The following is a 57,671-nucleotide window of genomic DNA, read 5'->3' as shown; positions in this document are numbered from 1 at the left end:
GGCGCCGCCGCCTGCGGCCACCCGTCCGGCGCCCGCGACCTGCCCGCCCGCACCGCCGACCACGACCTGACCGTCGGCCAGGTCCGCCTCGGCGGCGTGACCGGCGTCGAACCCAACCCCCACGAGCGGCGCGGCACCGGCCTCGCCCTCGACCCGACGGTCCTGGGCACCTCGGTGCTCGCCGTCGGCCCCTCCGGAGCGGGCAAGACCACCCGGCTGGTGCGCCCCGTCGTCGAATCGCTGGCGCTCCAGGCGCTGGCCGGCCAAGCCGCGCTGATCGCCGTCACCGCCGCCGGATCGCCCCTCGGATCCGACGCCGCCTACGACATCGTGGTGCGCCCCGGCGACCCGGCGTCCGTCCACGACCTCGACCTCTACGGCGGCACCACCGACCCCGACGAGGCCGCCCAGCTCCTCGCCGAAGCCTTCGTCGGTGACCTGCCGGGCCTCGACGTACGCCGCTGCGCGACCGCCCTCGCGCAGCTCATCGGCCCCTTCCGCGCGGCGTACGACCGCTTCCCCACCGTGCCGGAGCTGCGCGAACTGCTCGACGCGGTCCCCGCCACCACCGACGCGCTGCGCGGGACGCTGGCGGACGCCGGCCGCCAGGACATGCTGCGCGAGCTCGACGCCCGGACCCGGCAGCACGGGGCCCACGGCGACCCCGGGCCCGCCCTCACCGACCGGGTCGCGCTGCTGGACCGACCCGCCTTCCACGGCTTCTTCGACACCACCGGCGCCGGGCGGCCCTTCTCCCTGCGCGCCCTGGAACACCCCGTCCGGGTCCGCGTCGACCTCCCCGAGCGGGGCCACGCGGAGGCCTCCCGGCTGCTGGCCCGGCTGCTGCTCGCGCAGTTCACCGCCGCGGCCGCCGCCCGCGCCGACCGCTCCCTCTTCGCCTTCCTCGCCTTCGACGACGCCTCGCACACCCTCACCCCGGGAACCGTCCGCGGGATCCAGCGGCTGCGCTCGGCCAACGCCGGGGTGCTGCTGACCCTGCGCACGCTGGACGACGTACCGGAACAGCTGCGCACCCCGCTGCTCGGCGCCGTCGGGTGCCGGATGGCCTTCTCCGGGGTGACCACCTGGGACGGCAAGTGGTTCGCCGACGCCTGGGGGACCGAGCTGGTCGAGACCCGGGACGTCACCAGCCGGACCGTCTACGCGGACCAGCCGATGACCCGGTTCATCAACACGGTGCGCAAGCTGATCACCGGCAAGGCGGTCACCACGGACGCCGTCACCGTGCGGCAGGTGGAGCGGGAGCGCTGGTCCGCCTCGGCCCTGGCCAACACCGTGCCTCCCGGGCACGCCGTGCTCTCGCTGACCTCGGTGGACGGCGAGCGGGCGGCCCCGCTGCTGGTGTCGCTCCTCGACTGAAGGGGTTCCCCGACCCGTACGGGGTGGCAGAATCGAGGGGAGCCGTTCGTACGACACGGCGAAATTCCCCCGCGGGGCACCCCGCCCGCCCCTCCGCCCTAAGGCCGCTGGTAACCGATGCCGCTCACCCTCGCCTCGCTCGTCCAGCACTCGGCGCTCAAACTCAGCGTCCGCGCGGGGGAGAGCCGCCTGGACACCCCCGTCCGCTGGGCCCACGTCAGCGAGCTGGCCGATCCCGTCCCCTACATGGAGGGCGGCGAGCTGCTGCTGATCACCGCGATGAAGCTGGACGCGGAGGACCCCGAGGAGATGCTCCGCTACGTCCGCCGGCTCGCCGCCGCCGGAGTCGTCGGGCTCGGCTTCGCGGTCGGCGTGAACTACGAGGCGGTCCCCGACGCGCTGGTCGAGGCGGCCCGCGCCGAGGACCTGCCCCTGCTGGAGGTGCCGCGCCGGACCCCCTTCCTCGCCATCAGCAAGGCCGTCTCCGCGGCCCTCGCCGCCGACCAGTACCGGGCCGTCACCGCGGGCTTCGAGGCCCAGCGGGAGCTGACCCGGGCCGCGCTCTCCGCCGACGGGCCCGCCGAACTCCTGACCCGTCTCGCCGCGCACGTGCACGGCTGGGCCGCGCTCTACGACACCTCCGGCGCGGTCGTCGCCGCCGCCCCCGAGTGGGCCGCGCGGCGGGCCGCCCGGCTCACCCCCGACGTCGAGCGGCTGCGGGAGCGGCCCGCCCCCGCCAGCGCCGTCGTCGGCGGCTCCGAGGACCGGGTCGAGCTCCAGTCCCTGGGCACGGGACGGCGGGCCCGCGGCGCCCTCGCCGTCGGTACGGGAGCCCCGCTGGGCACCGCCGAGCGGTACGCCGTGCACTCCGCCGTCGCCCTGCTCACCCTCACCACCGAACGCTCCCGGTCCCTGCACGACGCCGAATCCCGGCTCGGGGCGGCCGTGCTGCGGCTGCTGCTGGACGGGGAGACCGAGCACGCGCGGGCCGTCGCCGGGGACCTGTACGGCGTACTCCTCGACGCGCCCTTCCGGCTCGTCATCGCGGAGCCCGCGCTGCCGGGCACGGCCCAGCCCGAAGGGCTCGCGGCGCTCGCCGACGCCGTCGAGTCCGCGGCCGCCCGCAGTGGCGAGGCGCTGCTGGTGGTCACCGAGCCGGGGCGGCTGCTGGTGCTCGCGGCGGACGGCGGCGCCGCGGCCGGGGCCGTGGCGGACCACGCGGAAGCGCTCGCGTCGCGGCGCGGGCACGACGCGGTGGGGCCGGAGCCGGACGAGCTGGTCATCGGCCTGTCCGCGCCCGCCGCGCCGGCGAGCGCGGCGGCCGCCCACAAGCAGGCCGACCAGGCCCTCGTCGTGGCCCGGCGGCGCGGGCGCCCGCTGGTCGAGCACGACGACCTGGCGGCGGGGTCGGTGCTGCCGCTGCTCGCCGACGAGGCGGTACGGGCCTTCGCGGACGGGACGCTGCGGGCCCTGCGGGACCACGACGCCACCGGTCGCGGTGACCTGGTCGCCTCGCTCCAGGCGTGGCTCTCCCGGCACGGGCAGTGGGACGCGGCGGCCGCCGATCTGGGGGTGCACCGGCACACGCTGCGGTACCGGATGCGGCGGGTCGAGGAGATCCTGGGCCGCTCCCTGGACGACCCGGACGTCCGCATGGAGCTGTGGCTCGCCCTGAAGGTCACCCACCCCGACACCCCGTCCTGACCGGAGGGGAGCGTGCCTTCGCTCTCCAGCCCCGCCGGCGTTTGAGGCGCCCCCGGAGGGCCGGGGAGCGTGCCTCTTGTGCGGCGTCTGGTCGGCGGGTGTGCCTCCGGCGGCGCCTCAATCGCCGGCGGGGCTGGACTTTGCCCGCGGCCCGGGCGGGGGCTTGCGCCGTCGGCTGCTCAGCCTCGCCGGCGATTGAGGCGCGGGTGTCCCCTGACAAAGCGGCGTACGGCGGGCGGGTGGCACTCCATGCCGGACAAGCGCCGAATCCGCGGCGGAGTCCTACGGTGGGAGGGACAAGGACTCCGCACACACTCCGAAGGGCCGGGATTCGCCATGACTTCCACCCACGCCTTCTGGCTCGCCGGTCGCCAGACCACCGGCGAGGACAGCTTCGACGTCACGTCCCCCTGGGACGGCCGCGTCGTGGGCACCGTCAGCGTGCCCACCGACGCGCAGGTCGAGGAGGCCGTGGCGGCCGCCCACGCCGTGACCGCGGAGTTCTCGGCGACCCCGGCCCACGTACGGGCCGCCGCCCTGGACCACGTCTCCAAGCGGCTCACCGAGCGCACCGAGGAGATCGCCCAGCTGATCTCCGCCGAGAACGGCAAGCCCATCAAGTGGGCCCGCGGCGAGGTCGGCCGCGCGGTGTCCGTGTTCCGGTTCGCCGCCGAAGAGGCCCGCCGCTTCAACGGCGGCGAGGCCCAGCGCCTGGACACCGACGCCGGTGGCGTCGGCCGCCTCGCGCTGACCCGCCGCTTCGTCAAGGGCCCGGTCCTCGGCATCGCGCCGTTCAACTTCCCGCTGAACCTGTGCGCCCACAAGGTGGCCCCGGCCATCGCCGTCGGCGCGCCGATCATCCTGAAGCCCGCCCCGGCCACCCCGCTCTCCGGTCTGATCCTGGGCGAGCTGCTCGCCGAGACCGACCTCCCGGCCGGTTCCTGGTCCGTGCTGCCCGTGGCCAACGACAAGATGCCGGCCCTGGTCAAGGACGAGCGCCTGCCCGTCATCTCCTTCACCGGTTCCGACACCGTCGGCTACGCCATCCAGCAGTCGGTGCCCCACAAGCACTGCACCCTCGAGCTGGGCGGCAACGCCGCGGCCGTCGTCCTGGACGACTGGTCCTCCGAGGCCGACCTCGAATGGGCCGCGACCCGCATCGCGACCTTCTCGAACTACCAGGCCGGCCAGTCCTGCATCTCCGTGCAGCGCGTGATCGCCGACGCCACCGTCTACGACCGCCTGGTCGAGAAGGTCGTCGCCAAGGTCCAGGCCCAGGTCACCGGTGACCCGTCCGACGCGGGCACCGACGTCGGCCCGCTGGTCTCCGAGGACGCCGCCAAGCGCGTCGAGTCCTGGGTGGACGAGGCCGTGGCCGCGGGCGCCAAGCTGCTCACCGGTGGCAAGCGCGAGGGGGCCTCGTACGAGCCCACCGTGGTCGCCGAGCTGCCCGCGGGCGTCAAGCTGGCCTGCGAGGAGGTCTTCGGACCGGTCCTGACCCTGCAGAAGGTCGAGGGCACCGACGAGGCCTTCGCCGCGGTGAACGACTCGAAGTTCGGTCTTCAGACCGGCGTCTTCACGCGCAACATCCAGACGGCCTTCCGCGCCCACCGCGAGCTGGAGGTCGGCGGCGTGATCGTCGGCGACGCGCCCTCCTACCGCGCCGACCAGATGCCGTACGGCGGGGTCAAGCAGTCCGGCGTGGGCCGCGAGGGCGTCCGCTACGCGATGGACGACTACACCTACGAGCGCGTCCTGGTCCTCACGGGCCTCGACATCTGAGCGACTCCTGGGGCGATGAGCCGACGGTCCGAACCCACTGTGCGGGGGTTCGGACCGTCCCCCTTTTGGCCGTTCCCCTTTTCCCCGGCGCCCGGAGCGGGTACGACTCACTGGTAGCACCGACCGGTAATCACCTGATCATCCGATTCGGCGGCGAGGTGAGCTGCGCATGTCCGCAACACAGCCCAAGGTGACCGAGCGCGAGGCACGGCAGGTCGCGGAGGCGGCCCGGGAGCAGGACTGGCGCAAGCCCAGCTTCGCCAAGGAACTCTTCCTCGGACGCTTCCGTCTCGACCTGATCCACCCCCATCCCGTGCCCGCCGACGAGGACGTCCGGCGCGGCGAGGCCTTCCTGGAACGGCTCCGCGCGTTCTGCGAGACCGAACTCGCAGCAGGCCTCGCGGCCCGCATCGAACGCGAGGCGAAGATCCCCGACGAGACCGTCCGCGGGCTCAAGGAACTCGGCGCCCTCGGGATGAAGATCGACACCAAGTACGGGGGCCTCGGGCTCACCCAGGTGTACTACAACAAGGCGCTGGCCCTCGTCGGCTCCGTCAGCCCGGCCATCGGCGCCCTGCTCTCCGCGCACCAGTCGATCGGCGTACCGCAGCCGCTCAAGCTCTTCGGCACCCAGGAGCAGCGCGACCTCTTCCTGCCGCGCTGCGCCCGCACCGACATCAGCGCCTTCCTGCTCACCGAACCGGACGTCGGCTCCGACCCGGCCCGCCTCGCCACCACCGCCGTGCCGGACGGGGACGACACCTACGTCCTGGACGGCGTGAAGCTCTGGACCACCAACGGCGTCGTGGCCGACCTGCTCGTCGTCATGGCCCGGGTGCCGAGGTCCGAGGGACACAAGGGCGGGATCACCGCCTTCGTCGTCGAGGCGGACTCGCCGGGCGTCACCGTCGAGCACCGCAACGCCTTCATGGGTCTGCGCGGTCTGGAGAACGGCGTCACCCGGCTGCACCAGGTGCGGGTCCCGGCCGCGCACCGGATCGGTCCCGAGGGCGCCGGTCTGAAGATCGCCCTCACCACCCTCAACACCGGCCGGCTGTCCCTGCCCGCGATGTGCGTCGGCGCCGGGAAGTGGTGCCTGAAGATCGCCCGCGAATGGTCCGGGGTGCGCGAGCAGTGGGGCCGGCCGGTCGCCCGGCACGAGGCCGTCGGCGCCAAGATCTCCTTCATCGCCGCCACCACCTTCGCCCTGGAGGCGATGGTCGACCTCGCCTCGCAGATGGCCGACGAGGACCGCAACGACATCCGCATCGAGGCCGCGCTGGCGAAGCTGTACGGCAGCGAGATGGCCTGCCTGATGGCCGACGAACTCGTCCAGATCCGCGGCGGCCGCGGCTTCGAGACCGCGGAGTCCCTCGCCGCACGCGGCGAGCGCGCCGTCCCCGCCGAGCAGATGCTCCGCGACCTGCGCATCAACCGGATCTTCGAGGGCTCCACCGAGATCATGCACCTGCTCATCGCCCGCGAGGCCGTCGACGCCCACCTGGCGGTGGCGGGCGACCTGATCGACCCCGACAAGGCGCTCGGCGACAAGGCCAAGGCGGGCGCCCGGGCCGCCGGGTTCTACGCCCGCTGGCTGCCCAAACTGGCGACCGGACCCGGAGCGGTCCCCGGCACCTACCGCGCCTTCCACCCGAGTGGGCACCCCGACCTCGCCACCCACCTGCGCTATGTCGAGCGCGGCGCCCGCAAACTCGCCCGCTCCACCTTCTACGCGATGTCCCGCTGGCAGGGCCGGATGGAGACCAAGCAGGGCTTCCTCGGCCGGATCGTGGACATCGGCGCCGAACTGTTCGCGATGAGCGCGGCCTGCGTCCGAGCCGAGCACCTGCGCGCCACCGGCGACCACGGCCGCGAGGCCTACCAGCTGGCCGACGCCTTCTGCCGGCAGTCCCGGCTGCGGGTCGAGGAACTCTTCGGCCGGCTCTGGGCCAACACCGACGACCTGGACCGCACGGTGGTCGAAGGCGTCCTCGGCGGCGTCTACACCTGGCTGGAGGAGGGCGTCCTGGACCCCTCGGGCGACGGCCCGTGGATCGCCGACGCCACCCCCGGTCCGTCCGCGCACAAGAACGTGCACCGCCCCATCCGCTGATCTCCCGCACAATCATGTCCTCGACATGATCCGAAGGGGACGGCACACGATGCACAGGGTGGGGAACACGAGGGGCCGCCGGGCGGCGAGAGCCGCCACGGCGGTACTCCTCCTGGCCGGCGCCGCCGCATGCGGCAGCGCCGGCCGTGAGGACAGGGAGACGGGCATGCCCGCGCCCCGCACGGCCGCCGCGAGCACACCGCCCCCGGCGGCCCCGGGCCCCGGCGCGGCCCGGCTCAAGGCCCTGGCCCTCGCCCCGGGCGAGAAGGCCGGGGCGTACGAGGCGGACGAACCGGTCCTCGACGAGCCGATGAACGAGTCGTACGAGGCCACTCCGGCGGTGTGTCAGCCCCTGACCAGCCTCGGCAAGGCCGGCCACAGCGCCCAGGCGTACGTGAAGACCGGCGTCCCGGGCGGGATACAGGACATCGGCACCGAGATCCTGCTGCGCTCCTACAAGGACGGCGGCGCCGCCACCGCGGCCCTGAAGTCCCTGGCGGCCGCGGGCAAGCAGTGCGCGGGCGGCTACACCGAGGACCGGATGCTCGCCGAGGGCAAGGTCCTCAAGGTGGAGGCGGTCGCGGCACCCCGACTGGGGGACGAGGCGCAGGCGTACCGGATCGTGGTCCAGGACGTGAAGGAGAAGAACCTGTCGCTGTACAAGTACCTGACCGTCATCCGCTCCGGTTCCGTCACGCTCTCGTTCCGGTCCGACATTCTCGACATCAAGGACTTCGGCGGAGTGCCGCCGGAGATCGTCACGGCGCAGTGGGAGAAGTTCGCCAGGGGAACCGGCGCATCCTCCTAGGGAGACGGTGTCCGCGCGGCCCGGCGATGCGGCAACAATAGGGGGATGAGCGACAGCCCATCCCCCCTCGCCGACCCGCACCTCCTCTTCGACGCCGCGGCCGGCCGCCGGGACATCGTCGTCCTCGGGTCCACCGGTTCCATCGGCACCCAGGCCATCGACCTCGTCCTGCGCAACCCGGACCGCTTCCGGGTGACCGCGCTGTCCGCCGCGGGCGGTCGCGTCGGGCTGCTCGCGGAGCAGGCCCGGCTGCTGCGGGTGAAGACGGTGGCGGTGGCCCGCGAGGACGTCGTACCGGCCCTGAAGGAAGCGCTGGGCGACCAGTACGGCGCCGAGCCGATGCCGGAGATCCTGGCCGGTCCGGACGCGGCGGCCGAACTCGCCGCGTCCGAGTGCCACACCGTTCTCAACGGCATCACCGGGTCCATCGGCCTCGGGCCCACCCTCGCCGCGCTCCGCGCGGGACGCACCCTCGCGCTCGCCAACAAGGAATCGCTGATCGTCGGCGGACCGCTCGTCAAGGAACTGGCCCGGCCCGGCCAGATCATCCCGGTGGACTCCGAGCACGCGGCGCTCTTCCAGGCCCTCGCGGCCGGCACCCGCGCCGACGTCCGCAAGCTGGTCGTCACCGCCTCCGGCGGCCCCTTCCGCGGCCGTACCCGCGCCGAGCTGGCCGGCGTCACGGTCGAGGACGCCCTCGCGCACCCCACCTGGGCCATGGGCCCGGTCATCACCGTGAACTCCGCGACCCTGGTCAACAAGGGGCTGGAGGTCATCGAGGCGCACCTCCTCTACGACATCCCCTTCGACCGCATCGAGGTCGTGGTCCACCCGCAGTCCTACGTGCACTCGATGGTCGAGTTCACCGACGGTTCCACCCTCGCCCAGGCCACCCCGCCCGACATGCGCGGACCCATCGCGATCGGCCTCGGCTGGCCCCAGCGGGTCCCGGACGCGGCCCCCGCCTTCGACTGGACCAAGGCCTCCACCTGGGAGTTCTTCCCGCTGGACACCGAGGCCTTCCCGTCCGTGGGCCTGGCCCGGCACGTCGGTACCCTCGGGGGTACCGCTCCCGCCGTGTTCAATGCGGCGAACGAGGAGTGCGTGGAGGCCTTCCTGGCCGGTCGGCTGCCGTTCACAGCAATCATGGATACCGTCGCAGCCGTGGTCGACGAGCACGGAACGCCGGGCTCGGGAACCTCTCTGACCGTCCGGGACGTCCTCGAGGCGGAGACCTGGGCACGGGCCCGGGCACGGGAGATGGCGGCGAAGGCCGCCGTGGAGGCGCGCGCATGACGATTCTGATGACCGTGATCGGCATGCTCATCTTCGTGGTGGGACTGCTGGTCTCGATCGCCTGGCACGAGCTGGGCCACCTGTCCACGGCCAAGCTGTTCGGCATCCGCGTCCCGCAGTACATGGTCGGCTTCGGCCGGACCATCTGGTCGCGCAAGAAGGGCGACACCGAGTACGGGCTCAAGGCCATCCCGATGGGCGGCTACATCCGCATGATCGGGATGTTCCCGCCCGGCGAGGACGGCAGGGTCACGGCCCGCTCGACCTCCCCCTTCCGGTCGATGATCGAAGACGCCCGCTCGGCGGCGTACGAGGAGCTCCAGCCCGGCGACGAGGACCGGCTCTTCTACACGCGCAAGCCGTGGAAGCGCGTGATCGTGATGTTCGCGGGCCCCTTCATGAACCTGGTGCTCGCCCTCGCCGTCTTCTTCGGCGTCTGGATGACCTTCGGGGTCACCCAGCAGACGACCAAGGTGGCCTCGGTCTCCGACTGCGTCCTCAAGCAGAGCGACAAGCGCACCACCTGCAAGCCGGGCGACCCGGTGGCCCCGGCCAAGGCCGCCGGGCTCCGCGCCGGTGACAAGATCGTCGCCTTCGACGGGCACAAGGTCACCGACTGGTCGGTGCTCCAGGAGAAGATCCGCGACACCGTCGGCCCGGTCACCGTCACCGTCCTGCGCGACGGCAAGGAAGTGACCCTCACGCCCACGCTGATCGAGAACACGGTCGGCAAGACCGACGGCCACGGCGGCTACGTCAAGGGCCAGTTCGTCACGGCGGGCTTCCTCGGCTTCGGCCCCGCCACCGAGACCCAGGCGCTCACCTTCGGGCAGTCCGCGAGCCACATGGCCGATGTCGTGGACGAGAGCGTGAGCGGTCTGCTCAAGCTGCCGTCCAAGATCCCCCCGCTGTGGAACGCGGCCTTCGGCGACGGCGAGCGCCAGCCGGACTCCCCGATCGGCATCGTCGGCGCGGCCCGCATCGGCGGCGAGATCGCCAACCTCGACATCCCGGCCACCGACCGGCTCGTGATGTTCCTGAACCTCGTCGGGATGTTCAACCTGGCGCTGTTCCTGTTCAACATGCTGCCGCTGCTCCCGCTCGACGGCGGGCACATCGCGGGCGCCCTGTGGGAGTCGGTCCGGCGCAATGTGGCGCGGGTCTTCCGGCGCCCCGACCCGGGCCCCTTCGACGTGGCCAAGCTGATGCCCGCCGCGTACCTGGTGGCCGGTGTCTTCGTCTGCTTCACGCTGCTGGTGATGGTGGCGGATGTGGTGAACCCGATCAAGATCAGCTGATCGGTGCCACGGCGGTGGCCGTCGCCGCGGGACCACCCGCCGCGGTGGCCGCCGTTCAGCTGATCTTCGTACAGCACTCGAGGGGGAGTCGGCCACGATTCGTGTCCGACTCCCTACGTTTGGGTGGTGCGGCCCCTCGGATGCGCGGGGGGCGTTCTGATTGGCGTAATCTCGAAGGCTGGAGCCCGCCGATCTCGGGACCTCGATCCATGCCTTGATCCACACCTTGGGGTTGCTCAGCAGATGACTGCCATCTCTCTCGGAATGCCGTCCGTGCCGACCAGGCTTGCCGCCCGTCGGGTCAGCCGCAAGATCCAGGTCGGCTCGGTCGCCGTCGGCGGCGACGCACCCGTGTCGGTGCAGTCCATGACCACGACCCGGACCTCCGACATCGGCGCCACGCTGCAGCAGATCGCCGAGCTGACGGCCTCCGGCTGCCAGATCGTGCGGGTGGCCTGCCCGACCCAGGACGATGCCGACGCCCTCGCGGTGATCGCGAAGAAGTCGCAGATCCCGGTCATCGCCGACATCCACTTCCAGCCCAAGTACGTCTTCGCGGCGATCGACGCGGGCTGCGCTGCGGTCCGCGTGAACCCGGGCAACATCAAGCAGTTCGACGACAAGGTCAAGGAGATCGCGCGCGCCGCCGGCGACGCGGGCACCCCGATCCGGATCGGCGTCAACGCGGGCTCCCTCGACGCGCGACTGCTGAAGAAGTACGGCAAGGCCACCCCCGAGGCGCTGGTCGAGTCCGCGCTGTGGGAGGCCTCCCTCTTCGAGGAGCACGGCTTCGGCGACATCAAGATCTCGGTCAAGCACAACGACCCCGTCGTGATGGTCAACGCCTACCGCCAGCTCGCCGTCGCCTGCGACTACCCGCTGCACCTCGGCGTCACCGAGGCCGGCCCCGCCTTCCAGGGCACCATCAAGTCCGCCGTCGCCTTCGGCGCGCTGCTCTCCGAGGGCATCGGCGACACCATCCGCGTCTCCCTGTCGGCCCCGCCGGTCGAGGAGATCAAGGTCGGCCTGCAGATCCTCGAGTCGCTGAACCTCAAGCAGCGCCGCCTGGAGATCGTCTCCTGCCCCTCCTGCGGCCGCGCCCAGGTCGACGTCTACAAGCTGGCCGAAGAGGTCTCCGCGGGTCTGGACGGCATGGAGGTGCCGCTGCGCGTCGCCGTCATGGGCTGCGTCGTCAACGGACCCGGCGAGGCCCGCGAGGCCGACCTCGGCGTCGCCTCCGGCAACGGCAAGGGCCAGATCTTCGTCAAGGGCGAGATCATCAAGACCGTGCCCGAGTCGAAGATCGTCGAGACCCTCATCGAAGAGGCGCTGAAGATCGCCGAGCAGATGGAGAAGGACGGCGTGATGTCCGGCGAGCCGCAGATCTCCGTCGCGGGCTGACCGGCCGCTCCGCACACCCTCCGCGTTTTCCGGCCCCGGCCCCGTTCCCGCAGCTCGCGGGCGGGGCCGGGGCCTTTTTTGCCCCGCTGCGGGCGGCACCCCCCGGGCCCGCCGGGTACAGTGCGGAGATCAGCGGACGTGCATGGTGAGGCCTCCTACAGTGTTGACGCAGACCACCACCCGGGTCCTGGAACCCAGCGATCTCGACGCCGCGCTCGAGGTGCTCGGCCGCGAGCCCGTCGCGAACGCCTTCGTCACGTCCCGGGTCCAGGTCGCGGGCCTCGACCCCTGGCGCCTCGGCGGCGAGATGTGGGGCTGGTACACCGACGGCGAGCTGCGCTCCCTGTGCTACGCGGGCGCGAACCTGGTCCCCGTCTGCGCCACCCCCGACGCCGTACGGGCCTTCGCCGACCGCGCCCGGCGCACCGGCCGCCGCTGCTCCTCCATCGTGGGCCCGGTCGAGGCCGCGGGGCTGCTGTGGCGGCTGCTGGAGCCGCACTGGGGCCCCGCCCGCGACGTCCGCTCCCACCAGCCCCTGATGACCACCGAGCAGCCGTCCGCCGAGATCGCCGCGGACCCGCTGGTCCGCCGGGTCCGCAAGGAAGAGATGGACATGATCATGCCCGCGTGCGTGGCCATGTTCACCGAGGAAGTCGGCGTCTCCCCGCTCGCCGGGGACGGCGGCCTCCTCTACCAGGCCCGGGTCGCCGAACTGGTCGCCGCGGGCCGCTCCTTCGCCCGGTTCGAGGACGGCAAGGTCGTCTTCAAGGCCGAGATCGGCGCGGCCACCTCCCGCGCCTGCCAGATCCAGGGCGTCTGGGTCGACCCCGCCTTCCGCGGCCTCGGCCACTCCGAGACGGGGATGGCCGCCGTGGTCGCGTACGCCCTGCGGGACATCGCCCCCGTCGTCAGCCTCTACGTGAACGACTTCAACACCGCCGCCCGGGCCTCGTACCGGCGGGTCGGCTTCCGTGAGGTCGGCGCGTTCATGAGCGTCCTGTTCTGACCCGGCCCGCGGCCTCCCCGGTCCACGCCGACGTATGCCCCCGTCCCGCGCCGCCGTCCCCTGCCGCCGCCCCGTGTCATCGGCGTGTGCCGCAGTCGTATCCCCGCGCGCGCGGCGCGAAGTAAGGTCGGCCACATGCTGCCTACCTCCGGGGGCGACCCCCGCCACCCCGCCGGCGTCACCCTCGGTCCGCTCGACCTCGCCGCCCGCGTGGACGAGGCCCTGCGGGTCCAGGCCGTCGCCTTCGGGCTGAGCGAGGAGGAGGTGGCGATCCGGCGCTACATCGTGCAGCGCCACATGATCTGCCCCGGGGCCCGCGCGCTGGGCGCCTTCGCGGAGGGGGACGAGCTCGTCGGATTCGTCTACGGGATGCCCAACGACCGCAGCCACTGGTGGTCCACGGTCGTCGAGCCCCACCTGCGCGCGGGCGGCCACGACGGATGGCTCGACGGCTCCTTCGTCATCACCGAACTCCACGTCCACCCCGCCTTCCAGGGCCGGGGCGTCGGCCGAGCCCTGATCACGCGGATCACCGACACCGCCGTCGAGCCGCGCTCGATCCTGTCCGCCATCGACACCGACAGCCCGGCCCGCGCCCTCTACCGCAAGCTGGGCTACACCGACCTCGCCCGGCAGGTGCGCTTCCCGAGCGCGCGCCTGCCGTACGCCGTGATGGGCGCCCCCCTGCCGCTGTCCCGGCCCTGACACCGGCCGTTTCCCCGGCCCGCACCCCGCCCCGCGCCCGGCCCGTAATGGATTTTCCGGGGCCGCGGCGCCCCCGGTAGCCTCGCGTCATGTCAACGCAACACGTGCAGCGCATGTCCCGCCTGATGGCCAAGACCCTCCGTGAGGACCCGGCCGACGCCGAGACCCTCAGCCACAAGCTCCTCGTCCGCGCCGGCTACGTCCGCCGCAGCTCGGCCGGTGTATGGAGCTGGCTGCCGCTCGGCAAGCGGGTCCTGGAGAACGTCTCGCGCGTCGTCCGCGAGGAGATGGACGCGATCGGCGCCCAGGAGGTGCTGCTGCCCGCGCTGCTGCCGCGCGAGCCGTACGAGGTCAGCGGGCGCTGGACGGAGTACGGCGACCTGCTCTTCCGGCTCAAGGACCGCAAGGGCGCCGACTATCTGCTCGGCCCCACCCACGAGGAGATCTTCACCCTCGTGGTGAAGGACCAGTGCACGTCCTACAAGGACCTGCCGGTGATGCTCTATCAGATCCAGACCAAGTACCGCGACGAGGCCCGGCCGCGCTCCGGCGTGCTGCGCGGCCGCGAGTTCCAGATGAAGGACTCCTACTCCTTCGACGTCAGCGACGAGGGCCTGGCCGAGTCGTACGCGCTCCACCGCGCCGCCTACCAGCGGATCTTCACCCGGCTCGGGCTGGACCACCGCATCGTCTCCGCGGTCTCGGGTGCGATGGGCGGCTCCGCCTCCGAGGAGTTCCTGGCCCCCGCGGGCGCGGGCGAGGACACCTTCGTCGACTGCCCGTCCTGCGACTACGCGGCCAACACCGAGGCCGTCACCTTCGCCCTGACGCCGGTCACCGGCGAACACGGCCCCGTCGAGGACATCGCCACCCCCGACACCCCCACCATCGAGACGCTGGCCGCGCACCTCGGCGTACCGGCCTCGGCGACGCTGAAGAACCTGCTGGTCAAGGTCGACGGCGAGATCGTGGCCGTCGGCGTACCGGGGGACCGCGAGGTCGACCTGGGCAAGCTGGGCGAGCATCTGGCCCCGGCAGTCGTCGAGTTGGTGACGGCCGAGGACTTCACCGGCCGCCCCGACCTGGTACGCGGCTACGTGGGCCCGCAGGGCCTGGAGAAGGTCCGCTATCTGGCCGACCCCCGGATCGCGCCCGGCACTTCGTGGGTCACCGGCGCCAACCGCGTCGACACCCACGCGCGCAACGTGGTGTGCGGGCGGGACTTCGAGGTCGACCAGTACCTCGACGTGGTCGTGGTCGAGCCCGGGGACCCCTGCCCGGCCTGCGGTACGGGGCTCCGGCTGGACCGGGCCATCGAGATCGGCCACATCTTCCAGCTGGGCCGCAAGTACGCCGACGCCTTCGGGCTCGACGTCCTCGGCAAGGAGGGCAAGCCGGTCCGGGTCACCATGGGTTCGTACGGCATCGGCGTCTCCCGGGCAGTGGCGGCCCTGGCCGAACAGACGGCGGACGAGCGGGGTCTGTGCTGGCCCGCGGCGGTCGCCCCCGCCGATGTCCACGTGGTGGCGGCGGGCAAGGCGGTGCCGCTCGCGCTGGCGGAGCGGGCGGCCGGGGCGCTGGCCGGGGCCGGGAAGCGGGTCCTGCTGGACGACCGGGCCGGGCTGTCGCCCGGGGTGAAGCTGACGGATGCCGAGCTGATGGGCGTGCCGTGGATCCTGGTCGCGGGGCGGCGGTCCGCGGAGTCGGTGGTCGAGCTCCAGAACCGGGCCACCGGTGTCCGCGAGGAACTCCCCCTGGACGAGGCCCTGTCCCGCCTGACGTAACCCCGCCGGCCGATGTGTGGGGCCGGTTCGGCGGTGCCGGAGGCGAATACCGGGCCGGGGTTACGGCGGGGGCTCCTCCGTGACCGGGGGCGGTGTGGGGGGCGCGATAGGGGCCGGGGGCGCGGGGGCCGCGCGTTCCAGGAAGCGGAGGAGCTCCACCGGGAACGGGAGGACCAGGGTGGAGTTCTTCTCCGCCGCCACCGCGACCACCGTCTGCAGCAGCCGCAACTGCAGCGCCGCCGGCTGCTCCGACATCACCTCGGCCGCCTCGGCCAGCTTCTTCGACGCCTGGAGCTCCGCATCCGCGTTGATCACCCGCGCCCGCCGCTCCCGGTCCGCCTCCGCCTGCCGGGCCATCGACCGCTTCATCGTCTCCGGCAGCGACACGTCCTTGATCTCGACCCGGTCGATCTGCACGCCCCACCCGATCGCCGGGCTGTCGATCATCAGCTCCAGGCCCTGGTTCAGCTGCTCCCTGTTGGACAGCAGATCGTCCAGGTCGGACTTGCCGATGATGGACCGCAGCGAGGTCTGGGCCATCTGCGAGACCGCGAAGCGGTAGTCCTCCACCTCGATGATCGCGTTCGCCGCGTCGACGACCTTGAAGTACACGACCGCGTCCACCCGGACCGTGACGTTGTCCCGCGTGATGCCCTCCTGGGCCGGGATCGGCATCGTCACGATCTGCATGTTGACCTTGTGCAGCCGGTCCATGACCGGGACGACCAGGGTGTATCCGGGCCCCCGGATCCCCTCCCGCAACCGGCCGAAGCGGAACACCACGCCGCGTTCGTACTGCTTGACCACCCGGGAGGCGGCGCCCAACAGGACCGCGATACCGGTTCCCGCGGCGATTGCCGCCGTCAGCAGTTCTCCGACCATGACGGCCTCCTGCCGGACAAACCCACGTACCTACGATATGCCCGCGGGCGGCCGCCACAACCGGCCCTACAGCCAGCCGGCGAACTCCAGCAGCAGCTCGCCGTCCCGACGGCGGCCCGCCGCCATCGCCCGGACCCCGGACTCCACCGCCCTGAAGAGCGTCCAGCCGCGCAGCCGGTCCCGGTCCACCTCCAGCGAATCCGCCAGCCGGTTCACCCGCCGCCGCGCGCCCGCCGCCCCCGCCGAGGTGGCGACCTGGTCCTCCAGCCGGTCCCGGCACAGCCGGGCCAGGTCGTACTCCCGGTCGCCGACCAGCGGCTCCGGGCCGACCGTCAGCCACGGCGCCCGCTCGCCCGCCAGCACCTTGCCCTGGCGGAAGTTCCCGTGCAGCAGCACCGGTTCACCCGGCAGCGCGGTCAGTTCCTCGCGGGCCGCCAGCGCGGCTTCGACCAGCGGAGCCGCCTGCTCGGGCGCGGCGGCCAGCGCTGCGCACTGACGGCCCGTGCGCTCCGTCACCGTCTCGAACGGGTGGTCCGCCGCGGGCGGCACCCACAGCCGCCGGATCGTCCCGGCCGCCTCCAGCAGCGCCTTCGCCTCCGGCAGCGACCGCAGCGAGACCTCCGGCTGGAGCCGCTCCAGGAGCAGCGCGCCGTCGTCCTCCGAGCCGTCGCCCCGCGCGCCGCCCGTCACGGCGTCGTCCAGCACCCGTACGGCCCCGAAACCGGCCCAGTGGTCCAGCGCGGCCCGCTCCCGGTCCGGCCGGGCCTGCGGCGGCGCGATCTTCAGCGTGGCCGGGGTCCCGTCGGCGTACCGGACCAGCACGACCAGGCTGCTGCGCCCGCCCGGCGCCTGCACCCGCTGGACCTGCACTCCACGCCGGGCCAGCGCCTTCCCGGTCAGCTCGGGCAACCGCCCCAGCCACTCCGTGGTCTGCGACGATTCCGGCGTCTCGCCGAGCGCCCGGACAAGCCGCTCCGGCGGTTCGAAAGCCATGCGTGCGGGATCCCTTTCAGCTGTTGCGGACTCGCTCTGCGCGTTCCGCGAGCCCAGGGAAGGCTACGCCGCCGCCACGCCAGCGCGCGGCGCGGACCGCCGCGGCGCTCAGCGCGTCGGCCGCCTCGCGGCGCAGCGGGCCGCCCGCCGCGCGCACCAGATCGGAGTACGCGCCCGCCACCCGCTCCTCGATCTCGGCCGCGAGGCGCTCCGCGTCGGCCGGGGTGCGCACCGGGAACGGCAGGGCGTACGCCGCCTCCGCGGGCTGCGGGGATCCGCCCAGGTCACGCACGGTGCGGGTGAGCGCGTCACGCCGGGCGAGGTGGACTCCGTAGGCGTCGCGGGCCTCGTTCGCGCGCTCGGCCGCGACCCGGGCGCCGATCACCCCGTAGCCGTAGGCGGCCGCGTGCTCGGCGGCCAGGACGGCCTGCGCGGCCGTCAGCGGGCGGCTGCCGCCGCGGGTGGGTTCCGTCGCGCCGTGCGTCGGTGTCGCTGCCCTGGTCACGCGGTGCCTCCGGGGTTCAGGCCGAGCAGGTAGGTGTGCACAGAGCCGCAGGCGGCCACCGAGGCGAGCAGCCGGGCCAGCTCGCCCGAGGTCCCGGCCAGGGCGATCCTGCGGGCCTCCGCCAGGTCCCGCTCCGCGGTCGCGAGCGCCGTCAGCGCCTCGGCGGGCTGCGCCGGAACCGGGTCGGCGTTCTTGCCCGCGGTCTTCCCGGGCGGATTCCCGGCCGCGCCCGTCCGCGGATCCGCCGTCGTGGAGGCGGACCCCGAGGGCGACGGGGACGGCTTGGGCGCCCCGTCGTCGGCCAGCGCCCCCCGGTGCGCGGCCACGGCCGCGCGCAGCGGAGCGAGCCGCTCGGCCAGCGGCGGATGCGCGGCGATGGTGGCGTCGTAACGTTCCAGCAGCAGTTCGCTGTCCCGTACGGCACTCTCGCGGATCGGCCGTTCGGGTGGAGCCTCGGCCGCCCCGGCGGCCACGTGCTCCCCCGAGCACCCGGTGAGCAGCGCGGTACCGGCCGCGCCGGCGGCTCCCGCCAGCAGGCTCCTTCGCGAAGGCATGGTCCAGGGCACGGCGACGTCCTCGGTGGTCACGGCGGTCAGGGACAGGGGACAGGCAATGATCACGGTACCCGGGCCCCCGTCCACAGGACGGACGGCAACACCCCCTGCGACCGGATACCCTGTTGACCTGACACGCGACGGAAACCACAACAGCACACGCGGCCGAGGAGTCACCCGGATGAGCACCACCCAGAGCGACAGGCTGCGCGCATTGCTGGAGCCGCTCGTCGCCGCCCAGGACCTGGACCTCGAGGAGATCGAGATGTCCAAGGCGGGCAAGCGCCGCATGCTGCGCATCATCGTGGATTCCGACGAGGGCGTGGAGCTGGACACCTGTGCCGAGCTGAGCCGCGTGGTCTCCGAGGCGCTGGACGAGTCCGATGTCATGGGTGACGACGAATACGTCCTTGAAGTGAGCTCGCCGGGCGCCGACCGCCCGCTGACCGAGCACCGTCACTACGTCCGGGCCATCGGCCGTCTCGCGAAGTTCCAGCTCGTCGCCGAGGGTGACAAGGGCGAGGAACTGATCGCCCGCATCCTCGACGTCGACGACGAGGGCATGGACCTGGAAGTACCGGGCGTGAAGGGCCGCAAGGCGACCGCCCGCCGCATCGCTTTTGCCGACATCGCCAAGGCGCGTGTCGAGATCGAGTTCAACCGCAAGGACAAGAAGGAAGAGGAGGCGTAGCCGTGGACATCGACATGAGTGCCCTGCGGGGTCTGGTCCGGGAGAAGGAGATCTCCTTCGACCTGCTGGTCGAGGCGATCGAGTCCGCTCTCCTCATCGCGTACCACCGCACCGAGGGAAGCTTCCGGCGCGCACGCGTCGAGCTGGACCGCACCAACGGCCACGTGGTCGTGTGGGCGAAGGAGGACCCGCGGGATCTGGAGGAGGGCCAGGAGCCCAAGGAGTTCGACGACACCCCGTCGGACTTCGGCCGGATCGCCGCCACCACCGCCAAGCAGGTGATCCTGCAGCGTCTGCGCGACGCGCAGGACGACCAGACCTTCGGCGAGTTCCTCGGCCGCGAGGGCGATGTCATCACCGGCGTCGTCCAGCAGGGCAAGGACCCCAAGAACGTGCTGGTCGACATCGGCAAGATGGAGGCCATGCTGCCGGTGCAGGAGCAGGTGCCGGGCGAGGAGTACACCCACGGCCTGCGTCTTCGCACGTACGTCGTCCGGGTGGCCAAGGGTGTCCGCGGTCCGTCCGTGACCCTCTCGCGCACCCACCCCAACCTGGTGAAGAAGCTCTTCGCGCTCGAGGTCCCGGAGATCGCCGACGGCAGCGTCGAGATCTGCGCGATCGCCCGTGAGGCCGGTCACCGCACCAAGATCGCCGTCCGGTCCACCCGCTCGGGCCTGAACCCGAAGGGCGCCTGCATCGGCCCGATGGGCAGCCGCGTGCGCAACGTGATGGCCGAGCTGCACGGCGAGAAGATCGACATCGTCGACTGGTCGGACGACCCGGCGGAGATGGTCGCGAACGCGCTGTCACCCGCCCGGGTGAGCGAGGTCGAGGTCGTCGACTGGGACACCCGCTCCGCCCGGGTGACCGTGCCCGACTACCAGCTGTCGCTGGCCATCGGCAAGGAGGGCCAGAACGCCCGCCTCGCCGCGCGGCTCACCGGCTGGCGCATCGACATCCGCCCGGACACCGAGCAGCCGTCCGAGGACGGGGCCGACCGCGGCGCCGACCGCGGCGAGCGCTCCGACCGGGGCGGCGACCGCGACCACCGCTCGGACCGCCCGGTCCGCTAGGCGGGAATAAACCGCTACCGGCCGGAGGTTCCCGGCCGGTAGACAGGTGAATACACAACAACGTCCGTTCGATTTTTCGCCCGCAGGGGTGAGGTCGGTACGGGGAGGTAGACTTAAGCGTGTCTGGCCGGACGCATGCCCGCGCATGCCCTGAACGCACCTGTGTGGGGTGCCGGGAGCGAGCGGCCAAGAACGACCTGCTGCGCATCGTGGCGGTAGGGGACGCGTGCGTCCCCGATCCTCGCGGTACGCTGCCCGGCCGGGGTGCCTACGTGCACCCCGCCGTGGTCTGCCTCGACCAGGCGGTACGCCGACGCGCGTTCTCCAGGGCCTTCAAGTCCTCGGGACCGTTCGACACGGTGGAGCTGCGCAAGGCCGTAGAAGGGCCGTAGAGGCACAGCGCAAGAACAGAAGCAGTACGGCACGGATACCCCGTGCGGTCAGGTACCTCGCGAGTTGGAAGTAGGTCGAGATTGCGATGAGCACTCGATGAGTACGCGATGAGTACGCCCATGAAGTAGCGACGGTCCGGCGTAACCCGGACCTAAAAGGAGCATTAGTGGCTAAGGTCCGGGTATACGAACTCGCCAAGGAGTTCGGAGTGGAGAGCAAGGTCGTCATGGCCAAGCTCCAAGAACTCGGTGAGTTTGTGCGTTCGGCGTCCTCGACGATCGAGGCGCCGGTCGTACGCAAGTTGACTGACGCACTGCAGGGCCCCGGCGGCAACGCCGGCAAGTCCGCTGCGAAGCCCGGCGCGCCCCGCAAGGCCGCGCCCGCCAAGCCCGGGGCTCCCACCCCGGGTGCCGTTGCACGTCCCGCGGCTCCCAAGCCCGGCGCCCCGGCCCCCAAGCCGGTCGTCGCCGAGGCTCCGGCCGCCGCCGCCCCCAGCGCCCCCGCGCCCGTGACTCCGGCCGCTTCCGGCCCGCGTCCGGGTCCGAAGGCGCCGGCCGCCCCGAAGCCCGCCGTCCAGGCGCCGGCTCCGGTCGCGACCGAGTTCACCGCGCCGCCGTCGGCCCCCGCTGCCCCGCAGCGCGCCGAGCGCACCGAGCGTCCCGCCGGTGCCACCCCCGGCCCGCGTCCCGCGCAGCAGCGTCCGGCCGCGGCCCCCGGCCAGTCCGGTGCCCGTCCCGGCGCGCCGCGTCCGGCCGGCCAGGAGCGTCCGGCTCAGGGACAGCGTCCCGCCGCCGGCGGTCAGGCCGCCCGTCCGGGTGGTGCCCGTCCCGCGGGTCCCCGTCCCGGCAACAACCCCTTCACCTCCGGTGGTTCCACCGGCATGGCGCGCCCGCAGGCGCCCCGCCCGCAGGGTGCTCCGCGTCCCGGTGCCCCCGGCGCCGGTGGCCAGGGTGCTCCGCGTCCGCAGGGTGGTCCCGGTGGCGCTCCGCGTCCGCAGGGCGCCGGTGGCGCTCGTCCGACCCCGGGCGGCATGCCCCGCCCGCAGGGCGGCGCTCCGCGTCCGGGTGGTGCCCCCAGTGGTAACCGTCCCAACCCCGGCATGATGCCGCAGCGTCCCGCTGCCGGTCCCCGTCCCGGTGGCGGCCCCGGCGGCGCCGGTCGCGGTCCCGGTGCAGGCGGCCGCGGTCCCGGCACCGGTGGTGCCGGTCGTCCCGCCGGTGGCGGCGGCTTCGCCGGCCGTCCGGCCGGTCCCGGCTCGCGTCCCGGTGGCGGCGGCGGCTTCGGCGGCCCCCGTCCCGGTGGTGGCGGCGGCTTCGGCGGCGGTCCTGGTGCGGGTGGCGGTGGCCGTCCCGGCTTCGCCGGTCGTCCCGGCGGCCCCAATGCCCGTGGTGGCACGCAGGGTGCCTTCGGCCGTCCCGGTGGTCCCGCGCGTCGTGGACGCAAGTCCAAGCGCCAGCGTCGCCAGGAGTACGAGGCCATGCAGGCCCCGTCGGTCGGCGGCATCATGCTGCCGCGTGGTCACGGCGAGACCGTTCGCCTGTCGCGCGGTGCGTCCCTCACCGACTTCGCGGAGAAGATCAACGCCAACCCGGCGTCGCTCGTCGCCGTGATGATGAACCTCGGCGAGATGGTCACTGCCACGCAGTCCGTCTCCGACGAGACGCTCGAGATGCTGGCCGGCGAGATGAACTACGTCGTTCAGATCGTCAGCCCGGAGGAAGAAGACCGCGAGCTGCTCGAGGGCTTCGACATCGAGTTCGGCGAGGACGAGGGCGGCGAGGAATACCTCATGCCGCGTCCGCCGGTCGTGACCGTCATGGGTCACGTCGACCACGGTAAGACCCGACTGCTCGACGCCATCCGCAAGACGAACGTCGTTGCGGGCGAGGCCGGTGGCATCACGCAGCACATCGGTGCGTACCAGGTCGGTACCGAGGTCAACGGTGAAGAGCGCAAGATCACCTTCATCGACACCCCGGGTCACGAGGCGTTCACCGCCATGCGTGCCCGTGGTGCCAAGTCGACCGACATCGCGATCCTCGTGGTCGCGGCCAACGACGGCGTGATGCCGCAGACGATCGAGGCGCTCAACCACGCCAAGGCCGCCGGCGTTCCGATCGTCGTCGCGGTCAACAAGATCGACGTCGAGGGTGCCGACCCGGTCAAGGTGCGCGGTCAGCTCACCGAGTTCGGTCTGGTCGCCGAGGAGTACGGCGGCGACACGATGTTCGTCGACATCTCCGCCAAGCAGGGTCTGCACATCGACTCCCTGCTCGAGGCCGTCGTCCTCACCGCCGACGCCTCGCTCGACCTGCGCGCCAACCCGGAGCAGGACGCTCAGGGTATTGCGATCGAGTCCCACCTCGACCGCGGCCGCGGTGCCGTTGCCACCGTCCTCGTCCAGCGCGGTACCCTCCGCGTCGGCGACACGATGGTCGTGGGCGACGCCTACGGCCGCGTGCGCGCCATGCTCGACGACAAGGGCAACAACGTCGAGGAAGCGGGTCCGTCGACCCCCGTCCTGGTCCTGGGTCTCACCAACGTCCCCGGCGCCGGCGACAACTTCCTCGTCGTCGACGAGGACCGCACCGCCCGTCAGATCGCCGAGAAGCGTGCTGCGCGTGAGCGCAACGCCAACTTCGCCAAGCGCGTCCGCCGGGTGTCCCTGGAAGACCTCGACTCGGTCCTCAAGGCCGGTCTGGTCCAGGAACTCAACCTCATCATCAAGGGCGACGCGTCCGGTGCGGTCGAGGCTCTCGAGTCCTCGCTGCTCCAGCTCGACGTCGGTGAAGAGGTCGACATCCGCGTCCTGCACCGTGGTGTGGGTGCGGTCACCGAGTCCGACATCTCGCTGGCGATGGGCTCCGACGCCATCGTCATCGGTTACAACGTCCGTGCGGCCGGTCGCGCCGCGCAGATGGCGGACCGCGAGGGCGTCGACGTGCGCTACTACTCGGTGATCTACCAGGCCATCGAGGAGATCGAGGCGGCCCTGAAGGGTCTCCTCAAGCCGGAGTACGAAGAGGTCGAGCTCGGTACGGCGGAGGTCCGCGAGATCTTCCGCTCGTCCAAGCTGGGCAACATCGCCGGTGTCCTCATCCGCTCGGGCGAGGTCAAGCGCAACACCAAGGCGCGGCTCCTGCGCGATGGCAAGGTCATCGCCGAGAGCCTCAACATCTCTGGTCTGCGCCGCTTCAAGGACGACGTCACCGAGATCCGCGAAGGGTTCGAGGGTGGTATCAACCTCGGCAGCTTCAACGACATCAAGGTCGACGACGTCATCGCGACGTACGAGATGCGCGAGAAGCCCCGCGCGTAAGCGCGAGGCGGTTCGCACCGTGTCGTAACACGCAGTACCGGGGCCGGTCGGCGGAATATCCGTCGATCGGCCCCGGCCGTTGCGTGTACGGTTCTGGTGTCCCTGCCGAGCGACGGCCTGGCAGGTCACCGAACCCGAACCGGCGGGACATCCGGTAACCGCATGTACGTGGGGACTCTGTCCTTCGATCTGCTCCTCGGCGATGTTCATTCGCTGAAGGAGAAACGCTCCGTCCTCCGGCCCATCGTCGCCGAGCTCCAGCGCAAGTTCTCTGTGAGCGCGGCCGAAGTGGGCGACCAGGACCTGCACCGCAGGGCCGAGATAGGGGTCGCTCTGGTGACCGGGGACGCGGGATTCCTCTCGGACGTACTGGACCGCTGTGAGCGGCTGGTCGCGGCACGTCCGGAAGTGGAGCTGCTGTCGGTACGACGGCGGGTCCACGGTGATGACGACTGACTGCAAGAAAAGAAGGAGACGGACCAGTGGCCGACAACGCGCGCGCGAAGAAGCTGGCAGACCTCATCCGGGAGGTGGTCGCCCAGAAGCTCCAGCGTGGAGTCAAGGACCCGCGTCTCGGTACGCACGTGACGATCACCGACACCCGGGTCACCGGTGACCTGCGGGAGGCCACGGTCTTCTACACGGTGTACGGCGACGACGAGGACCGGGCCAGTGCGGCAGCCGGGCTGGAGAGCGCCAAGGGCGTTCTGCGCTCGGCGGTCGGCCAGGCGGCCGGCACCAAGTTCACCCCCACGCTGACATTCGTGGCGGACGCCCTCCCGGAGAACGCCAAGACCATCGAGGACCTCCTCGACAAGGTCCGCGCCTCCGACGCCCAGGTGCGCGAGGCGTCCTCGGGCGCCACGTTCGCGGGCGAGGCCGACCCGTACAAGAAGCCGGGCGAGGACGAGGACGCAGCCGCGGAATGAGCACCGACCGCACCCCCCCGCCGGACGGCCTTGTCATCGTCGACAAGCCGTCCGGCTTCACTTCGCACGACGTGGTCGCCAAGATGCGCGGGATCGCCAAGACCCGCCGCGTCGGCCACGCCGGCACGCTCGACCCGATGGCCACGGGCGTCCTCGTCCTGGGCGTCGAGAAGGCCACCAAGCTCCTCGGCCACCTCGCGCTGACCGAGAAGGAGTACCTCGGTACGATCCGCCTCGGCCAGAACACCCTGACCGACGACGCCGAGGGCGACCTGACCTCCTCCACGGACGCCTCCGGGGTCACCCGCGAGGCCGTGGACGAGGGCATCGCCAAGCTGTCCGGCGAGATCATGCAGGTCCCGTCCAAGGTCAGCGCCATCAAGATCAACGGCGTACGGTCCTACAAGCGCGCCCGTGACGGCGAGGACTTCGAGATCCCGGCCCGGCCGGTCACCATCTCGGCGTTCCACGTCTACGACATGCGCGAGGCCGAGGCCGAGGACGGCACCAAGGTCGTCGACCTCGTCGTCTCGGTCGTCTGTTCCAGCGGTACGTACATCCGCGCCCTCGCGCGCGACCTCGGGGCCGACCTCGGCGTCGGGGGCCACCTGACCGCGCTGCGGCGCACCCGGGTGGGTCCGTACAAGATCGACAAGGCGCGCACCCTGGACCAGCACCAGGAGGAGCTGACCGTCATGCCGATCGCGGAAGCGGCGGCGGCGGCGTTCCCGCGCTGGGACCTGGACGCCCGGCGCGCCTCGCTGCTCGGCAACGGCGTCCGGCTGGAGATGCCGGAGGAGTACCCGGTGGGCAAGACCGTGGCGGTCTTCGGGCCGCAGGGCACGCTCCTCGGGCTGGTCGAGAACAAGGGCGGCAAGGCGAAGTCCCTGGCGGTCTTCGTCTGAGCCCTCGCCGGGCTCGTGCGTGAGCGGTCGTACGCGCCGCCGTACGCGGCTTTCCGCCGTGGCTTGACGTGGAGCGGTGAGCGCTCAGGAACTGCCGCTCACCGCTCCACGACCCCCCTCGGGTAGGTCTCTATCCACCCGGGCCCCCTTATTCACCCGTCCGAGCAGGCGCTCGGAGTGAATGGAGGGAGCGAAGGGGGGCGCTTTCGCATTGCGTGCTTTTCGCGCTGATCTTCACCGACCTACCGTCGTGAGCACGGGCGTGGCGGGGAGTGGGTACGGCGATGGCGTTCACGGGTGGTACGGGCGATGCGGGTGGTACGAGCGGGACGGGTACGGGCGCTCCGCGCGGCGCGGGTGATCCGCCGGACCGGGACCGGGCGTCGGACCCGGGCCGGGCGGCGGCCGCGGTGGAGCTGGTCGGGATCTTCGACGCGGCCGGGCGCCCCCGCGGGAGCGGCTTCGTCGCCGACGACCGCGGCACGGTCCTCACCGCCCACGAGGCGGTGGACGGCCTCGACCGGGTCCTGCTGCGCGGGGCGGGCGAGCGCGGCCGGCTGATCGGGGCGGGTGAGGTGACCCCGCTGCCGGGGACCGCGCTGGCGCTCGTACGGACCGACGGCCTCGGCGTGCGCCCGCTGCCGGTGGCCGCGCGCGAGGAGATCGAGCCGGGGACGTACGTACGACTGGCCGCGCGGGGCTGGCGGCAGGCGCGGGTGCTGGGGGGCGCGGACGTCACGTACCGGGCGGGGGACGGCGGGCCGTGGTTCCTCCCGGTGGCGGTCGAGCTGGCCATCGGCACGGACGGGCGGGACGCGATCCGGCTGGGCGGCGAGGCCTGCGGAAGTCCCGTCCTGGACACCGCGACGGGGGCGGTTCTGGCGGTGGTGAGCCCCGCGCTGCGGGCGGAACACCGCTCCGGGAGCTTCGCCGTCCCGCTGCGGGTGGCGGCCGCGGCCGATCCGTGGGGCCCGCTCGCCGGGCTGCTGGCCCGCAACGCCGCGACCGTCCCCGGATACGGAAGCGACCTGAACCTCGCCGGGGCGCTCCAGCTGACCGGGACGACGGTGGGGTCCGCGGCTCCCGGAGCCGCCGCCGAGCGGGTGGAACGGGCCGCGGTCGTGCGGGAGTTCGACGCCTTCCTCGCGGGCGGGTGCCCCGTGCTGGCCCTGGTCGGTGAGCCCGGCGTCGGCCGCACCACGGAACTCGCCGCCCTGGCCGCCCGCCGGGCGCGGGGCGCGGAACCGGCCCCGACGGTGTGGCTGCGCGGCGCGGACCTGCTGGCCGGGGACGCGTCGGTCGGCGAAGCGGTGGGGCGCAAGCTGGCGGAGGCGGACCGTGTCGTGGCCGCGCCCCGGACCCCGGCCGCCGATCCGGCGCTCGGGGAACGGGTGGCGGCGCTGGCGGCGGAGGCCCGGCGGCCGCTGCTGGTCCTGCTGGACGCGCCCGAGGAGATGCCACCGCACCTGGCCCACCGGCTGGCGGACTGGACCGGCGGCACGGTGGCGTGGCTGCGGGGGACGGGGGCGCGGCTGATCGTGGCGGGCCGCCCGGAGTACTGGGAGCGGGCCGGTGCGCTGTACCCGCCCGAGGTGCTGCACACCCCCGACCGCCCGGCCCGGCGGCTCCCGCCCGCGCTGCGGCTCGGTGACCTGACCCCGGCGGAGGCCGCGCTGGCCCGCGCCCGCTACGGCATCCCGGACGACGCCGTCCACCCCTCGGCCGCCCGCCACCCGCTGGCCCTGCGCCTCCTGGCGGACGTCCGCGCGGCGGGCGTCACCGCCGGCCGCCCGACCCGCGACGAGATCTTCGCGGCCCACCTGGACCTGATGTGCCTCCGCGTGGCGGTCCGCGTCTCGGCCACCCCGGCGCCTCCGCACCCGGCGGGCCCCCGACCCGGCGCAGGGCGCCCGCCGGGTGCGCCCCCGGAGGCGGACCACCCCGCGCCCGGGGCGGGGGCGGCTTGGACCGGGGGTGGTGGCGGTGCGCGGGACACCGGGCCGGGGTGGGGGGAGGCCGGGCCTGCGGCGGGGGGCGGTGACCCGGGTTCGGGTCCGGGTCCGGACCGCGCCCGGAACATCGCGGTACCCGGGGGCGAAGGAAGTCTCCGGGACCTGCCTCCGGGCCGACCGGCGGCGCCGTTCGCGTGCGGCTCCGCACGGTCCGGCGAGGGCCGGGCCGCGGGGGCGGCCGACGGCCCCGGCACGACGCCCGGCCCCGAAGCGCGTCGGTCCGAGTGTGGGCCAACGGACGCCGACACGCTCCCGGACCCGGCCCGCTCCGGGAGCCGGTACGGCGTGACCGAAGCCCCGAGCCCCGCCCCCTTCCCCGCCGAGGGAGCCTCGCCCACCGGTCCGGGCCCGCAGGATCCCCCACCCCGGGCCCCGGGGCTGTCGGCAGACCCGTCCGCGGCCCACCGCCCGGCCCCACCGGCCCCGGCCCCCCTGTCCTGGCAGCTCCCCGGTCCCCGCGCAGGCGCAGGCGCAGGCGCCTGGCCCGACCCCGCCCTCGCCCCGGCCCCCGGCCCGCACGGCCCCGGGTCAGGTGCGGCCCTCGCCGCCACCCCCACCCCCGCCGCCGCGGCAGGCGGCCGGGGCGACCTCGCCGCCGGGGTGCATGCCCCCGGGGTGCGGCGGTTGGCGGCTCGGGTCGGGGGGCGGGTGCATGAGGCGGCTCGGCGGTGTCTGGGGCCCGGGCAGGGGGAGTTGGGGCGGGAGGCTTTCGAGGAGCTGTTCCCCTGGCGGACCGGGTGGGCCTCCGCCGTGCTCGCCGAGGGGCTCCTCGTGCCCGCCGGCCCCGACGGGTACCGCCCCGCCCACGAGGAGCTGTCCGACTGGCTCCAGGCCGCCCACCTCGACGTACCGACCGCCCTCGACACCCTGGTCCACGACCCGGCCGCCGCCACCGGCCTCCCCGTGCCCCGCCACCGCATCGGACCGGTCCTGGAGGCCCTCCTGCTGCTGCCCGACCCCGCGCTGACCGGGGTCCTCACCCGGCTGGTCGAGGTGCTCAACCTCCTGGCGGAGCGCGGCCCCGACGAGGACGGCCCGGACGAGGGCGACCGCGGCTGGTGGGCCGGGCGGCTGCTGCGCGGCGCCCTGCTGCGCCGCGCCGACGCCCTGCCCCAGCTCCCCGTGCTGCACGCCCTCGCGGAACACGTCTCCCGGGCCGGACCCGGGGAGTTCGGCGGCTGGTTCTGGAACCGGCTGCGCCTGCCCGAGGCCGACCGCCTCGACCTGCTCCGCCGCCTGCTCCCCGCCGATCCGGCCGCGGCCCCCGGCGGCGACCGGTTCCTCGACGCCGCGGCCCGCCGCCTCACCCGCGACGCCCGCCGTGTCCAGCCCCTGCTCTGCGCCTGGTTCGGCGACGAACGCCGGCTGCACGGCCGCCCCGGGGCCACCGTCGCCACCGCCGCCCAGGCCCTGCTGCACACCCACCGCCGCCTCGCCGTGGACGACCTCACCGAGGCGCTCGTCACCGCCGCGCACCCCCGCGCCGACGAACTGCTCGCCGTACTCGCCGAGGAGGAACCCTCCGCCGTCAGCCGGGCCGTGGACCGCTGGGCCCACGACGAGCGTCCGGAGCGCCGGGTCGCGGCCGCCGCGTACGGACTCGCCGCCGCCCCGCACGTCCGCACCCCCGCCGACCGCGAGCTGCTCCGCTTCGCCGCGCAGGCGCTCCTCGCCCGCCCGGCCGACGCCTCCCTGCACGGCAGTGCCCTCGCGATCCTGCTGCGCGACCCGCAGGAACGCGCCCGCCACCTGCCCGCCGCGCTCGTCTGCTTCCGCGAGCGCGCCTCCCGGCTGGCCGCCGCCGAACTGGTGGCCGCGCTCCCCGTGCTCCCCGACCAGGACGCCGTCTTCGACGCGCTCGCCGACCGGTCCGACGGCGAGGTGCTGCGCGCGCTGGCCGCGCTGACCTCGCCCGCCGCGGCCCGCCGGGCCGCCGAGCTGGTACGGGCCCACCTCGCCCGGCACCCCGAAGACGCCCCGCACGCGGCCGTCTTCGTGCACCGCCGCCTGGAGCAGGGCCCGGCCGCCAGGCCCGTGCTGCGCCCCCTGGTGCTGCACCTGCTGCGCGGGCCCACCGCCGTGCGGGCCGCGCTCGCCGAGGTGCTCGCGGCGCCGGGCGGGGAGGACGCGTACGCGCTGCGGGACGAGCTGGCCGACGTACTCCTCGACACGGAGACGGACGCGCACGTGCTGGACGTCCTGCTCGGCGCCGTGGCGCGCGGGGCGGCCGCGCGGGACGTCCACCGGAGCCGGGAGCTGCTGCGCCGCACCGGGCGTCAGCTGCTGCGCGCCCGGGGCGGAGCGGACGTCTTCGACCGGCGCGCGGTCGAGCTGGCGCGCGCCGTCCCCGCCTTCGGATCGCTGGTGGCGCGCTGGCTGGCGGAGGAGCCCGCGGAGGCGGCCGCGCTGCTGGGGCCGAGTGCCCGGCGGATGGTCGAGACCCTGCGCAGGGACGGCGGGGAGAGTGACCCGGACGCGGTCGCGGACCCGAGCGCGGGGCTGCCGTCGCCCCGGTCCGCCGAGGATCTTGACGTGCCCCTGACCTGAGCCGGATGCCGATGCGGGCCCCGGACCACCGGCATGGCAGTCTTAGACCTGCAATCTCTACAGGTACACCACGGGTTCGGGCGAGGAGCGGTCACAGTGCAGCGCTGGCGTGGCTTGGAGGACATCCCCCAGGACTGGGGACGCAGCGTCGTCACCATCGGCTCGTACGACGGCGTGCACCGGGGTCACCAGCTGATCATCGGGCGAACGGTCGAGCGGGCGCGCGAGCTGGGCGTCCCGTCCGTCGTCGTCACCTTCGACCCGCACCCCAGCGAGGTCGTGCGCCCCGGCAGCCACCCGCCGCTGCTGGCCCCGCACCACCGGCGCGCCGAACTGATGGCCGACCTGGGCGTCGACGCGCTGCTGATCCTGCCGTTCACCGCGGAGTTCTCGCAGCTGTCCCCGGCCGACTTCATCGTGAAGGTCCTGGTCGACAAGCTGCACGCGCGCACCGTCATCGAGGGCCCCAACTTCCGCTTCGGCCACAAGGCCGCCGGGAACGTCGCCTTCCTCACCGAGCTGGGCGCCACCTACGACTACGACGTCGAGGTCATCGACCTGGTCGTGCGCGGCGTGGCGGGCGGCGGCGACGCCTTCTCCTCCACGCTCGTACGCCGGCTGGTCGCCGAGGGCGACATGGAGGGCGCGGCCGAGATCCTCGGCCGGCCGCACCGGGTCGAGGGCGTCGTGGTGCGCGGTGCGCAGCGCGGCCGCGAGCTGGGCTACCCGACGGCGAACGTCGAGACCCTGCCGCACACGGCGATCCCGGCGGACGGCGTGTACGCGGGCTGGCTGACCGCCGACGGCGAGCGGATGCCCGCGGCCATCTCGGTGGGCACGAACCTCCAGTTCGACGCGACCGAGCGGACGGTCGAGGCGTACGCGATCGACCGGGTGGGGCTCGATCTGTACGGGCTGCACGTCACGGTGGACTTCCTCGCCTACGTGCGGGGCATGGCGAAGTTCGAGTCGCTGGACGGGCTGCTGGAAGCGATCGCGGACGATGTGAAGCGGGCGCGGGTGCTGACCGACGTCTACGACGCGGAGCGCTGAGGGCGGCGCCCTGAGCGCCGCGAACGGTTGAGGGCCCGTACCGTCCCCTGGACGGTACGGGCCCTCATTTCTTGTCCGGTTGCCGGTTGCCGGTTGTGGGCCGGTGGCGGCTACTGGCGGGGGTCCTGCGGCGGGGCCGCCGGGGGCTGCTGGGGCCAGCCCTGGCCGGGCTGGGGCTGCTGCGGCGGGTAGGGCTGGCCGTAGGGCTGCTGCGGTTGCTGGGGCTGCTGGGGTGCGTACGGCTGGGGCTGCTGCTGCGGCTGGCCGTACGGGGCGTGCGGGGGGTAGGGGTACGGCTGCTGCGGGGCCTGGGGCGCCTGGGGTGCCTGCGCCGCCTGGGGCGCACCGCCCTGCCAGTGCGGCTGCGGCTGGGACTGCTGGGCGCGGATGAAGTCCTCGGCGACGAGCGCGGAGAGGTTGAAGTACGCCTCGCGCGTCTTGGGCCGCATCATGTCGAGGTCCACCTCGGCGCCGGCCGACAGGTGTTCGTCGAACGGCACCACGACCACTCCGCGGCAGCGGGTCTCGAAGTGCTGGACGATGTCCTCGACCTTGATCATCTTGCCGGTCTCGCGGACCCCCGAGATGACGGTGATCGAGCGCGAGACGAGGTCGGCGTACCCGTGGGCGGAGAGCCAGTCGAGGGTGGTGCTGGCGCTGCTCGCGCCGTCCACGGACGGCGTCGAGATGATGATCAGCTGATCGGCCAGGTCCAGGACGCCGCGCATCGCGGAGTAGAGGAGCCCGGTGCCCGAGTCCGTGAGGATGATCGGGTACTGGCGGCCCAGCGTCTCGATCGCGCGCCGGTAGTCCTCGTCGTTGAAGGTGGTGGACACGGCCGGGTCCACGTCGTTGGCGATGATCTCCAGGCCTGAGGGAGCCTGCGAGGTGAACCGCCGGATGTCCATGTACGAGTTCAGGTACGGGATGGCCTGGACGAGGTCGCGGATCGTCGCGCCGGTCTCGCGGCGCACGCGGCGCCCGAGGGTACCGGCGTCCGGGTTCGCGTCGATGGCCAGGATCTTGTCCTGGCGCTCGGTGGCGAGGGTGGCGCCGAGCGCGGTCGTGGTCGTGGTCTTGCCGACGCCGCCCTTGAGGCTGATGACGGCGATGCGGTAGCAGGACATGACCGGGGTCCGGATCAGCTCCAGCTTGCGCTGGCGCTCGGCTTCGGCCGCCTTGCCGCCGAAGCGGAAGAGGGACGAGGCGCCGCCGGAGCCGCCGCCCGCACGGTTGCTCTTCGGCTTCTGCTTGTTGCGCAGGAGGCGGTCGGAGGACAGCTCCACGGCGGCGGTGTAGCCGAGCGGGGCGCCGCCGCCGGGGGCGGCCGCCGGGTAGCGGGGGTCCTGCGGGCCGGGCGCGCCGGGGCCGCCGGGGCCGCCGGGGCCGCTGGACTGCGGCCACTGCTGCTGGCCGAGCCGGGGGTCGCCCTGCGGGTGCTGCGGGGGCTGGGGGGCCTGGGGTGCCTGCTGCTGGCCCCAGGGAGCGCCGGGCGCGGGCGGGGTGGGGCCGGGCGGGAAGCCGTAGCCCGCGGGGGCGGTGGGGGCCGGCGCGGGTGCGGGTTCCGGTGTCGGTGCCGGGGGGTATCCGTAGCCCTCCTTCGGGGCCGGAGCCGGCGCGTGGGCCCCGTACGAGGGGAACGTGGGCGGCAGCGGCGGCAGTTCGGCCGGCGCCACGGGGGCGGGCCACGGCGCGGCCGGAACGGCGTCCTGCGGCTCGGGCGCTCCGGCGGGGCCGCTGTTCCAGGACGGCTGCGCCGGGGCGGCGGCGGGGGCCATGGGGGTGAGGGGGTAGGGCGGCGGCCCGGCCGCCGGGGGAGCGTCCGCCGCGTCCGGGACCGGCGTCGCCGGAGCGGCGCCCGTCGGGGTGAAGCCGGAGGCGGGAGTGGCCTCGGGCGCACTGCGGTACGGATCCGGGGCGGCGTCGGCGGCCTGCGGGGTCACGTCCGCCGTGGGCGCGCCCGCGGCCGGGTTCCCGTTGCCTTCGGCATCGGGGGCCGCGCTGTTGTCGGGGGTCGGCCCGGCGATGACGGGCACACCCGCGGCCGGGGTCGAACCCGGGCCGTCACCCGCGCCGGAGCCGTCCGGTACCGCGTCACCCGCAGGGGCGAATCCGGAAACCCCGGCCGCGCCCGAAGAGACGTCCGGCGCGCCGGGGTGGGACGTGCCGATGGCCTGGGCGGAGGCGGAGTCGCCGCCCGCGCCGTCGGGGCCCTTCGCGGCAGCGTCGGAGCCGTCCTCCGCGGGGGTCGAGCCGCCCGTGCCGGTGCCCTCGGCCGGGGCGGGGTACGAGGCACCCGCCTCCCGGTCGGAGCCGCCGAGACCGGAGTCCTGGGCCGGGATCGAGCCCGCCGCGCCGGAGTACGGCGTGCCCGTTCCCCCGGCCGGGGTCGAGCCCGCCGAGGAGGGGTGCGGGAGACCGGTGTCCCCCGTGGGGGTGGAGTTGCCCGCGCCGGAGTAGGGCGTGCCCGTGCCCCCGGCCGGGGTCGTGCCCGGGGCGGCGGGGTACGGGATACCGGTGCCCCCCGAGGGGGTTGAGTTGGCCGCGCCCGCGCCCGCGCCCGAGTACGGCATGCCCGCACCCCCCGCCGGGGCCGTACCCGCCGGGGCGGGGAACGGCGTACCCGGGGTCCCGCCGACGGCGGAGCCGGCCGTACCCGGAACCGGCAGCGGCGCCGCCGGGAACGGGGAACCGCCCGCCGGCCCGGCCGCGTCGGCGGGGCGCGGCGGAGCCGGCTGCGCCGGGACCGGCGCGATCCGCATCGTCGACGGGGACGCGATGTCACCCGGGCGGTGCGGTTCGAAGCCGCTGCCCGCCGGGAGGTCCGGCGGGGTCGGACCCGCCGGGGCGTCCTGCGTGTACCAGGCCGGCGGGGTGTAGTCGATGGTGAACTCGCCCGTCACATCGGGCTCCGCGTCGGACTGATCGTCCGTCGGGACGTCCCACGTCCCGCCGCGGCTCTCGTTCCGATCGCCGTTCACTGGTCCTCCTGGTCTGGTCGAGCACTGGTCCGGCGGCCCCCATCGGCACCGCGCCCACGGTCAGCCTAATCGCGCCCGGCGCCGACCCACGGACCCGGCCCGCCCCTGGTACGGACCCGGTACACGCCCGAATCGCCCCGGGAACCGGCCCGGCCGCTCAACGCGCCCCACCGGCACCACCCGTCGGGACGGCCACCCGGGACGCCCCGCGCACCATCGCGTGCGGCCCGCTCACCGGGCGCCCCCAGAACGCCTGCCCGCACGGCACCCCCCGCAAGCCCGGCGCGTCCACCCGGCTCCGCCGCACCCCTCACCGCGACCCGCACGACCCCCACCGCAACCGCCCGTCAGTCGATCCGCCGCGCCGCCCCCAGCAGCCCCGTCTCCGCATCCGTACCCTGCGTCATCACGAACTGGCGGTCCCGCGGCGTGCACCACAGGGTGACCCCGTCACCCAGCGTCGGCAGCGAATCCACCGCCCCCCGCGGCAGGTTCATCAGCCGGCCGATCTGCTCGGCCTCGTCGGGGGACACCCGCTGCACGCCCACGAGCGAGGACTGCTGCAACAACCTCGGCGCGGTCGGGCTCAGATACGGCAGCAGGGTCAGCACGGACTGCCACGGCCCGGCCACCACCCGCCCGCGCGGCGGCCGCATCCCGCAGTCGCGGATCACCAGCACCGGGCTGCCGGCCGACGCGCCCTGCGGGGGGACCCGGCCCACCTCGTGCAGGGTCACGCACTGCTGTCCACCGCCCGCGGCCTGCGCCAGCCCGGACCACACCTGCGCGCGCCCGGTCTCCACCGCCACCCGGGCCCCGGTCGCCGCCGCGCGCAGCGCCAGCACCTGGGCCGTCCACAGGCCGCCGATGAGCGTGACCTCGTACGGCGTGGGGCGGTTGATGCCGAGCACGGCGGGACGGCTCTCGGCGTCGACACCGATGACCACGCCGTCGTCCCCGATCGGCAGGGCCAGCCCGTCCAGGTCCACGGCCTGCATCGCGTGCCGCTCGCGGCGCGGGCCGACCAGCCCGTATCCCACTCTCATCGTGATCCCACCCTCGTACCGCCGTCGTTCATGGTGCGCCGTCCCGCCCGCGTCGTGAGCCGCGCCGGCCTCATCGCGCGCCCCCGAGCGGCAGCGAGGCCAGCACGCCCGGCAGCTGTTCGCGGTCGAGGCGCACCAGCGCGGTCTTCACCCCGCGGGCGGTGGTCTCCAGCGCCCGGCGCGCGGCGACCAGTTCCTCGTCGCTGCGCCCGGTGATGCGGATGTGTCCGGTGACGGTGACGCCGTGCCGCTCGGCCGGGGCCAGGGTCAGACTGAAGTTGGTGGCCAGCGCGGGCAGCGAGGTCAGCAGCGCCACGAACTGCGGCAGCGGCGCCGCGCCACCGCCCAGCTGCGGCCAGCGCGCGATCCAGTACGTCGTGTGCCGCCGGTCGTCGCAGCGCCAGGACCGCGGGGTCTCCTCCGTCCGCCGCCCGGGCGTGCCCGAACGGCCGGCCGCGCGGCCCGCCTGGGTGATCGCCATCGGGTTCGCGCACGAGGAGGTCGCCAGCGCGGCCGTCAGCTCCTGCTCCGTCAGGACCGTGGCCCGGAAACCGGCCCCGGCGAGGCGGCTCGCCAACTGGTCGGCCGCCCGCACCACACAGCGCTGGGCGCCCGCCAGACCGCCGCCGCGGGCGGCGACCGCCTCCGGGCACAGCTCGGGGTCGAGCTTGAGCGCGATCCAGGTGAGGCGCACGGCCGGGGTGCCGGTCAGGGCCTGCAGGGGCGCGTAGTTGCGGGTGGCCATGGACTGGGCGGGCAGGTGCGGCGCGGGCGCGGGCTGGGTGTGCTGCACCAGCTGCGCCGACTCCAGCCGGATGCCGTCCACTTCGAGGATGTCCCGGACGATGCCGAGCGGCAGCGGCCGCGCGGAGCGGTCCGGGCGCAGCGCCGTCGCGTCCATGTCCACCTGGACGACCGCCGTCAGGAAGGTCCCGTCGCCGATCATGCCGACCGGACGCCGGTCGCGGTCGCTGAACGTGCAGGTCCGCAGGGCCGGATCGGCCTCGACGAGCGGGGCCAGCCCCGGCTCGGTGCCGGTGGGCACGGGGGAGGAGGCGGCCCGGCGGCGCCGGGCGCGCAGCGCGAGCGCCGTGCCGATCCACTCCGGCAGCGAGCGCTGGTGCCTGCGGACGACCGCCAGCAGGACGAGTACGGCCGCCAGCACACCGGCGGGCACCAGCAGCAGCGGGCCCACCACCCAGGCGACGAGCAGCACGGCGGCGGCCACCTGGACCAGGACGAGCTGTTGCAATCGGAACGGTCCGAACCGGCCCGGGCTCGACCGGGGATGCGGTGTCACACCCGCCGCGGTCGCTGAACTCACCGCGTCCCCCCGGGCGGGCGCTGCGCCGTGCGCCGGCGCGGCCTCGGCCGCCCGCCGCTCCCTCGCGGTCGTCCTCACTCGCGGACCTCCCCATTCCCGGGGCCGGGCCCCGTGGGTTCCGGCGGCGCGGCAACTGCCCGCGTAGCCCCGGAATCTCCCTTAACCACACCAACAAGCCCTGATTACCCCGGTACGGGAGGCACGGAGCGGCGTCCTCACCCTACCCGGCCCCTGCGCACCCTCCGTCAACAGGCATAGTAGGTGCCCGGTCCGACAATCGAGGCCCGGGGACCGGACTCACCGACCGGGCCGTGCGGGGAGAAGCAGGCGGTCATGGCATCACGACGCGATGAGCTGAACGCGTACACCTTTGCGAAGCGGCGCACCGTGGCCGCCTTCCTCCAGCCCTCCGCCACCGGCACCGAGGAAGGCGCCCCGCGCCCCCTGCGCACGGTCGTGCCGGGGCTGGTGGCCGGGGCGCTGATCCTCGCCGCCTTCGGCGCCTGGGGCATGTTCAAGTCCCAGGCCCCCAAGGGCTGGGACGAGCCGGGCGCGAAGGTCCTCGTCGGCAAGGACTCGACGACCCGGTACGTGGTCCTCACCACGAAGGACGGCGGCAAGACGCAGACGCGGCTGCACCCCGTCCTCAACCTGGCCTCCGCCCGACTGCTCCTGGACCCGCAGAAGTTCCAGGTCATCCAGGTCGACGACAAGCTCCTCGACGGCGGCAAGCCGCCCCGCGGCCCGATCATCGGCATCCCCTACGCCCCCGACCGGCTGCCGGCCGCCGCGGACGCGGGCAAGGCCAAGCGGTGGGCCGTCTGCCAGCAGCCCGGCGGCAACGGGCGCGGCGTGCAGACCGCCGCCTTCGTCCTCGCCGACCGCGAGGCGGCCCGGCTGGACGACGGCCGCCGCGTCGCCGACGGCCAGGTGCTGTACGTCCAGAGCACGGGCCCGCAGAAGGACCGCTTCCTGATCGACGCGACGGGGACGAAGTACAAGTTCCCCGAGGGCGCGGCGGGCAGCCAGGCCGCCTCCGACGCGCAGAAGCTCACCAACGCCCTGGTCGGCAGCGGTACTCCGCAGCAGGTCACCGACCAGTGGCTGGCCACCCTCAAGGCCGGCGAGGACCTCGGCTTCCCGCAGCTGCCCGGCACGGTCGGCGCGGACGCGGGTGTCTCGGGGCTGAGCACCTCCGACAACAGGGTCGGCATGGTGCTGCGCGCGGTCACCGGTTCCGGTCCGCAGCACTACGTGGTCCTGCCCGGCGGCAAGGTGTCCCCGGTCACCGATTTCGTCGCGTGGCTGCTCATCAACGCGCCCGCGACCGACAAGCTCAACATGACCGGCAAGCCGCGCGAGGTCGACCTGCAGTCCCTCACTCCGGACCCGGCCCCCTTCAAGGGCGACGCCCGCTGGCCCGCGAAGAAGTCCGCCCAGATCAACCGGACCCCCGCCCCGGGCGCCCCCGCCCCCGCCGCGGGCTCCGGCCAGAGCCCCGACCGCGACACCGTGTGCAACGTCCTGCGCTCGGTCGACGGCCAGGGCAACCAGACGATGAGCACCTGGGCGGGCACCGGCTTCCCCATCGACATCACCGCGAGCGGCACCAGCTCGTACGTCACCCCCGGCTCGGGACTGCTCTACACCCAGACCCAGGGCAATCAGGGCAGCGCGGGCGGCACCCTGTTCCTGGTGACCGACACCGGCCTGCGGTACGCCGTCCAGGCCAACGGGGACAGCGACGCCGAGCACTCGAAGATCGGCGCGGCCGACCCGAAGGCGAAGGGCTCCGACGGCCGCCCCGAAGCCAGCCAGGCGCAGATCCGGCTGGGCTACGGGAACGTCGTACCGAGCCAGGTGCCCATCGCCTGGTCCGAGTTCCTGTCGAAGGGACCCCGCCTGGACACCAACGCCGCCCGCCAGCCGCAGGGTTCGTGAGGATGCCGATGCCGAACCCGAAGCCGACCCCGGTCTCCCGCCGCGCCGCACGGCGCGCGGCGGCCCTGGCCCTGGCAGGCGTGGCCGCGCTGGCCGGGACCGCGGCCGTGCCCGCCGCCGTACCCGCGCCGCCCCCCGCTCCCCTTTCCGCCGCGGCTCCCGCCGCCGCTCCGGCCCTGCGTCTCGCGGGCGCGGGTGAGTGCACCTTCCCGATGAAGAAGCAGATCGCGGACCGCCCCTGGGCGCTGCAGCGCCTGCTGCTGGACGCCCTGTGGGTGAAGTCGAAGGGCAAGGGCGTACGCGTCGCCGTCATCGACACCGGTGTCGACCGGGTCAACCCGCAGCTGGCCTCCGCCGTGGACGTCGGCGCCGGCAAGGACTACATCGACCCCAAGGGCGGCGACGGTACGAACGACACCGTCGGCCACGGCACCAAGGTGGCCGGCCTGATCGCGGCCCGCCCCCAGGAGGGCACCGGCTTCGTCGGCCTCGCCCCCGAGGCCACGATCATCCCGATCCGCCAGAACGACGACAAGGAAACCGGCAAGGCCGACACCCTGGCCGCCGCGATCCGGCACGCCATCGCCCAGAAGGCCCAGGTCATCAACATCTCGCAGGACACCACCCTGCCGATGGGCGAGGATTCCGACCTCGGCAGGGCCGTCAAGGAGGCCGTGGCCGCCGACATCGTCGTGGTCGCCTCCGCGGGCAACGACGGTATGGACGGGCAGAAGCGCATGACCTACCCCGCGGCCTTCCCCGGCGTCCTCGCCGTCGCCTCCGTGGACCGCAACAACGAGCGGGCCGCCTTCTCCCAGCCCGGCCCCTTCGTCGGCGTCGCGGCGCCCGGCGTGGACATGGTCTCCACCGTCCCCGGCTTCGGCCAGTGTGTGGACAACGGCACCAGCTTCTCCGCCCCGTACGTCGCGGGACTCGCCGCCCTGCTGCGCGCCCAGAACCCCAAGTGGACCGCCCCGCAGATCATCTGGCAGATCGAGCAGTCCGCCGAGCGCGCGGTCAACGGCCGTGACGACTACGTGGGATGGGGCGTCGTCGATCCGGTCCGCGCGGTCGCCACGGACAGCGCCTCCCCGCCGACCGGGCCGCCGAGCGCCGACCCGGGCCCGCCGCCCGCCGCGGCGCCGGAGGCGGCCCCGCTGGTGCTGAAGGAGACCGCGCAGGAGCGCCAGGCGCGCTTCGGGACGTACGCTCTGGGGATCGGGGCCGTACTCATCGCCGTCATCGCGGGAGCGGCGGCGGTGGCCCGGGAGACACGTCGCAGAAGGCGTCAAGCCGGGCCAAGCGCGCGCACGTAGAGCGGAGTACGGGTTTGCACTCCGTGAATCCGGCTCCCGCGCAGGCATAGTTGTTGGGCCTGTCGTATGAAGTAGCTACAGTGTCACTGGACTTCACAAGTGTGATGACGGGAGAGAACCGACATGGCGATGAACCTTCAAGTTGATGACGAAAAGAAGGTCAAGCTCGCAGATGAGATCAACACGTACCACACTGATCTCTCGGGCCGCATCAACCGGCTGAACGATGTCGTCGACCGCATCCAGGCCGGCTGGCAGGGTGCCGCCAGCAAGGAGTACGACGTACTCCAGCGCGGCGTCAACGACAACATGAACAAGATCAAGCAGCGGCTGATCGAGCTCGAGGACGCCATGCGCATGAGCGTCAAGGGCTTCACCGCCCAGGAGCAGGAGCGCATCGCCGAGATCCGCAAGGTCGGCGGCAACACCAGCTCCATCCTCGGCGTCTGACGCACGCCCGCACGGCAGTAACGAACCACAACGGGAGGGAAGACAGCGATGTCACTCGCAGTCAATTACGACACCGTCGCGACCGCCGCGTCCGACGTGCGCACGACCAGCTCGCAGCTCAGCCACGGGCTCGAGAACCTGATGAACAAGGTGAAGACCGTCGCCGAGAGCTGGGAGGGTGAGGCCAAGACCGCCTACCTCGAGATCCAGCGCGACGTCACCACCAACATGGACCAGATGAACGCGAAGCTGGGCAACATCGCGAACCTGCTCGACAGCTCGCTCGTCGGCTACCAGGACACCGACAAGGGCAACGCGACGCGCTTCCGGATGGTCTGACCTTCCGACCCCGGACACACGAGAGGGGCCCGCGCACTCGGTGCGCGGGCCCCTCTCGCGTCGTGCGCCCGCGGCTAACGGAGGTCGAACTCCCCGTCACGCGCCCCGAGCACGAAGGCCGTCCACTCCGCCTCGGTGTAGCGCAGCACGGTCTGCGGATCGAGCGAGGACCGCATCGCCACGGCCCCGTCGGGCAGGTGCGCGATCTCCACCCGCTCCTCGTGCTCCTCGGTCCCGGGAGCGCTGATCCACTCCACACCCGAAATATCCAGGGCGTACAGCGCGTCCTTCTCGTGTGCGTCAGCCATCGGCACGAATTCCTCTCGGCGGTGCGGGTGGTCACTGCGCGGCCACTCACCGCATCGTACGTCCGCCCCGCCCCACCCGTCAGCGGTACCGGACCACCCGTCGGCGCGGCCGCCGACGGGTGCGCGCCGTGCCTACCGGTCCGCCAGCCAGCCCGCCTGGATCAGGGGGGTGCCGCGCTTGCGCGAGACGAAGGTGCCGCGGCCCGGGGGCATCGGGCGGGCGCGGACGTTGCCCAGGATGTCGCCCTCGTTGCGGTCGCCGGACAGGATCAGGCCCTGCGCGCCCAGCTCCTTGACCCGCTGCATGAACGGCTCGTACGCACCTCGCGACGCGCCCGCCGAACTGCGGGCCACGATGAAGCGGATGCCCACGTCCCGCGCGAACGGCAGGTTCTCCACCAGCTGCGACAGCGGGTTCGACGCGTTCGTCGACACCAGCTCGTAGTCGTCGATGATCACGAACAGCTCCGGGCCGCTCCACCAACTGCGGTCGCGCAGCTGCTGCGGAGTGATGTCCGGGCCCGGGGCGCGCTTGCCCATGACCGTCGCGATCGCCTCCATGTGCATCTGCATGGCCGAGGCCATCGGCGCGTACTCCAGGAGGTGCGAGGCCGGCACCGCCTCCAGCAGGGTGCGCCGGTAGTCACCGACCACGATCCGCGCCTGCTCCGGCGAGTACCGCTCGCTGATCTGCTTCGCGATCAGCCGCAGCAGCGCCGTCTTGCCCGACTCGCTCTCACCGAAGATGAGGAAGAAGGGGTCGGTCTCGAAGTCGATGAAGACCGGTTCCAGGTTCGTCTCGTCGATGCCGATCGCGATGCCGTGCTGCGGATACTCGAAGCCCTTCGGCAGCCGGTCCGCGGGCAGCTTGCGCGGCAGCAGCCGCACCGCCGGCGCCCCCGGCCCCGACCAGCCCGTCCGTACGGACTCCACGAACGCGGCGGTCGCGTCCGACAGCCCCTCCGGGCCGGCCTGGCCGTCCACCCGCGGCAGCGCCGACATGAAGTGCAGCTTCTCCGGCACCTGACCGCGGCCCGGCGCGCCCTGCGGCACGTTCGCCGCGACCTTGCGGTCGAACTCCGAGTCCATCACGTCACCGAGGCGCAGCTCGAGGCGCCCCAGGATCTGGTCCTTGAGCGCCGCGCGCACCTCCATGTACCGGGAGGCGGTCAGCACCACGTGGATGCCGTAGCCCAGCCCGCGCGCCGCGATGTCCGCGACCACCGGCTCCAGCTGCTCGTAGTCGTTCTTGAACTGGCCCCAGCCGTCGATCAGCAGGAAGACGTCACCGAACGCCTCGTCCGCCAGATCGCCCGAGGCGCGCCGCCGCCGGTAGGTCCCGATCGAGTCGATCGAATGCGCGCGGAAGAACTCCTCGCGCCGGTTCAGCACCCCCGCGACCTCCGCGACCGTGCGCCGCACCCGCTCCGGGTCCAGCCGCGAGGCGATCCCGCCGACGTGCGGCAGGTCCTGCACCGCGGAGAAACCGCCGCCGCCGAAGTCCAGACCGTAGATCTGCACCTCCCGCGGCGTGTGCGTGAGCGCGAACGAGGACACCAGCGTCCGCATCAGCGTCGACTTGCCCGACTGCGGACCGCCGACGATCAGCAGGTGACCGGCCGCCCCCGAGAAGTCCCGGTACAGCACCTCGCGCCGCTGCTCGAACGGCTTGTCGATGAGGCCGAGCGGTACGACGAGCCCACCGGGCCGCGTGTACCCCTCCGCGTGCAGCCCGCGCTCCGCCGAGCCCGCCAGCGCCGGCAGCAGCTGGTCCAGCGGCGGCGCCTGGTCGAGCGGCGGCAGCCACACCTGGTGCGCGGGCACGCCCTGACCCTCCAGCCGCCCCACGATCACGTCGAGCACCGTGTCCGCGAGCGCGTCGTCCTCGCGCGCGGCCTGCGCCGCCAGGTACGCCGGGTCCGGCGCCGCGTACACCACCGGCACCGGCGTCGCCGTGAACAGCGCGGGACGCCGCTCCAGCGGGAACCGGCCCACCGACAGGTCGGGGCCGCCCGAACGGTAGGTGCCCGAGACGTACGCCGCCTTGAAGCGGGTCATCTCGTCCGTGCCGAACTTCAGGTATCCCGAACCGGGCACCGACGGCAGGTGGTAGGCGTCCGGCACACCGATCGCCGTCCGCGACTCCGCCGCCGAGAAGGTCCGCAGACCGATCCGGTAGGAAAGGTAGGTGTCCAGGCCGCGCAGCTTGCCCTCTTCGAGGCGCTGCGAGGCCAGCAGCAGGTGCACGCCCAGCGAACGGCCGATCCGGCCGATCTGGATGAACATGTCGATGAAGTCGGGCTTCGCCGTCAGCAGTTCGCTGAACTCGTCGATGACGAGCACCAGCGCGGCCAGCGGCTCCAGCGGAGCGCCCGCCGCCCGCGCCTTCTCGTAGTCGTGCATGTTGGCGTAGTTGCCCGCCGACCGCAGCAGCTCCTGACGCCGCTGGAGCTCGCCGCGGATCGAGTCGCCCATGCGGTCCACGAGGGTCAGGTCGTCGGCGAGGTTGGTGATGACCGCCGCCACGTGCGGCATCTGCGACATGCCCGTGAAGGTCGCGCCGCCCTTGAAGTCCGCGAGGACGAAGTTCAGCGTCTCCGAGGTGTGCGTGACCGCCAGGCCCAGCACCAGCGTGCGCAGCAGCTCCGACTTGCCGGAACCGGTCGCGCCGACGCACAGACCGTGCGGGCCCATGCCCTCCTGCGCGGCCTCCTTGAGGTCCAGCATGACCGGAGCGCCGCCCTCGCCGACGCCGATCGGCACGCGCAGCCGCTCACCGGCCGACCGCGGCCGCCAGGTCCGCGCCACGTCGATCGAGCCCGCGTCACCCAGGTTCAGCAGGTCCGTGAAGTCCAGATTGGCGAGCAGCGGCTCGTCGTCGTCCCCGCCGCCCGTGCGCAGCGGCGCCAGCTGGCGCGCCAACGCCTCGGCCGCGGGCAGCGACAGTACGTCCGGCACGCCCTCGTACGCGATGCCCGCACCCGACTCCAGCCGCAGCCGGCCCGGCCGCACCACGACCGACAGACCGCCGCGCGGCTCGTCCAGCTCGCCCGCGACGACCTCGACGATGGTGATGCCCTGGAGCCCCTCGGCCGCCGCGAACACCGAATCGGGCGGCACCATCCCGCCGTCGAGCACGACCACGATGTGCGGCTGGTCCAGCACCGGCTGGACGTCCCGGCTGAACCGCGGCCGCCCGTCCAGCCGGGCGGCGAGCAGGTCCTCGATCTCGCCCAGGTCATCGCCGAACAGCCGCTTCGTACCGGCGCCGTCGACCTGCCCCGGCACCTGCGTGTGCGGCAGCCACTTCGTCCAGTCCCACGCCGGCACCGCGCCGGGAGCGGCCACCACGGCCACCATCAGGTCCTCGGGGGAATGCAGCGTGGCCAGCTGGGCCACCAGCGCCCGCGCCGTGCCCCGCACCGCCTCCGGCTCGCCCGACACCGTCACGTGGTAGAACGCCCGCATCGACACCGCGACCGGCAGCCCGTCCAGCGACGAGTGCACCTTCAGGAAGCGCTGCATCGCGCCCGCCGTCAGCGGCTCCAGCTCGTCCACCGGCGCCGTGTCCGGCGCCACCAGCGGCGTCGCCAGCCGCTGCGCGCCCAGCCCCAGCCGGGCCTGCCCGAAGTCCTCGTCGCCGACCCGCCGCTCCCACAGCCGCGAGCCCTCGGCCACCACCGACCACAGCTGTTCCGGAGCCGGGTGCAGGTACAGCTGCGCGTCGCGCTGGGAGCGCGCGGTCCGCCGCACCTGACGCCGGGTCTGCGCGAGGTACTTGAGGTAGTCCCGCCGCGTATCGGCCATTTGCCCCTGCGTACCGCGCCGGTACCGCATGATCTGCGCGATCACCATGCCGACCGTCGAGACGAGCATCAGCACACCCATGATGCGCATGAACGACGGCACGTTCGGCATGAAGAAGAACACGACGGAAGAGCCCATGCCGAGCATCGGCAGGAGCTGCATCGCCATGCCCTCCTGCTGTCCGCGCGGCAGCTCGGGCGGAGGCTCCAGTCGCAGTTCGTCCGAAGGCACTTCGGGCGGCAGCGACCGGGGCGGTCGTTTGACGACGATCTGGCTCACCGGAGCATCAATCCCTTGAAAACGGACGGGACGTCGAAACCGGCGCCCCCAAGTCCCGGGTGCGGAGCGGGTGTCCTCCGCGCGGTGGTGATCCTACTTGCCGACAGTCCGGCTTATGCCCGGTAGGGTGGCCGCGCGCAGCATGCGCATCCGCGAATCCGCATCGCAGCAGCAGCGCCGTGCGCGACGGAGCCGCGTCGGACGAGTGCGCCAACCAGGGGGTCACACAGGTGAGTACGGCCGCAACGACGGGTTTCTGCAGGGTCACCGTCGTGGCCCCGGACAGCCGCATCGACGTCGCCCTCCCCGAGGACATCGCCGTCGCCGACGTCTATCCGGAGCTGCTGCGCCTCACCGGCCAGACCCAGCCCGTCGGCGCCCCCACCGGCTACCACCTGGTGCGCCGCGACGGCACCGTCCTCGACGGCGCCCGCACCCTGGCCGGCCAGCAGGTCCTCGACGGCGAGGTGCTGAGCCTGCGCCCCTTCGCCGAATCGCTGCCGCCCGCCGTCTTCGACGACGTCTCCGACGCCGTCGCCTCGGCCGTGGTCCGCGACCGGCACCGCTGGAGCGACGACATGCTGCGCGGCGCGGGCCTGGCCGGCGCCGTCCTGCTCCTCGTCCTGATGGGCTTCGTCCTCTGGTACGCCGACCCGGTCCGCCACGACATGCACGGCCTGCCCGGCATCATCGCGGGCACCGTCGGCCTGCTGCTCACCGCCGCCTCCGGCATCCGCGCCCGGGTCTACCGCGACCGCGGCTCCGCCGTCGCCCTCGGCCTCGGCGCCCTCCCGCTCCTGCTGATCGCGGGCTCCGGGATCATCGGGCCCGACGCGGGCCAGGGACCCGGCCGGCTCCAGTTCCTGCTGGGCTGCGTCGTCGTCCTGGTCGCCTCGGTGGCCCTGGCCGCCCTCACGCCCAGCGGCGACGCCCCCTTCGTCGCGGCCACCTTCCTCGGCGCCACCGGCACCCTCGCCACCTTCGTCGCGATCCTCACCGAGGCCTCCGCGACCGCGACCGCCTCCGTCTGCGCGCCCGCCGCCATCGGGCTGGTCGCCTTCCTCCCCGGCCTCTCCGCGCGCTTCGCCCGGCTGCCCATCGGGTACGCGGCCCCGCAGAGCTCCGTCGAGGGCTACGAGAGCCCGGACCGCTTCGAGACCGAGCCGTACGGCGACCCCTCCTCCGACACCCCCGAGGCCGGCACCCCCCTCGACGCCGACCTGATCGCCGCCCAGGCCCGCCGCGGCCACGAGATGCTGCTCGGCCTGGTCGGCGGCTGCGCCGCGGTCGTCGTCGGCGCCGCCGCGGTCCTCGGCTTCTCCGACAACCTGTGGGGCCAGCTCCTCGCCCTGGGCGCCGGACTCGCCATGCTGCTGCGCGCCCGGCTCTTCCGTTACACCTCGCAGGTCGTGTGCACCCTGGTCGCCGGACTCGCCGCCATCGCCCTGCTCGTCCTCGGCCTGGCCCTGAACCCGCCGGTCGCCATGCTGCGCGACCTCCTCCAGTACGGGGACCACGGAAACCTGGACATCCGTACGATCTGGCTCTCCGCCGCCGTCGCCGCGGGCGCGGCCCTGCTCGCCATGATCGCGCTGGTCATCCCGCGCAAGGGTCTGTCACCCTTCTGGGGACGACTGCTCGACCTCACCGAGGCGGCCGTGCTGCTCAGCCTGGTCCCGCTCTGCCTGGCCGTCCTCGACGTGTACTCCTCGGCCCGCTCGCTCACCAGCTGACCCGGGCCGGGCAGCTCCGGTGGCCTGGTAGTCTGGGTGACGGCCGCTTGTGTACGCGTTCCCGGAGCCTTCTGCGAAGCCTCTGACGAACTGCGCCCAGCGGATCCGCCTCCCGAGTTACGGAAGCTCCCCAGAGAATTCGACCTGGGGCACTCGGTGGCTACGAAGACCTATTACGAGGAGTACGCGTGCCGCTCGACGCCGCTACGAAGAAGCAGATCATGACCGAGTTCGGCACCAAGGAGGGCGACACCGGCTCCCCCGAGGTGCAGGTCGCGATGCTCTCCCGTCGCATCTCGGACCTGACCGAGCACCTGAAGGCCCACAAGCACGACCACCACTCGCGTCGTGGCCTGCTGATCCTGGTCGGCCAGCGCCGCCGCCTGCTGCAGTACCTGGCCAAGAAGGACATCGCGCGCTTCCGCATCCTGGTCGAGCGCCTCGGCATCCGCCGCGGTGCCGCGGGCGCCAAGTAAGAACGCCGTGAAGGGAGCGGTTCCCACGATTAGGGGACCGCTCCCTTTGCTGTACGTGCGGGACGTACCGGACGCTTTGTAGTCTGGTCCGCAGCACAACAGAAGAGGAGGAGCGCCCTCCCTACGCCGCCGGTCCTCGGTAGTGGCACCCGGAAGGTCCGTACGCCGGGCCCCGCACCGGATGCTTCGATCGAAGACCGGCCCGCACGCAAGGAGCGCTTCTCCGAAAACCGGCCCCCGCCACACGGGCGCGGGCCGGGAGACGACGAAAATGGAGAAAACGCTAGTGGAGAACGAGACCCACTACGCCGAGGCCGTCATTGACAACGGTTCCTTCGGCACCCGCACCATCCGCTTCGAGACGGGCCGTCTGGCCCGCCAGGCCGCCGGCTCCGCCGTTGCCTACCTGGACGACGACACGATGGTGCTGTCCGCCACCACCGCGTCGAAGAAGCCCAAGGACCAGCTCGACTTCTTCCCCCTGACGGTGGATGTCGAGGAGCGGCAGTACGCGGCCGGCAAGATCCCCGGCTCCTTCTTCCGTCGTGAGGGCCGGCCCTCCGAGGACGCGATCCTCACCTGCCGCCTGATCGACCGCCCGCTGCGCCCGTCCTTCAAGAAGGGCCTGCGCAACGAGATCCAGGTCGTCGCCACGATCATGGCGCTCAACCCGGACCACCTGTACGACGTCATCGCGATCAACGCCGCGTCCGCGTCCACCCAGCTGGCCGGTCTGCCCTTCTCCGGCCCGATCGGCGGCGTCCGCGTCGCGCTGATCCGTGGCCAGTGGGTCGCCTTCCCGACGCACACCGAGCTCGAGGACGCCGTCTTCGACATGGTCGTCGCCGGTCGCGTGCTCGACGACGGCGACGTCGCGATCATGATGGTCGAGGCCGAGGCCACCGAGAAGACCATCGCCCTGGTCAAGGACGGCGCCGAGGCTCCCACCGAGGAGATCGTCGCCGCCGGTCTGGACGCCGCGAAGCCCTTCATCAAGGTCCTCTGCAAGGCGCAGGCCGACCTCGCGTCGAAGGCCGCCAAGCCCACCGGCGACTTCCCGGTCTTCCTGGACTACCAGGACGACGTCTACGAGGCCCTCTCGGCCGCGGTCAAGGGCGACCTCACCAAGGCGCTGACCATCGCGGGCAAGCAGGACCGCGAGGCCGAGCTGGACCGCATCAAGGAGATCGCCGCCGCGAAGCTCCTCCCGGCCTTCGAAGGCCGCGAGAAGGAGATCTCCGGCGCGTACCGCAGCCTGACCAAGGCCCTGGTCCGCGAGCGCGTCATCAAGGACAAGGTCCGCATCGACGGCCGCGGGCTCACGGACATCCGTACCCTCGCCGCCGAGGTCGAGGCCATCCCGCGCGTGCACGGCTCGGCGCTGTTCGAGCGTGGCGAGACCCAGATCCTGGGCGTCACCACCCTCAACATGCTCCGTATGGAGCAGCAGCTGGACACCCTTTCCCCGGTGACCCGCAAGCGCTACATGCACAACTACAACTTCCCGCCGTACTCGGTCGGCGAGACCGGCCGCGTGGGTTCGCCCAAGCGCCGCGAGATCGGCCACGGCGCGCTCGCCGAGCGCGCGATCGTCCCGGTCCTGCCGACGCGCGAGGAGTTCCCCTACGCGATCCGCCAGGTGTCCGAGGCCCTCGGCTCCAACGGCTCGACCTCCATGGGTTCGGTCTGCGCCTCGACCATGTCGCTGCTGAACGCCGGTGTGCCGCTCAAGGCCCCTGTCGCCGGTATCGCCATGGGTCTGATCTCCCAGGAGATCGACGGCAAGACGCACTACGTCGCCCTCACCGACATCCTCGGTGCGGAGGACGCCTTCGGCGACATGGACTTCAAGGTCGCCGGCACCAAGGAGTTCGTGACCGCTCTCCAGCTGGACACCAAGCTGGACGGCATCCCGGCCTCCGTCCTGGCCGCGGCCCTCACCCAGGCCCGCGACGCCCGCCTCCACATCCTCGACGTGATGATGGAAGCGATCGACACGCCGGACGAGATGTCCCCCAACGCCCCGCGGATCATCACGGTCAAGATCCCCGTGGACAAGATCGGTGAGGTCATCGGCCCCAAGGGCAAGATGATCAACCAGATCCAGGAGGACACCGGCGCCGAGATCACGATCGAGGACGACGGCACCATCTACATCGGTGCCGCCGACGGTCCGGCCGCCGAGGCCGCCCGCGCCACGATCAACCAGATCGCCAACCCGACCATGCCGGAGGTCGGCGAGCGCTACCTGGGTACGGTCGTCAAGACCACCACCTTCGGTGCCTTCGTCTCCCTCATGCCCGGCAAGGACGGCCTCCTGCACATCTCGCAGATCCGCAAGCTCGCCGGTGGCAAGCGCGTGGAGAACGTCGAGGACGTGCTCGCGGTCGGTACCAAGGTCCAGGTCGAGATCGCCGAGATCGATTCCCGTGGCAAGCTGTCGCTGATCCCCGTGATCGACGGCGAGGCCGCCGACGCCGACGCTGACAAGGACGACTCCGACAAGTGATGTCGCGTAGTTCCCGTGTGACGGCCCGCCCCTCTTCGGAGGTGCGGGCCGTCGCCCGTACCCAAACCCTGCTCCCGGGCGAGAACGGGATCGGCACGGTCCGTCGCACGACCCTGCCGAACGGCCTGCGCATCGTCACCGAGACGCTGCCGTCCGTGCGCTCGGCGACCTTCGGCATCTGGGCCCACGTCGGATCCCGCGACGAGACCCCCACGCTGAACGGCGCCACCCACTACCTCGAGCACCTCCTCTTCAAGGGCACCAAGAAGCGCAGCGCCCTCGACATCTCCTCCGCGATCGACGCGGTCGGCGGAGAGATGAACGCCTTCACGGCGAAGGAGTACACCTGCTACTACGCACGGGTGCTCGACACGGACCTGCCGCTCGCCATCGACACGGTGTGCGACATGCTCACCGGCTCGCTGATCCGTGAGGAGGACGTCGACGCCGAGCGCGGCGTCATCCTCGAAGAGATCGCGATGACCGAGGACGACCCGGGCGACTGCGTGCACGACCTGTTCGCGCACACCATGCTGGGTGACACCCCGCTGGGCCGCCCCGTGCTCGGCACCGTCGACACGATCAACGCGCTGACCGCCGACCGGATCCGCCGCTTCTACAAGAAGCACTACGACCCCACGCACCTGGTCGTCGCCGCCGCGGGCAACGTCGACCACGCCAAGGTCGTCCGCCAGGTCCGCACCGCCTTCGAGCGCGCCGGATTCGACGGCACCGGCCAGGAGCCCGTCGGCCCGCGCACCGGCACCCGCCGGATCCGCGTCGCCGGACAGGTCGAGCTGGTCAACCGCAAGACCGAGCAGGCCCACGTGGTCCTCGGCATGCCCGGGCTGGCCCGCACCGACGAGCGCCGCTGGGCGCTGGGCGTCCTGAACACCGCCCTGGGCGGCGGGATGTCCTCCCGCCTCTTCCAGGAGGTCCGGGAGAAGCGCGGCCTGGCCTACAGCGTGTACTCGTACACCTCCGGCTTCGCCGACACCGGCCTCTTCGGGGTCTACGCCGGCTGCCGCCCCAGCCAGGTCCACGACGTCCTGCGGATCTGCCGGGACGAGCTGGACAAGGTCGCCACCGAAGGGCTCACCGACGAGGAGATCCGCCGCGCCATCGGGCAGCTCTCCGGCTCCACCGTCCTCGGCCTCGAGGACACCGGCGCCCTGATGAACCGCATCGGCAAGAGCGAGCTGTGCTGGGGCACCCAGATGTCGGTTTCCGACATGCTGGGACGAATCGCCGAGGTGACCCCGGACGACGTCCGCGCGGTCGCACGGGATGTACTGGCCCAGCGGCCGTCGCTGTCGGTGATCGGCCCGCTGAAGGAGAAGCAGGCCGCGCGCCTCGACGAAGCGGTCGCGTAGGAACGCAGGACGTCACGGACGTACGGACGTAAGGAAGCGAAAGACATGAGCAAGCTGCGCGTGGCCGTCCTCGGTGCCAACGGCCGGATCGGATCCGAGGCCGTCAAGGCCGTCGAGGCCGCCAAGGACATGAAACTGGTCGCCGCCCTGTCCCGCGGGGACAAGCTGGAGACCCTGGCCGAGGCCGGCGCCGAGGTCGTCATCGAGCTGACCACCCCCGCGTCGGTCATGGGCAACCTCGACTTCTGCGTGCGCCACGGCATGCACGCGGTCGTCGGCACCACCGGCTGGACCGAGGACCGCCTCGCGCAGCTGAACACCTGGCTCTCCGGTTCGCCGAAGACCGGTGTGCTCATCGCTCCGAACTTCTCCATCGGCGCCGTGCTCACCATGAAGTTCGCGGCCCAGGCGGCCCGCTACTTCGAGTCCGTCGAGGTCATCGAGCTGCACCACCCGAACAAGGTCGACGCCCCCTCCGGTACGGCGACCCGCACGGCGCAGCTGATCGCGGCGGCCCGCGCCGAGGCGGGCTCCGCCCCGCAGCCCGACGCCACGGTGACCGCCCTCGACGGCGCCCGCGGCGCCGACGTCGACGGCATTCCGGTGCACGCGGTCCGCCTGCGCGGCCTGCTGGCCCACCAGGAAGTGCTCCTCGGCAGCGAGGGCGAGACCCTCACGATCCGCCACGACTCCCTGCACCACAGCAGCTTCATGCCGGGCATCCTGCTCGGCGCGCGCCGCGTGACGCAGACCCCGGGCCTCACCTTCGGCCTGGAACACTTCCTCGACCTCGGCTGAGCAGGCAGTAGCACTCCTTATGCGCGCGAAGATCATCTACTTCATCACGGCCGCCGTCCTGGTCTTCTACTTCGTCCTGGCCGGCCGCCAAGGCGTGACCCTGCTGGCGATGGGCACCTGGATCACCGTCCCCCTCGGGGCGTCGGTGCTGGTCCTGCCCGTCGTCGGCGTGTGGTTCCTGTGGAAGAACACGCGGTTCGTCACCCGTGCCAACCAGCTCTCCACCGAGCTGGAGGCCGAGGGCGGCCTGCCCGTGGACGAGCTGGAGCGGGACGAGTACGGCCGGATCCTGCGGGACTCGGCCGACGAGGTCTTCGCGCGCCGCAAGGCCGAGACGGAGGACGGCCCGGGGGACTGGCGCAACTGGTTCCGCCTCGCCGTCGCCTACCACGACGCGCGCGACACCCCGCGGGCCCGCAAGGCCATGCAGCGGGCGATCGCCCTGCACGACGGAAAGGCCGTACAGGTCTGATCCCTGTACGGCCTCCACGTGCTCGGTGCTGCGCGCCGCCGCGCGGTGCGCGGTCAGCCCACCGGGTCAGCCCACCGGGACGGCCCGGTACTCCTCGGCCCACGCCTCGACGATGCCGGCGGCGCGGTCGAAGGCCTCGGTACGGGCCAGGAAGTCCGCGCTGTGGTCGGTGAGCAGCACCGGCGCCCCGGCCGTGGCCCCGTCACGCCCGGCCACGGTCAGCGCCTGGCCCTGCACCGTCCGGGGCAGGCCCAGCCAGCGCACCGGCTGCTGCACCGTACGGACCTCGCCGACCTCGGACCACGGGATGGAGCGGGTCGAGAAGAAGGACACCCGGCGCAGGCCCGTACGGCTCACCCAGACGCCCGCGCGCAGCAGCCGCAGCGAGGTCCCGATGACCGCGAGCGCGGCGACGGCACAGACGGCCGCCCCGGCCCACGCGCCCGCGAACGCGATGATCATCGTCGCGAGCAGCATAAACGAGGCCAGCAGGAGCAGCAGGGCCGCGATGGCCACCCGCCAGGGGCCGGGCCGGTAGGGCCGACGCCAGCGGTCGGGATCGTCGTGGGGGAGCGCCGCGTCGGCATCGTCCTCGCCGTCGAGGTGCTCGGCCGTCAGGAAGGGCAGGGGCACGGCTGATCCTCACTCACATGCACGTTCGGTAGGGCAGTGCCGGTGAGGCTACCCAGTCCGGTCCCGGCCGACCACCTCAGGGGGGCCGGACGGGTCGGCTGGGCTCAGCGCCCTTCGGCGGCTTCGGACTGCTGGGTCTTCTCGGGGGCCTTCTGCGGCTGCAGTGCGGGCATGCCGAAGAGCAGCGAGCCGACGAGCCCCGCCACCACGGTCAGTCCGACCAGACTACGGGCGGCGATCTGGGGGAGGCCGAGACTCTCGCGTGGCGGCGGGGTGACGTTGCTGCGGAAACGGTCGGCCTCGGCGACGAAGGCAAACGGGACGGGTTCGCGCCGGCGAAACATGGGGGCGACTCTCCTTGCGATCGGGGTGGTTGCTGCTACCCGTAAGGACGAGCGACAGGGCCGATCGGTGCCGGATTTCGGTAACTTAGCGGAACTTTATGGCTGCGCGTCAGATGTGGAACGGTCTGCGGTGCTGTCCGGGGAGCGGGCCCCGGCGCCGTAGAGTGGTCGCGCCCCAAGCGATGCCCTTTGGAAGGACCCCCGGTGAGCGAGACCGCCGCTTCAGATCCGAAACCCAGCTTCCGCAGTGACGTCACGGTGGAGTTGGTGAAGCACTCCGCCGCCGACTCCGACGTGCTGTGGGCGGCCCGGGTCTCCACGGCCGGGGAGCAGTCCCTGGAGGAACTCCAGAAGGACCCCGAGCGCTCCAAGGGCCTGATCAACTACCTGATGCGGGACCGCCACGGCAGCCCCTTCGAGCACAACTCGATGACGTTCTTCATCAGTGCCCCGATCTTCGTGTTCCGCGAGTTCATGCGGCACCGCGTGGGCTGGTCCTACAACGAGGAATCGGGCCGCTACAGGGAGCTGGACCCGGTCTTCTACGTGCCGGACGCCGACCGCAAGCTGGTCCAGGAGGGCCGCCCGGGCAAGTACGTCTTCGTCGACGGCACCGAGGCCCAGCAGGAGCTGACCGGTCGCGTCATGGAGGACTCGTACCGTCAGGCGTACGACGCCTACCAGGAGATGCTCGCGGCGGGCGTCGCCCGCGAGGTGGCCCGCGCGGTCCTGCCGGTGGGTCTCTTCTCCTCGATGTACGCCACGTGCAACGCGCGCTCGCTCATGCACTTCCTCGGCCTGCGCACGCAGCACGAGCTGGCGACGGTGCCGTCCTTCCCGCAGCGGGAGATCGAGATGGTCGGCGAGAAGATGGAGCGGCACTGGGCGTCCCTGATGCCCCTGACGTACGCCGCCTTCAACACCAACGGCCGCGTGGCTCCGTAACCGGATTCCCGTGTGCCGCCCGGGACGTACGCATGTACGGAGACTTGACCGAAGTGTCCGTATTGCGGCGTTTCGCAAAGTTCATCTAGGCTGATCAAACGGACCCGGCACTGCTTGAACCCCCGAGCAGGCAGTGCCGGGATCCCTCACCATCTGGCCTCACGGGGTCGGCACCCCCCTGTTGACGTCCCCCGAGGGGACACCGCGAGCGTGGCAGCGAGTAGCGTGTTACCCATGGCTCCGATCTCGACTCCGCAGACCCCCTTCGGGCGGGTCCTCACCGCCATGATCACGCCGTTCACGGCGGATGGCGCACTCGACCTCGATGGCGCGCAGCGGCTCGCCGTCCACCTGGTGGACGCAGGCAACGACGGCCTGATCATCAACGGGACCACCGGTGAGTCCCCGACCACCACCGACGCGGAGAAAAACGACCTCGTACGAGCCGTTCTCGAAGCGGTCGGAGACCGCGCCCATGTGGTCGCCGGCATCGGCACCAACGACACCGCGCACACGCTCGAGCTGGCCCGCCAGGCCGAGCGCACCGGCGCACACGGCCTGCTCGCGGTCACTCCGTACTACAGCAAGCCGCCGCAGGAAGGCCTCTACCGGCACTTCACCGCGATCGCCGACGCCACCGGGCTGCCGGTCATGCTCTACGACATCCCCGGTCGCAGTGGTGTCCCGATCAACACCGAAACCATCGTGCGTCTGGCCGAGCACCCGCGTATCGTCGCGAACAAGGACGCCAAGGGCGACCTGGGCCGCGCCAGCTGGGCCATCGCGCAGAGCGGCCTGGCCTGGTACTCCGGCGATGACATGCTGAACCTGCCGCTGCTCTCCGTGGGCGCGGCCGGCTTCGTGTCCGTCGTGAGCCATGTCGTCACCCCGGAGCTGCGCGCCATGCTGGAGGCTTACCTCGGCGGCGACGTGCAGAAGGCGGCCGAGATCCACCAGAAGCTGCTCCCGGTCTTCACCGGCATGTTCCGCACGCAGGGCGTCATCACCACCAAGGGCGCGCTGCACCTCCAGGGCCTGCCCGCGGGCCCGCTGCGACTGCCGCTGATCGAGCTGACGGCCGAAGAGACCGCCCAGCTCAAGATCGATCTTGCCGCCGGCGGGGTACAGCTCTGACACCGGCCCCCAGGGCCTTCACAGACTTCACAACTGAATAAGCAGGACCAGAAACACCCACAAGACACACAGCAAGTGCACCAGTGCACGAATGACATGCCCGCCGCGTGCCTGAAGAGGTACGTGGCGCGTGTGGTTGAGGAGATACTTTTGAGCCATCCGCATCCTGAACTCGGTCCGCCGCCGAAGCTCGCCAAGGGCGGCCTCCGGGTCACCCCCCTGGGCGGTCTCGGTGAGATCGGCCGCAACATGACCGTCTTCGAGTTCGACGGTCGCCTGCTCATCGTCGACTGCGGCGTCCTCTTCCCCGAGGAGGAGCAGCCCGGCATCGACCTGATCCTGCCGGACTTCTCGTCCATCCGGGACCGTCTCGACGACATCGAGGGCATCGTCCTCACGCACGGTCACGAGGACCACATCGGCGCCGTCCCGTTCCTCCTCCGGGAGAAGCCGGACATCCCGCTGATCGGCTCCAAGCTGACGCTGGCCCTCATCGAGGCGAAGCTCCAGGAGCACCGCATCCGCCCCTACACCCTCGAGGTGAAGGAAGGCGAGCGCGAGAACCTCGGCCCCTTCGACTGCGAATTCATCGCGGTCAACCACTCCATTCCGGACGCCCTGGCCGTGGCCATCCGCACCGGCGCCGGCATGGTCGTGTGCACCGGTGACTTCAAGATGGACCAGCTCCCGCTGGACAACCGGCTCACCGACCTGCACGCGTTCGCGCGTCTGAGCGAAGAGGGCATCGACCTCCTCCTCTCGGACTCGACGAACGCCGAGGTCCCCGGCTTCGTGCCGCCCGAGCGCGAGATCTCCAACGTCCTGCGCACGGTTTTCGCGAACGCCAACAACCGGATCATCGTGGCGAGCTTCGCCAGCCACGTGCACCGGATCCAGCAGATCCTCGACGCCGCCCACGAGTACGGCCGCCGGGTCGCCTTCGTCGGCCGCTCGATGGTCCGCAACATGGGCATCGCCCGTGACCTGGGCTACCTGCGGGTCCCGGCCGGCCTCGTCGTGGACGTCAAGACCCTCGACGATCTGCCGGCCCACGAGGTCGTACTGGTCTGCACCGGATCCCAGGGCGAGCCGATGGCCGCGCTGTCCCGCATGGCCAACCGCGACCACCAGATCCGGATCGTCCCGGGCGACACCGTGATCCTGGCGTCGTCCCTGATCCCGGGCAACGAGAACGCGGTCTACCGCGTGATCAACGGCCTGACCCGCTGGGGCGCCAACGTCGTCCACAAGGGCAACGCCAAGGTGCACGTCTCGGGCCACGCCTCGGCCGGCGAGCTGCTGTACTTCTACAACATCTGCAAGCCGCGCAACCTCATGCCGGTCCACGGCGAATGGCGCCACCTGCGCGCCAACGCCGAGCTCGGCGCGCTGACGGGCGTTCCGAAGGACCGCATCGTCATCGCCGAGGACGGCGTGGTCGTCGACCTGATCGACGGCAAGGCCAAGATCACCGGCAAGGTCCAGGCCGGCTACGTCTACGTCGACGGCCTCTCGGTCGGCGATGTCACGGAGGCCTCGCTCAAGGACCGCCGCATCCTCGGCGACGAGGGCATCATCTCGGTCTACGTCGTGGTCGACAGCACCACCGGCAAGATCGTGAGCGGGCCGAACATCCAGGCCAGGGGCTCGGGCATCGAGGACTCGGCCTTCGCCGCGGTCCTGCCGAAGATCGAGGAATCGATCGCCCGCGCGGCCGCCGACGGCGTCGCGGAGCCGCACCAGATCCAGCAGCTCATCCGCCGCACGATGGGCAAGTGGGTCTCGGACGGCTACCGCCGCCGCCCGATGATCCTCCCGGTCGTGGTCGAGGTCTGAGGCTCTTCGTAGCCACCTCGTAGCGTCCTCACTGGAGCGGGGCAACCGGATTTGCATCCGGGGGCCCCGCTCCAGTACGTTTACGTCTCCCGCCTCGAAGGAACCCCCGGCACTCACGTGTCCGGGCGCACCCGCGAGCGGGCGGTAAATCGGCCCGGGGAAACCTGATATGGTCTGAACCGCCCGAAAGGGAAAGGTCCCCAACGGCCACCGAATTCCAATTCAACTCCGGTAAACGGAGCGGGAAAAGAATCTGGTAGAGTTGGAATCGCCGGAAAGGGAAACGCGAAAGGCGAAAACCTGGAAAGCGAAACCCGCTTCGACCGGGAATCGGACACGAGAGAGTCTGATAGAGTCGGAAACGAAGAACGAAGCCCGGAGGAAAGCCCGAGAGGGTGAGTACAAAGGAAGCGTCCGTTCCTTGAGAACTCAACAGCGTGCCAAAAATCAACGCCAGAAGTTGATACCCCGTCCACTTCGGTGGATGAGGTTCC

The 57,671-nt window shown here is 72.5% G+C and carries 44 protein-coding genes (1 of these 44 running past the window's edge); 33 read left to right on the top strand and 11 right to left on the bottom strand.

Annotation, left to right across the window (positions count from 1 at the left end; genetic code table 11):
• The 11 genes from ABT084_RS09070 to ABT084_RS09020 all read left to right on the top strand — a co-directional run.
• Positions 1-1,380 carry the 3' portion of an ATP/GTP-binding protein gene (locus ABT084_RS09070; protein WP_351039865.1) on the top strand. It extends 1,074 nt beyond the left edge of the window, so only the last 1,380 of its 2,454 coding nucleotides appear in the window; its start codon lies off the left edge, out of view; the stop codon is at positions 1,378-1,380.
• Positions 1,381-1,497: 117 nt separating this feature from the next.
• A complete protein-coding gene (locus ABT084_RS09065) occupies positions 1,498-3,084 on the top strand; it encodes a PucR family transcriptional regulator (RefSeq protein ID WP_351039862.1) in 1,587 nt (528 codons plus the stop codon).
• Positions 3,085-3,420: 336 nt separating this feature from the next.
• Positions 3,421-4,866, top strand: a complete 1,446-nt coding sequence (locus ABT084_RS09060) for an aldehyde dehydrogenase family protein (RefSeq protein WP_351039859.1) — start codon at positions 3,421-3,423, stop codon at positions 4,864-4,866.
• A gap of 169 nt (positions 4,867-5,035) precedes the next feature.
• Positions 5,036-6,979: an acyl-CoA dehydrogenase family protein gene (locus tag ABT084_RS09055; RefSeq protein WP_351039856.1), complete on the top strand. Its 1,944-nt coding sequence runs from the start codon at positions 5,036-5,038 to the stop codon at positions 6,977-6,979.
• A gap of 166 nt (positions 6,980-7,145) precedes the next feature.
• Positions 7,146-7,787, top strand: a complete 642-nt coding sequence (locus ABT084_RS09050; RefSeq protein WP_351039854.1) for a hypothetical protein — start codon at positions 7,146-7,148, stop codon at positions 7,785-7,787.
• A 45-nt stretch (positions 7,788-7,832) separates the two neighbouring features.
• On the top strand, positions 7,833-9,083 hold the full coding sequence (gene dxr, locus ABT084_RS09045) for a 1-deoxy-D-xylulose-5-phosphate reductoisomerase (protein WP_351039851.1): 1,251 nt from the start codon (positions 7,833-7,835) through the stop codon (positions 9,081-9,083).
• Entirely contained in the window at positions 9,080-10,381 is a 1,302-nt protein-coding gene (locus tag ABT084_RS09040) for a M50 family metallopeptidase (RefSeq protein ID WP_351039849.1), read from the top strand. Before dxr ends, ABT084_RS09040 begins: the two co-directional genes overlap by 4 nt.
• Before the next feature lie 243 nt (positions 10,382-10,624).
• Complete coding sequence (gene ispG, locus ABT084_RS09035; protein ID WP_351039846.1) at positions 10,625-11,782, top strand: flavodoxin-dependent (E)-4-hydroxy-3-methylbut-2-enyl-diphosphate synthase; 1,158 nt, start codon at positions 10,625-10,627, stop codon at positions 11,780-11,782.
• Positions 11,783-11,924: 142 nt separating this feature from the next.
• Positions 11,925-12,788 (top strand): GNAT family N-acetyltransferase, encoded by an 864-nt coding sequence (locus ABT084_RS09030; RefSeq protein WP_351039843.1) that lies wholly within the window; start codon positions 11,925-11,927, stop codon positions 12,786-12,788.
• 135 nt (positions 12,789-12,923) lie between these two features.
• Positions 12,924-13,493 carry a GNAT family N-acetyltransferase gene (locus ABT084_RS09025; RefSeq protein ID WP_351039840.1) on the top strand — a complete coding sequence of 190 codons (570 nt, stop codon included), beginning with the start codon at positions 12,924-12,926 and terminating at the stop codon, positions 13,491-13,493.
• Between the two features lie 89 nt (positions 13,494-13,582).
• Entirely contained in the window at positions 13,583-15,277 is a 1,695-nt protein-coding gene (locus tag ABT084_RS09020; RefSeq protein WP_351039837.1) for a proline--tRNA ligase, read from the top strand.
• A 60-nt stretch (positions 15,278-15,337) separates the two neighbouring features.
• Here ABT084_RS09020 and ABT084_RS09015 read toward each other — a convergent pair whose 3' ends face one another.
• From ABT084_RS09015 to ABT084_RS09000, 4 genes are all read right to left on the bottom strand, one after another.
• Complete coding sequence (locus ABT084_RS09015) at positions 15,338-16,159, bottom strand: slipin family protein (protein WP_351039834.1); 822 nt, start codon at positions 16,157-16,159, stop codon at positions 15,338-15,340.
• Between the two features lie 66 nt (positions 16,160-16,225).
• Positions 16,226-17,152 carry an aminoglycoside phosphotransferase family protein gene (locus ABT084_RS09010; protein WP_351039831.1) on the bottom strand — a complete coding sequence of 309 codons (927 nt, stop codon included), beginning with the start codon at positions 17,150-17,152 and terminating at the stop codon, positions 16,226-16,228.
• 16 nt (positions 17,153-17,168) lie between these two features.
• Positions 17,169-17,594: a ferritin-like domain-containing protein gene (locus ABT084_RS09005; RefSeq protein WP_351040097.1), complete on the bottom strand. Its 426-nt coding sequence runs from the start codon at positions 17,592-17,594 to the stop codon at positions 17,169-17,171.
• A 59-nt stretch (positions 17,595-17,653) separates the two neighbouring features.
• Entirely contained in the window at positions 17,654-18,244 is a 591-nt protein-coding gene (locus tag ABT084_RS09000; protein ID WP_351039828.1) for a hypothetical protein, read from the bottom strand.
• Positions 18,245-18,392: 148 nt separating this feature from the next.
• Between ABT084_RS09000 and rimP the strand changes: the two genes are divergently transcribed.
• The 9 genes from rimP to ABT084_RS08955 all read left to right on the top strand — a co-directional run bounded on the left by rimP (position 18,393) and on the right by ABT084_RS08955 (position 31,133).
• The gene (rimP, locus tag ABT084_RS08995; RefSeq protein WP_351039825.1) at positions 18,393-18,902 is read left to right on the top strand and encodes a ribosome maturation factor RimP; all 510 of its coding nucleotides are present in this window, start codon (positions 18,393-18,395) and stop codon (positions 18,900-18,902) included.
• A gap of 2 nt (positions 18,903-18,904) precedes the next feature.
• Positions 18,905-19,975, top strand: coding sequence for a transcription termination factor NusA (gene nusA, locus ABT084_RS08990; protein ID WP_351039822.1), 1,071 nt, complete (start codon positions 18,905-18,907; stop codon positions 19,973-19,975).
• A gap of 119 nt (positions 19,976-20,094) precedes the next feature.
• The gene (locus tag ABT084_RS08985; RefSeq protein ID WP_351039819.1) at positions 20,095-20,367 is read left to right on the top strand and encodes a YlxR family protein; all 273 of its coding nucleotides are present in this window, start codon (positions 20,095-20,097) and stop codon (positions 20,365-20,367) included.
• Positions 20,368-20,534: 167 nt separating this feature from the next.
• Positions 20,535-23,687 carry a translation initiation factor IF-2 gene (gene infB / locus ABT084_RS08980; protein ID WP_351039816.1) on the top strand — a complete coding sequence of 1,051 codons (3,153 nt, stop codon included), beginning with the start codon at positions 20,535-20,537 and terminating at the stop codon, positions 23,685-23,687.
• A 162-nt stretch (positions 23,688-23,849) separates the two neighbouring features.
• Positions 23,850-24,143 (top strand): DUF503 domain-containing protein, encoded by a 294-nt coding sequence (locus ABT084_RS08975; RefSeq protein ID WP_351039813.1) that lies wholly within the window; start codon positions 23,850-23,852, stop codon positions 24,141-24,143.
• A gap of 26 nt (positions 24,144-24,169) precedes the next feature.
• Complete coding sequence (gene rbfA, locus ABT084_RS08970; RefSeq protein ID WP_330332934.1) at positions 24,170-24,616, top strand: 30S ribosome-binding factor RbfA; 447 nt, start codon at positions 24,170-24,172, stop codon at positions 24,614-24,616.
• Entirely contained in the window at positions 24,613-25,521 is a 909-nt protein-coding gene (gene truB, locus ABT084_RS08965) for a tRNA pseudouridine(55) synthase TruB (RefSeq protein WP_351039810.1), read from the top strand. Before rbfA ends, truB begins: the two co-directional genes overlap by 4 nt.
• A gap of 284 nt (positions 25,522-25,805) precedes the next feature.
• Positions 25,806-30,080 (top strand): hypothetical protein, encoded by a 4,275-nt coding sequence (locus ABT084_RS08960; protein ID WP_351039807.1) that lies wholly within the window; start codon positions 25,806-25,808, stop codon positions 30,078-30,080.
• 96 nt (positions 30,081-30,176) lie between these two features.
• Positions 30,177-31,133: a bifunctional riboflavin kinase/FAD synthetase gene (locus tag ABT084_RS08955; RefSeq protein WP_351039805.1), complete on the top strand. Its 957-nt coding sequence runs from the start codon at positions 30,177-30,179 to the stop codon at positions 31,131-31,133.
• A gap of 110 nt (positions 31,134-31,243) precedes the next feature.
• Here the strand turns inward: ABT084_RS08955 and ABT084_RS08950 are convergent, their stop codons facing one another.
• From ABT084_RS08950 to eccE, 3 genes are all read right to left on the bottom strand, one after another.
• Complete coding sequence (locus tag ABT084_RS08950; protein ID WP_351039803.1) at positions 31,244-34,114, bottom strand: SCO5717 family growth-regulating ATPase; 2,871 nt, start codon at positions 34,112-34,114, stop codon at positions 31,244-31,246.
• 347 nt (positions 34,115-34,461) lie between these two features.
• Positions 34,462-35,160 (bottom strand): hypothetical protein, encoded by a 699-nt coding sequence (locus ABT084_RS08945; protein ID WP_351039800.1) that lies wholly within the window; start codon positions 35,158-35,160, stop codon positions 34,462-34,464.
• A 70-nt stretch (positions 35,161-35,230) separates the two neighbouring features.
• On the bottom strand, positions 35,231-36,562 hold the full coding sequence (gene eccE / locus ABT084_RS08940) for a type VII secretion protein EccE (RefSeq protein ID WP_502968873.1): 1,332 nt from the start codon (positions 36,560-36,562) through the stop codon (positions 35,231-35,233).
• 255 nt (positions 36,563-36,817) lie between these two features.
• Between eccE and eccB the strand changes: the two genes are divergently transcribed.
• From eccB to ABT084_RS08920, 4 genes are all read left to right on the top strand, one after another.
• The gene (gene eccB, locus ABT084_RS08935) at positions 36,818-38,425 is read left to right on the top strand and encodes a type VII secretion protein EccB (RefSeq protein WP_351039795.1); all 1,608 of its coding nucleotides are present in this window, start codon (positions 36,818-36,820) and stop codon (positions 38,423-38,425) included.
• Between the two features lie 8 nt (positions 38,426-38,433).
• Entirely contained in the window at positions 38,434-39,741 is a 1,308-nt protein-coding gene (gene mycP / locus ABT084_RS08930; RefSeq protein WP_351039792.1) for a type VII secretion-associated serine protease mycosin, read from the top strand.
• A 129-nt stretch (positions 39,742-39,870) separates the two neighbouring features.
• On the top strand, positions 39,871-40,191 hold the full coding sequence (locus ABT084_RS08925) for a WXG100 family type VII secretion target (protein WP_351039790.1): 321 nt from the start codon (positions 39,871-39,873) through the stop codon (positions 40,189-40,191).
• 48 nt (positions 40,192-40,239) lie between these two features.
• Positions 40,240-40,530 (top strand): WXG100 family type VII secretion target, encoded by a 291-nt coding sequence (locus ABT084_RS08920; protein WP_351039787.1) that lies wholly within the window; start codon positions 40,240-40,242, stop codon positions 40,528-40,530.
• A gap of 74 nt (positions 40,531-40,604) precedes the next feature.
• Here ABT084_RS08920 and ABT084_RS08915 read toward each other — a convergent pair whose 3' ends face one another.
• Both ABT084_RS08915 and eccCa read right to left on the bottom strand, forming a co-directional pair.
• Entirely contained in the window at positions 40,605-40,838 is a 234-nt protein-coding gene (locus ABT084_RS08915) for a DUF397 domain-containing protein (RefSeq protein WP_351039785.1), read from the bottom strand.
• Positions 40,839-40,970: 132 nt separating this feature from the next.
• Positions 40,971-44,924, bottom strand: a complete 3,954-nt coding sequence (eccCa, locus tag ABT084_RS08910; RefSeq protein ID WP_351039782.1) for a type VII secretion protein EccCa — start codon at positions 44,922-44,924, stop codon at positions 40,971-40,973.
• Positions 44,925-45,154: 230 nt separating this feature from the next.
• Here eccCa and eccD point away from each other — a divergent pair, with 230 nt between their 5' ends.
• The 6 genes from eccD to ABT084_RS08880 all read left to right on the top strand — a co-directional run bounded on the left by eccD (position 45,155) and on the right by ABT084_RS08880 (position 52,285).
• Positions 45,155-46,657 carry a type VII secretion integral membrane protein EccD gene (eccD, locus tag ABT084_RS08905; protein WP_351039779.1) on the top strand — a complete coding sequence of 501 codons (1,503 nt, stop codon included), beginning with the start codon at positions 45,155-45,157 and terminating at the stop codon, positions 46,655-46,657.
• Between the two features lie 188 nt (positions 46,658-46,845).
• Complete coding sequence (rpsO, locus tag ABT084_RS08900) at positions 46,846-47,133, top strand: 30S ribosomal protein S15 (protein ID WP_330332947.1); 288 nt, start codon at positions 46,846-46,848, stop codon at positions 47,131-47,133.
• Between the two features lie 286 nt (positions 47,134-47,419).
• The gene (locus tag ABT084_RS08895; RefSeq protein ID WP_351040095.1) at positions 47,420-49,642 is read left to right on the top strand and encodes a polyribonucleotide nucleotidyltransferase; all 2,223 of its coding nucleotides are present in this window, start codon (positions 47,420-47,422) and stop codon (positions 49,640-49,642) included.
• Positions 49,639-51,015 carry a M16 family metallopeptidase gene (locus ABT084_RS08890; RefSeq protein ID WP_351039775.1) on the top strand — a complete coding sequence of 459 codons (1,377 nt, stop codon included), beginning with the start codon at positions 49,639-49,641 and terminating at the stop codon, positions 51,013-51,015. Before ABT084_RS08895 ends, ABT084_RS08890 begins: the two co-directional genes overlap by 4 nt.
• A gap of 45 nt (positions 51,016-51,060) precedes the next feature.
• Complete coding sequence (gene dapB, locus ABT084_RS08885; protein WP_351039772.1) at positions 51,061-51,813, top strand: 4-hydroxy-tetrahydrodipicolinate reductase; 753 nt, start codon at positions 51,061-51,063, stop codon at positions 51,811-51,813.
• A gap of 19 nt (positions 51,814-51,832) precedes the next feature.
• Positions 51,833-52,285, top strand: a complete 453-nt coding sequence (locus ABT084_RS08880; RefSeq protein WP_351039769.1) for a tetratricopeptide repeat protein — start codon at positions 51,833-51,835, stop codon at positions 52,283-52,285.
• 66 nt (positions 52,286-52,351) lie between these two features.
• Here the strand turns inward: ABT084_RS08880 and ABT084_RS08875 are convergent, their stop codons facing one another.
• Entirely contained in the window at positions 52,352-52,918 is a 567-nt protein-coding gene (locus ABT084_RS08875) for an SCO5741 family PH domain-containing membrane protein (protein WP_351039766.1), read from the bottom strand.
• 104 nt (positions 52,919-53,022) lie between these two features.
• The gene (locus ABT084_RS08870) at positions 53,023-53,262 is read right to left on the bottom strand and encodes a hypothetical protein (RefSeq protein ID WP_351039763.1); all 240 of its coding nucleotides are present in this window, start codon (positions 53,260-53,262) and stop codon (positions 53,023-53,025) included.
• A gap of 204 nt (positions 53,263-53,466) precedes the next feature.
• Between ABT084_RS08870 and thyX the strand changes: the two genes are divergently transcribed.
• From thyX to ABT084_RS08855, 3 genes are all read left to right on the top strand, one after another.
• Positions 53,467-54,207: an FAD-dependent thymidylate synthase gene (gene thyX / locus ABT084_RS08865; RefSeq protein ID WP_351039761.1), complete on the top strand. Its 741-nt coding sequence runs from the start codon at positions 53,467-53,469 to the stop codon at positions 54,205-54,207.
• A gap of 234 nt (positions 54,208-54,441) precedes the next feature.
• Positions 54,442-55,341: a 4-hydroxy-tetrahydrodipicolinate synthase gene (dapA, locus tag ABT084_RS08860; protein ID WP_351039758.1), complete on the top strand. Its 900-nt coding sequence runs from the start codon at positions 54,442-54,444 to the stop codon at positions 55,339-55,341.
• Positions 55,342-55,491: 150 nt separating this feature from the next.
• Positions 55,492-57,177: a ribonuclease J gene (locus tag ABT084_RS08855; RefSeq protein ID WP_351039756.1), complete on the top strand. Its 1,686-nt coding sequence runs from the start codon at positions 55,492-55,494 to the stop codon at positions 57,175-57,177.
• Positions 57,178-57,671 lie beyond the last annotated feature (494 nt).

Origin of the sequence: Streptomyces sp. NPDC002138 (assembly GCF_040296485.1) — a bacterium.
GTDB lineage: Bacteria > Actinomycetota > Actinomycetes > Streptomycetales > Streptomycetaceae > Streptomyces.
This window is presented reverse-complemented; position numbering and strand designations above follow the sequence as displayed.

Coding starts and splice junctions, on each gene's coding strand:
- ABT084_RS09065 (WP_351039862.1), top strand. CDS start 1,498: ATGCCGCTCACCCTCGCCTCGCTCGTCCAGCACTCGGCGCTCAAACTC.
- ABT084_RS09060 (WP_351039859.1), top strand. CDS start 3,421: ATGACTTCCACCCACGCCTTCTGGCTCGCCGGTCGCCAGACCACCGGC.
- ABT084_RS09055 (WP_351039856.1), top strand. CDS start 5,036: ATGTCCGCAACACAGCCCAAGGTGACCGAGCGCGAGGCACGGCAGGTC.
- ABT084_RS09050 (WP_351039854.1), top strand. CDS start 7,146: ATGCCCGCGCCCCGCACGGCCGCCGCGAGCACACCGCCCCCGGCGGCC.
- dxr (WP_351039851.1), top strand. CDS start 7,833: ATGAGCGACAGCCCATCCCCCCTCGCCGACCCGCACCTCCTCTTCGAC.
- ABT084_RS09040 (WP_351039849.1), top strand. CDS start 9,080: ATGACGATTCTGATGACCGTGATCGGCATGCTCATCTTCGTGGTGGGA.
- ispG (WP_351039846.1), top strand. CDS start 10,625: ATGACTGCCATCTCTCTCGGAATGCCGTCCGTGCCGACCAGGCTTGCC.
- ABT084_RS09030 (WP_351039843.1), top strand. CDS start 11,925: ATGGTGAGGCCTCCTACAGTGTTGACGCAGACCACCACCCGGGTCCTG.
- ABT084_RS09025 (WP_351039840.1), top strand. CDS start 12,924: ATGCTGCCTACCTCCGGGGGCGACCCCCGCCACCCCGCCGGCGTCACC.
- ABT084_RS09020 (WP_351039837.1), top strand. CDS start 13,583: ATGTCAACGCAACACGTGCAGCGCATGTCCCGCCTGATGGCCAAGACC.
- ABT084_RS09015 (WP_351039834.1), bottom strand. CDS start 16,159: ATGGTCGGAGAACTGCTGACGGCGGCAATCGCCGCGGGAACCGGTATC.
- ABT084_RS09010 (WP_351039831.1), bottom strand. CDS start 17,152: ATGGCTTTCGAACCGCCGGAGCGGCTTGTCCGGGCGCTCGGCGAGACG.
- rimP (WP_351039825.1), top strand. CDS start 18,393: ATGAGCACCACCCAGAGCGACAGGCTGCGCGCATTGCTGGAGCCGCTC.
- ABT084_RS08975 (WP_351039813.1), top strand. CDS start 23,850: ATGTACGTGGGGACTCTGTCCTTCGATCTGCTCCTCGGCGATGTTCAT.
- truB (WP_351039810.1), top strand. CDS start 24,613: ATGAGCACCGACCGCACCCCCCCGCCGGACGGCCTTGTCATCGTCGAC.
- ABT084_RS08960 (WP_351039807.1), top strand. CDS start 25,806: ATGGCGTTCACGGGTGGTACGGGCGATGCGGGTGGTACGAGCGGGACG.
- ABT084_RS08945 (WP_351039800.1), bottom strand. CDS start 35,160: ATGAGAGTGGGATACGGGCTGGTCGGCCCGCGCCGCGAGCGGCACGCG.
- eccB (WP_351039795.1), top strand. CDS start 36,818: ATGGCATCACGACGCGATGAGCTGAACGCGTACACCTTTGCGAAGCGG.
- mycP (WP_351039792.1), top strand. CDS start 38,434: ATGCCGAACCCGAAGCCGACCCCGGTCTCCCGCCGCGCCGCACGGCGC.
- ABT084_RS08925 (WP_351039790.1), top strand. CDS start 39,871: ATGAACCTTCAAGTTGATGACGAAAAGAAGGTCAAGCTCGCAGATGAG.
- ABT084_RS08920 (WP_351039787.1), top strand. CDS start 40,240: ATGTCACTCGCAGTCAATTACGACACCGTCGCGACCGCCGCGTCCGAC.
- ABT084_RS08915 (WP_351039785.1), bottom strand. CDS start 40,838: ATGGCTGACGCACACGAGAAGGACGCGCTGTACGCCCTGGATATTTCG.
- dapB (WP_351039772.1), top strand. CDS start 51,061: ATGAGCAAGCTGCGCGTGGCCGTCCTCGGTGCCAACGGCCGGATCGGA.
- ABT084_RS08880 (WP_351039769.1), top strand. CDS start 51,833: ATGCGCGCGAAGATCATCTACTTCATCACGGCCGCCGTCCTGGTCTTC.
- ABT084_RS08870 (WP_351039763.1), bottom strand. CDS start 53,262: ATGTTTCGCCGGCGCGAACCCGTCCCGTTTGCCTTCGTCGCCGAGGCC.
- dapA (WP_351039758.1), top strand. CDS start 54,442: ATGGCTCCGATCTCGACTCCGCAGACCCCCTTCGGGCGGGTCCTCACC.